The sequence below is a fragment of the Kitasatospora sp. NPDC101447 genome (genome assembly GCF_044767225.1).
Classification (GTDB): domain Bacteria; phylum Actinomycetota; class Actinomycetes; order Streptomycetales; family Streptomycetaceae; genus Kitasatospora.
This window is the reverse complement of the sequence record NZ_JBIWNL010000025.1, coordinates 1-41,621: the sequence shown is the minus strand read 5'-3', so window position 1 is coordinate 41,621 and position 41,621 is coordinate 1. Positions and strand designations below refer to the sequence as shown.

Genomic DNA, 41,621 nt, shown 5'->3' with positions numbered 1-41,621 from the left:
CGCCGCGGGGGGGCGCCCGGCCGGGGGGGGCGCCGCCCACCCGGGCGGGGGGGGGGGCCCGGTGTTTATTTGGGGCCGGGGGGGGCCCCCCCCCGCCCCCCGGGGGGGGGGGGCCCCGCGCAGCCGTGTCCGGCCGGCCGGGCCCCGTACGTGCGCCGACCGCGGCGCCCGCCGTCAGTCGGCCGCGCCCCGCCGCTGCCGCCGCCTCGACCGGTCCCGCCAGCCGCGCGCCAGCCGGTGCAGCTCGGCTCCCTGCGCCTCCGGCAGGTTCCAGGTCTGGGTCAGCAGCCGCAGGGTCGAGACCCGCGGGCAGGACACGCCCCGCTCCAGGTCCCGGATCGACCGCACGCTCAACCCCGTGGCGTCACCCAGTTGCTCCTGCGTCATCCCCCGGTCCAGCCGGATGGTCCGCAGCAGTGCCCCGAGCGATGCCCCCTCCCCCGTCACCGTTCCGTCCATGTGTTCCCCCCTCGACTCGGAACAGCTCAACTTGCCCTTGCAGAACGGGCTTTGTGTGAAGCGAGTTCCATCGCACGCTAACCGCATCCGGCCCGCCCGGCAGGCGAACCCGTGCGCCGGGCGCGTGACGTGGCTCACTCAAGCGCCGTCGCGCGGCCCGTCGCACCGACCGGCCACCCTCCGTGACCGCCGCCCGCCGTGACCCCTCCGCGAGCCCCGTCGCGAGCCCCGCGGCAGACCCCCGAACAGCGCCGCGGCGAAGATCGACGCGCCCCCGGGTGCCCCTGTGAGCGGAGCCCCGAATGAGGCAGGATGGGAGATGGAAAGGGCGGCCTCTCATTGCCGGCCACCACGTGCACTGAGGAAGAGGACCCCCATGAGCATCGACCCGTCGTCCATCCCGTCCTTCGGCGCGCCCCAGGGCGGACAGCCCGGCGGCCAGGGCGGGCAGCCGGCCGGCCCCCCGCCGATCATCGTGCCGGACCAGAGCCTGGTCGCCCAGCTCCTCGACCAGATGCAGCTCAAGCACGTCGTGGACGAGGAGGGCGACCTCACCGCCCCCTGGGAGGGCTTCCGCGTCTACTACATGTTCCGCGGCGACCAGAAGGAGCTCTTCGCGGTCCGTGCCTTCTACGACCGCGCGTACCCGCTGGAGAAGAAGGGCGAGGTCCTCGACCTGATCGACGAGTGGAACCGCGAGACCCTCTGGCCCAAGGTCTACACCCACACCCACGAGGACGGCGTCGTCCGCCTGATCGGCGAGGCCCAGATGATCGTCGGCCACGGCGTCAACCTGGACTACTTCGTGACCACCACCGCCAACTGGACCCAGGCCGCGGTCGGCTTCGAGCAGTGGATCGTCGAGCGCCTGGGCCTGCAGAACGAGATCGAGGGCGAGGACGGCGAGGCCCCCGAGGGCACCGACGAGGCCTGATCCCTCCCCGGCACCGTCCGGTACGGCCCGCCCGGCACTCGCGCCGGTGGCGGGCCGTGCCCGTTCCCGGCCCCCGACCCCGGCACCGTCCCGGCACCGTTCGGGCTGCCGGGGGCCCCGGGGCCCGGTCCGGGCCTTCCGGCGCAGGTACGCGGACGACGGCACGTGGACGACGGCACGTGGACGAGGAGGGTCACGGTCATGGGCGTGGAGATCGAGCGGAAGTACCTGGCGGACCGGCCGGAGCTGGAGCCCGCGGCGCCCGCCGGCGAGCGCATCCTCCAGGGGTACGTGGCGCTCGGCCCGAAGGAGGTCCGGTTGCGGCGCCACGGCGAGCGCTGCTTCCTCACCGTGAAGGAGGGCTCGGGCCTCGTCCGCACGGAGCTGGAGGTCGAGCTCTCCGCGGAGCAGTTCACCGAACTGTGGCCCGCCACGGACGGCGCCCGGCTGGAGAAGACCAGGACGCCCGTGCCGCTCGGTCCGACCACCGCCTACCTGGACGTGTACGCCGGCCCGCTGCAGGGCCTGCGCACCGTCGAGGTGGAGTTCGACTCGCCCGCCGAGGCGGAGGCGTTCGAGCCCCCGGCCTGGTTCGGGGAGGAGATCACCGGACAGGACCGCTACCGGAACCAGGCCCTGGCCGTCCGCGGTTCGTCGGCGCCGTGACGTAGCGCTCGACCGGGTCGAACGACACGGGCCGACGGTCTTGTTCGCGCGTCCGCCCGCCCCGGAGGATGGACCCCACCGACGAGCCACGAGGAGCCGGGCATGAGTGCGAGGCCGCTGTTGAACCGCCGACTGGCGGGCATGGGAACGACGATCTTCGCGGAGATGTCCGCCCTGGCCACGGCCACCGGCTCGATCAACCTCGGCCAGGGCTTCCCGGACACGGACGGGCCCGAGGAGGTCCGCGAGGCAGCCGTCCGGGCCCTGCGCGAGGGCCGCGGCAACCAGTACCCGCCCGGCCCCGGCATCCCCGAGCTGCGCACCGCGATCGCCGAGCACCAGCAGCGCTTCCACGGCCTCGGGTACGACCCCGACACCGAGGTGCTGGTCACCGCCGGCGCCACCGAGGCCATCGCCGCCACCCTGCTGGCCCTGCTGGAGCCCGGCGACGAGGTGATCGCCCTCGAACCCTTCTACGACTCCTACGCCGCCTGCATCGCGATGGCCGGCGCCACCCGCCGCCCGCTCACCCTGCGGGCCCCGGACTTCCGCCCCGACCTCGACGAGCTGCGCGCCCTGATCACCCCGCGCACCCGGCTGCTGCTGATCAACACCCCGCACAACCCCACCGGCACCGTCCTGACCGCCGACGAGCTGACGGCCATCGCCGAACTGGCCGTCGAGCACGACCTGCTGGTGGTCACCGACGAGGTCTACGAGCACCTGGTCTTCGGCGCCACCCACCACCCGATGGCCGCCCTGCCCGGCATGCGCGACCGCACCGTCACCATCTCCTCCGCCGGCAAGACCTTCTCCTTCACCGGCTGGAAGGTCGGCTGGGTGACCGCGAGCCCGGCCCTGATCTCCGCCGTGCGCACCGCCAAGCAGTACCTCACCTACGTGAGCGCCGGCCCGTTCCAGTACGCCGTCGCCGAGGCGCTGCGGCTGCCCGACACGTACTTCGACACCCTCCGCGCCGACCTGCGGCGCAAGCGCGACCTGCTGGTCGACGGCCTCACCGCGGCCGGCTTCCGGGCCTTCACCCCCGAGGGCACGTACTTCGTCACCACCGACATCACCCCGCTCGGCGAGAAGGACGGCGTCGAGTTCTGCCGCGCCCTGCCCGAGCGCTGCGGCGTCGTCGCCATCCCCAACGCCGTCTTCTACGACGACGCCGACGCCGGACGCAGCCTGATCCGCTTCACCTTCTGCAAGAAGGACGAGGTCCTGCGCGAGGCGGTGGCACGACTCCAGCGGCTCTGACCGGCGCGCCGGCCGGTCGGGGCGTCGACGCCGGCCGGTCGGGGTGTGGACGTCAGCCGGTCGGGTTGTTGAAACGGGCCCAGCCCTCCGCGTCCAGTGCGTCCAGAGCCCGGTCGTCCAGTTCGACGGCCGGGCTCGGGGCCAGGTGCTTCCGCCAGGTGCTGCGCGGCACCATGGTCATGCCGAAGTCGATGAAGCCGTTGGTGAAGCGGAAGCTGGAGCCGCCGCGTTCGTAGAGGCGGAGCAGGGGCTCGAACGGATCCGGCAGCGGGGGCAGTTGCACCCCGGGCGCACTGGTCAGGGCGGCCCACTGGACGGCGGCCGCGCCGCTGTCCATGGCGTACGACGAGCCGGAGGCGTCGTCGATGAAGTTCTCGATGTCCGCGATCACCGCCGGGTCGGCACGGACGGAAGGGTCCACGATCTCCGCGAGGTCGAAGAAGGGCCACATCTGGGGCTCTCCATAGGCGTCGAGCCAGAGCGCGGCCCGCCGGAAGTACTCCTCCATCAGCGCAGCGCGCGAATAGCCCTTCTCGATGGCCTCGCCCGGGGACTTCCAGTCGACGGCCTTGAGGCGATCAACCATCGACTGCACAGCGTCGGAACTCACTTGAGGTCGTAACCTTTCGCCCGGAGGTGGGATTTAATCGCGTCGACCAGAACGTCGAGATTCGAGAGATCGTCGGCAATCGGAACGGGCGGAACCTCGATACCGTACTTCTTCCAGATCCAGAGTGAACTGGTTATGTTGTCGCTCGAAAAGTCAATCTTATCAAAGCTGTTGGGCGCCAGCTGGTGGGCGCTGAAGTGGTCGGGATGGGCTTCCGGCCGGGCGCCCACCCAGCAGTCGGGGTGGCTGGGCAGATACGGGAGGCCGGCTTCGAAGAGCTTGGCCTCCACGTACTCGTGGGCGATGACGGAGCGGATGATCTCGATTTTGTCCTTCGGCGCCGGGATGCCCTTCACGATGGCGTTCCAGCGCCGCGCGATCTCCCATTCGGGTTCGAAGTAGACGTCCTTCATGACGTTCTTCTCACCCGGGCCGATCTGAACGTCATGGCGGTTCACCATGAGGTTGTTCTTCGCGACTTCGACGATTCGCGGATCGACCTTGGCGTCGGTGGCCACCTCCGCGATGTCGTCGGTCCTGGTGCGGTATTCCTCGTAGATCCTGACGGCCCGGGGGTCGATTCCCGTACTGCTCTCCGGGTCGTGCACGTACCGGGATCCGGATTCGGACACCCACGGCTCGGGAGCGCCGTCAGGTGTGCGCGCGAAGCCGTTGGCCTCGGCCCCCGTGAAGCTCGGGCGGCGCTTCGGGGTACCTCCGGGCGCGGCCGCGGCGCCGACTGCGCCGACGATGAGGTCCAGGGGCATGACGGGCCCGGTCTTGAACGCGGCGTCGTAGCCGTAGGTGAGGCCGGCACCGGTGACCATGCGGCCCGGGAGGGTGTCGGCGGCGTTGGCCACCCTGGCGAGACCGTTGAGGACGACCGAGGCGCTCTCGGCGCTCTCGGCGGCGGCAGCCACGGCACGTCCGCCGGCGCCGAGGCCGCCGCCGGCCGCGCCCATGATGCCGCCGGTCTTGGCGGAGTCGGCGGCCTCGGTGAGGCTGTAGCCGCCGTCACCGAAGAACTCCACCCGGATCGGCTGAGCGACGGCGACGTCCACGGCGATCGCCTCGACCGCACCGAACACGGCACCGACCAGGATCGTGGCCGCGATCGTGGCCACGACCTCGGAGACCGCGACACCGACCGACGCGGCGGTGGCGACGATGCCCGCGGCGGTGGCGGCGGCGATGTCCGCCGAGATGCTGAAGGTCACGAAGGCGAGGGCCGCGCCGACGACCAGGGTGCCGCCGACGATCGCGGCCTCCTCCTCCAGCTTCTTGATCGCCTTGTCGACCTCGTGGGCGAACTCGCGCAGCGCCTTGGCCAGGCTGCGGCACGCCTCCGCGGTGTCGGGCAGCCAGCCCTTGCCCTTGCCCGCGCTGTCCTTGCCGCCGTAGTACTGCCCCCAGAACGTGCCGAAAGCGTCGATCGCCGGGCCGTGGTTGTTGGCCACGATGGCGGCCGCGGCCTGATTGGTCGGCGCGGTGACGTTGTCGATGGCGGTGGCCATCGCCTCCCACGCGTCGGCGACCTTGCGCAACTTGTCCGGGTCCGCATCCGGCCACCACATGCCGGTGACCTTCTGAACGGCCTTCGCGACCGTGGACTCACCCACAGGCCGACCCGAGGTAAGGGACGGGGCGGATCACGACAGCAGGTTCTTGGCGTGGTCGTCGGCCCCGGCATGGTTGTCGGCGTGGGCGCGCAGCCCCGCGCCGATGCTGCCGAGCCCCTGGACCAGGACGTCCAGCGCCGAGAGCACCTTGTCGTGCGGACCGTTGTACGCCGTCGCGAACTCGTTGCCCTGCTTGTCACCACCCCACGGACTGCCCGCGTCGGCCAGACTGCGCTTGAGCGTGTCGAGCGCCGTCTTCAGCGCCTTGCTCTGGTTCTCGAAGGTCGGCGCGGCGTCCGTCAACTCCCCCGGCCGGACCTTGAACTCCGGCCCACCCGCCTTCGCCCCGTCATCCGCCACAACGACACCCCCATGCTGTCCGCACCTCGGATCAGTGCGAAGAGTGAGATGACAAGGGAAGCTGACGCAGTTTCGACGGACGCCCGTGAGGCGGGTCACACCTGCCACCCCGCGCCGGACGACGGATCCGACGGCGGCCGTAGCCTGATCCGCTTCACTTGCTGCAAAAGGGATGACGTCCGCCGGGAGCGTGTGTCCCGCCTGCGGCGCTTCAGAGAGCCCGCGCGCCCCCTTTCACACCTCCCGACGACGGTCGACGCCGACCGGACGCCTATCCTGAGGGGCCATCAACTCGCCTGATCGGACGGCCCGTTTGCCGCCCCCAGGGAAAAACTGGCGCACCTTCCGGCACATCTCCGCCGCCCTCCCCGCCCCGTGCATCGAGGACGGCGGCGCGTGATGCGCACTGGCAGCGCACAACCGGCGCGCACGGCGCACGACCCGGTGGCAGGGGCGCGCGCTGTGCAAAGTCGCACACCGGGTCGATCAGAGCCGGGAAGCAGGTGTGCTCGAAACGGTGAATGCTTGACAAAGTTGGGTAAATCACCGGCGGACCCGGCGTATTCGTGCTTCTCTGCTGCTGAATCTCCAGCCGGAATCCTTCCTTCCACGGTCGGCCGCGCCCAGGGCCGCACAGCCACGAACAGCCTCGCCATCGCCTAGGCCTACTCGCTGCTGCTCGGCGGGCGCGCACGGAGCTGAAACGCGGAGCCGAGCATGCTCACCACACTGCAGACCTCCTACACGGACACCCGCGCCGGTGACCTCGCCTGGTGCCTCGGCGGCGACCCGCTGCCCGCTCTCGCGGTCCGCGACCTGAGACTCGACGGAGGCGGCCGTCCGGGCGCGACCGGCACCCTCCAGCTGCGGCTGCTGGGCGCCTCGCACCAGGTGGTGATCGACGCCGGTCCCGGCCGGTGCCTGGAGACCGTCGCCTGCCTGCCCGGCCGCCGCACCCCGCTGCCGGCCCGGGTGGCCAAGCAGGTCGGCGGCTGGGAGTACGAGTTCGCCGCCCGGATCGAGGCGCTGCCGCCGCACGACTTCGCCGCCCGCGCCCAGGAACTGCTGGCCCTGGTCGAGGGCCACCCGCGCGGCCTCGCCGGGGTCTTCCCCGGCGACCCGAGCGCCTTCACCGCGCTGGTCACCCAGGGCGGCACCGACCGCCTGCTCTGGCGGACCTGGCACGCCTACCCGCAGGAGGGGCAGCTGGTGTGCACCCGCTCCGCGCTCGTGGTGTCGGGGCCGTGACTCCCGAAAGCCGGGACGCGAACACCGACCCGGCCATAGGCTGCCAAGGAAAGCCCTTCGAATCGTACGCAGGAACGGTTCGTCAATCCGGCGTGGCCCACTGTCCGTCGGATGGGCGCAGCTATCCGTCCCGCACGTCCCCTAGCGTTTGTTCGTGATCAACCATCCGGCCGGTCCGCCCGCACGCCCGCGAGTGGACCTCGACGACGGCGCCCCACCCCGGCCCGGGCACGGCCTCGCCCCACTGCCCGCCCGCCGTCGATCCCGGCTGCGCTCCCGCCCCCGGCTCGCCCGGCTGGCCGTCCTGACGGCCGCCTTCGTCTGTGCGGCCTGCGGGCTGGTCTACGAACTCGAACTCGTCGCGCTCGGCGACTACCTGCTCGGGGACACCGTCACCCAGACCTCCGTGGTGCTCTCCGTCATGGTGTTCGCGATGGGCCTCGGCTCGCTGCTCGCCAAACGGCTCACCCGCCGGCCCGCCACCGCCTTCGCCCTGGTCGAGTGCGCGCTCGCCCTCACGGGTGGCCTCTCCGTCCTCGCCCTCTACTCCTGCTGGGCCTGGCTCGGCCGCTACCAGGCCGTGATGGTCGGCCTCACCTGCCTCATCGGCATCCTGATCGGCGCCGAGATCCCCCTGCTGATGACCCTCGTCCAACGGATCAGACGCGAGGACGCCGGGCGCGCGGCAGCCGACCTCTTCGCCGCCGACTACGTGGGGGCACTGATCGGCGGACTCGCCTTCCCGTTCCTGATCATGCCGACGCTCGGCCCCGGCGACGGCGCGCTCCTCACCGGCGCCGTCAACGCCGTCGCGGGCGCCGCCCTGGTGCTCTGGCTCTTCCGGGAGGAACCCGCCCCGCGGATACGACGGCTGCTCTGGGGCGGCTGCCTGCTCGTCCTCGGCCTGCTCGCCGCGGCCGCGGCCGGCTCCGACGCGATCGAACGCGCCGCCCGGCACGCCCTCTACGGCGACCAGGTCCGCTTCGCCACCCGCAGCCGGAACCAGGAGATCGTGCTCACCGGCCCCGCCGAGGGCCCGCTCCGGCTCTACCTCGACGGACGGCTCGCGGTCTGCGGGCCCGACGAGTACCGGGCCAGCGAGGGCCTGGTCCACCCCGCGATGGCCGCCGGGCCGGACAGCCGGGTCCTGCTGCTCGGCGGCGGCGACGGGCTCGCCCTGCGGGAGGTGCTGCGCCACCGCGGCGTCCGCTCCGTCCGCCTGGTCGACGCCGACCCCGCCCTCCCCCGGCTCGCCCGCACCGACCCCGGGCTCGCCGGCCTCGGCGGCCACTCCTTGGACGACCCGCGGGTCCGCACCACCGCCGCCGACCCGATGGCCTGGCTGCGCGGCGCGAGCGCCACCGAGGACGACGGACCGTACGACGTGGTGCTCGCCGACCTGCCCGCACCGGCCGACGGCGGGCCGGTCAAGTTCCACTCCCAGGAGTTCTACGGCCTCGCCGCCCGGCTGCTCTCCCCCGGCGGCCGGATCGCCGTCCGGGCCGGGAGCGACCTGAACGGCCTCTGGCAGATCGACTCCGGCCTGCGCACGGCCGGACTGCAGACCGCCCCGTACGCCGTCCCGGGCAGCCCCAGCGCCAGCTGCCGTCCCGGGCAGCCGGACTCCTCCGGGCAGAACTACCTCCTCGCCGCCGCCACCCACCCCCCGCTCGCCCTCGCCCCCGACGCCCCACCGCCCCGGGCCCTCACCCCCGACACCCTCCGCACCTCCACCACCCGCCTCGCCGCCCTCCGCCCCGCCCGTCCCCCGGCCGCCCTCACCCTCCTCAGCCCGCACTGACCACGACAGCCCGCAGCCGACGGGGCGGCGAAGCAGACGCAGCCGACGGGTCGCCGCGCACCGCCGGTCCTGGACGCCCCGCGCGGAGCGGGGCCGCCTCCTCGACGGGCCGAGGAGGCGGGGCGGCGGGCCGGGGTGGGGCGGGTGGGGTGGGGAAAGTCGGGTGGTGGTGGGTAGGGACCGGGCGGGGTTGGGTCGGTAGGCTCCGTGGCATGGAGCATGAGGTTGTCGTCCCGATGCCCGCCGAGCTGGTGCGGCAGGCCCTGCAGGATCCGGCGCTGCTGGCGCGGAGTGTGCCGGGGCTGAGCACCGAGCCGGCTGCGGTCGGGGCCGGGCCCGCCGAGGAGATCAGCGGGCGGCTGAAGCTGCGGGTCGGCAGCTCCACGATCACGTACAAGGGCGTGCTGTCGCTGATCGAGGGCCGGGAGGGCGTTCTGACGGTGCTCGCCGAGGGCCAGGAGGCCCGGGGCAGCGGCGAGGCGACGGCCACCGTCCGGGTCAGCGTCGCGGACGGTGCCGAGGACGGCACCGCCGTCATCCGCTTCACCGGCGACCTCAGCGCCACCGGTCGGCTGACCGAGTTCGACGAGGAGACCCTCGACGCCACCGGCCGCCGTCTGCTGGACAGGTTCGCCGCCGCCCTGGTCGCCCCGGAGGGCGAGCAGGACCGGGACCAGGACGAGGACTCCGACGCCGAGGCGGCGACCGAAGCCGAGACCGAGGCCGAGACCGAGACCGAAGCCGAGGCCGGGACCGAGACCGCCGGGGTGATCTTCATCGAGGACCGTCAGGACCAGCCCGGTGACGACCTCGACGACGACCTCTCCGACCTGATCGCCTTCTCCGACGCCGACGCCGAGCGCTTCGGCCTCCCCACCGGCTCCGCCGACGAGGACGAGGACGAGGACACGAACCGGGCCACCGGCCAGGACCGGGACGACGTCGAGCCCGAGGACGACGTCGAGCCCGGCGCCGCGGAGCAGGACGCCGTCGCCGAGGAGATCCCCGTCGAGCCGCTCTTCGCGTACGAGGAGGAGCCGGCGCTGACCGGCCCGGTGCGCCGCAGCATCGTCGGCCGGTCCGCCGAGGAGGTGGACCACGCCCCGCCGCGCGGCCCGTACGCCCCGGCGCTGCCGGCCCGCAGTGCGCGGGCCCGGGCGGCGTCCCGGTGGGGCGGCGAGGCCGGCGGGATCGTGGTGCCGGGCACCGGCGGCCGCAACGCGATGCCGTGGGTGATCGGCGGTTCGGTGGCCCTGCTGGGCGGTGCCGTGGTGCTGGTCAGGGCGCTGCGTCGCCGCTAGTCGGGAGCGCCGGGGGCGTCGCCAGGCCCTAGACTGAACGCTCATGAGCAACGACCGCGACGCCCTGCTGGCACAGATCAAGGACAAGGCCGTCGTGCACGGCAAGGTCACCCTCTCCTCCGGCAAGGAGGCCGACTACTACGTCGACCTGCGCCGGATCACGCTGGACGGCGAGGCCGCCCCGCTGGTCGGCCGGGTGATGCTGGACGCGACCTCGCACCTGGAGTACGACGCCGTCGGCGGTCTGACCCTGGGCGCCGACCCGGTGGCCGCGTCGATGCTGCACGCCGCCGCCGCGCGCGGGCAGAAGCTGGACGCCTTCGTGGTCCGCAAGGCCGGCAAGGCGCACGGCCTGCAGCGCCGGATCGAGGGTCCGGAGGTGAAGGGCCGCCGGGTGCTGGCGGTCGAGGACACCTCCACCACGGGCGGCTCGGTGCTGACCGCCGTCGAGGCGCTGCGCGAGGCGGGCGCCGAGGTGGTCGGCGTCGCGGTGATCGTGGAGCGCGGCGGCGCGGGTGCCGTCCAGGAGCAGGGCCTGGAGTACGTGACCGCGTACACCCTGGACGACCTGGGTCTCTGACCTCCCGACCACCCCACGTCTCCGGACGACCCCACGCCCGCGGACGACCGCACGAACGACGGAGGGCCGGGTCTGTTTCACGTGAAACAGACCCGGCCCTCCGGCCGTCCTACGGGCCGGGCGCTCAGCTCCGCCGGTGCCGACCGCCACCGGCCTGCGCGTGGCCGTCGCCGGCGTCGGCGCCGCCGGCCTTCTTCTTCTTCCGCTCGCGCACGACCTCGATCAGGATCGGCGAGATCGACAGCAGCACGATCAGCAGCGCCGCCGGGATCAGGTACTTGTCGATCACCGGGGCGAGCGCCTCGCCGAAGAAGTAGCCGATCAGCAGCATGGACTCGGTCCAGAGCACACCGCCGATGACGTTCCACAGGAAGAACGTCCGGGCGGGCATCTCCAGGGTGCCGGCGACCGGGTTCAGGAAGGTGCGGACGACCGGGATGAAGCGCGCCAGCACCACGGCCTTGCCGGAGCCGAACTTGTTGAAGTACTCCTCCGCCTTCTGCACGTACTGGCGTCGGAAGATCTTCGAATCGGGCTTGTCGAACATCTTCGGCCCGACCTTGGCACCGATCAGGTGCCCCAGCTGGGCGCCGGCGATCGCCGCCACCGGGCAGCCGATGAGCAGGACCGCGATCGGCAGCCTGGCACCGTCGCCGAGCACCGACGAGGCGGCGTTCGAGGCGGCGACGCCCGCGATGATCAGCAGCGAGTCACCCGGGAAGAAGAAGCCGACCAGCAGGCCGGTCTCCGCGAAGATGATCGCGATCAGCCCGATGGCGCCGAGGGACGAGATCAGGGATTTGGCGTCGAGCAGGTTGACGGCCAGCTGGTTGTAGTCCACGGGCGCAGGATAGCGGGCGTACCTTGCGGGCGGGCGGGCGTACCGTGCGCCGGGCTCCCGACGCCGCCCGACGCACGCGGGCCCCACCCGCCCCACCGGCCGCACGGTGCCGCGTTCCGACAGGCGGGCTCCTGCTGACCTGCGGGCACGAGTCTGGGAAGATGGCCGAGGCGTCCGGTCCGCGGCGGCCCACCACCCTCATGGCCGTACCGCGGAGGTCGCTCGAACCTTGGTGCCGGAGAGCCACATCGCAACGCCGCGCGTCGGCGGGCCGGCACGGAGTCGTCACGAAGGCGTACACAGCGTCGGACAGCACCGTCCGTACGCCGCAACCCGACAGGAGCGGATCGCATGCCCATCGCAACTCCCGAGGTCTACAACGAGATGCTCGACCGGGCCAAGGCGGGCAAGTTCGCCTACCCGGCCATCAACGTCACGTCGTCGCAGACCCTGCACGCCGCGCTGCGTGGATTCGCCGAGGCCGAGAGCGACGGCATCATCCAGATCTCGACCGGTGGCGCGGAGTTCCTGGGCGGTCAGCACAACAAGGACATGGTGACCGGCGCGGTCGCGCTCGCCGAGTTCGCGCACATCGTCGCCGCCAAGTACGACATCACCGTCGCGCTGCACACCGACCACTGCCCGAAGGACAAGCTGGACGGCTACGTCCGCCCGCTGCTGGCGGTCTCGGCCGAGCGCGTGGCCAAGGGCGAGAACCCGCTGTTCCAGTCGCACATGTGGGACGGCTCCGCCGAGACCCTCTCCGACAACCTGGCCATCGCCCAGGAGCTGCTGGCCCAGGCCGCCGCCGCCAAGATCATCCTTGAGGTCGAGATCACCCCGACCGGTGGCGAGGAGGACGGCGTCACCCACGAGATCAACGACGAGCTGTACACCACCGTCAACGACGCCGTGCGCACCGCCGAGGCGCTGGGCCTGGGCGAGAAGGGCCGCTACCTGCTGGCCGCCTCGTTCGGCAACGTGCACGGCGTGTACAAGCCGGGCAACGTCGTGCTGAAGCCGGAGCTGCTGCGCGAGCTGCAGGACGCGATCGGCAAGCAGTACGGCAAGACCGACCCGTTCGACTTCGTCTTCCACGGCGGCTCGGGCTCCACCGCCGAGGAGATCGCCACCGCGCTGGAGAACGGCGTCGTGAAGATGAACCTGGACACCGACACCCAGTACGCCTTCACCCGCCCGGTCGCCGGCCACATGTTCGCCAACTACGACGGCGTGCTGAAGGTCGACGGCGAGGTCGGCAAGAAGAACACCTACGACCCCCGCACCTGGGGCAAGCTGGCCGAGGCCGGCATGGCCGCCCGCGTGGTCGAGGCCGCCGAGCAGCTGCGTTCGGCGGGCAAGCGTCTGAAGTGAGCCCGGCGGCCGCGTGCGAGCGCGGCAGCCGCGTGGAACACGGGTGCCCCCGGCGGTCCTCCGCCGGGGGCACCCGCACGTCCGGGTCCTACTGCTTGAGCTCCGCGTACGCCTCCGCGCTGCTGTCCTTCAGGAACTGCCAGCAGCGGGCCTCCTCCTCGGTCTCCTTGATCGCGCCGGCCGCCCGCGCGAGCGCCGCCAGGCAGCGCAGGAAGCCGCGGTTGCCGCGGTGCTCCCACGGCACCGGGCCGTGGCCCTTCCAGCCGTTGCGCCGCAGCGCGTCCAGGCCCCGGTGGTAGCCGGTACGGGCGTAGGCGTACGACTCGACGTACCGGCCGGCCGCGTAGGCGTCGTCGGCGAGCATGGCCCAGGCCAGGCAGAAGGACGGGAACTCGGCCGCCACCTGGGTCGGTGAGGCGGACTCCTCCGCCAGCATGCGGTAGGGCCGCTCCTCCTCGGGCAGGAGGGTCGGTTCGGGACCGTCGAGAAGATTCCTGTGAATCGCCATGCCCTGAAGTCTGCCACCCGAGACGCAGGGGTCAACCGCCGCACCGTGGGTGCATCGTCCGAGGTGCGGTCGATCGGTGATGTCACGGCGCCGGCGCACGGCCCGGTGTGGAGGAAGACCCGGCGATCTGCATACCGGGTACATGGACATTCACCCGTTCGCCATGCCAAGGTGACGGTCGTGCCCGCAGTCCGACCCGCCAGTAGGCGAGCCGCCCAGCAGAAGAAGGGCGGCCGCAGACGCCGCCGGCCCCGTCGGAGAGTGAGCCCTGGCATGCTCACGGCAGTGGTGGCAGCCGCCGTGCTGCTCGGCGCCACCGCGGTCCTGCTGGACCGGCACTCCGACACTCCGGCCGCCGCCCCGACCACCCAGGCGCGGGCCGTCCCGCCCGGCGAGGAGACCGCCGCGGCGACGCCGACCCCCACCCCGGTCGCCACGCCCACGCCCACACCGACGCCCACGCCCACCCCGACGCCCACCGCACCGGATCCCGGCCCCACCAAGGGCCCGGGCACCTTCACCACCGCCCCGGCCAACGCCAAGGCGGTCGGGCGCGGCAACGTGCGCCGCTACCGGGTCGAGGTCGAGGACGGCATCGGGATCGACGCGGCGGACGCCGCCGCCCAGATCCACGGCATCCTCGGCGACCCGCGCGGCTGGACCAACGACCGCCGGAACGGCTTCCAGCTGGTCGCGACCGGCTCGTACGACTTCACCGTGAAGATCGCCTCACCGGCCACCGTGGACCGGATCTGCGGCGCCTCCGGCCTGGACACCCACGGCGAGGTCAACTGCAACGTCGGCGACCAGGTGGTCGTCAACTCCAAGCGCTGGAACACCGGTTCACCGCAGTTCAGCGGGCCGATCGAGGAGTACCGGGCGCTGATCGTCAACCACGAGGTGGGCCACCGGATCGGCCACGGCCACGAGGGCTGCCCCGCCCCCGGCAAGCCGGCACCCGCGATGATGCAGCAGATCTACGGCCTCAAGGGCTGCACGCCCAACGCCTGGCCGTACTCGGCGGAGGGCACCTACCTCGGCGGCCCGGCCGTCCCGTAGCCCCCGGCGGTCCCGAACCCGACCGCACCCCAACGGAGTCGGGACATCGCCGGCGAGCCGCTGCGCAAGGTCGCCGAGGCGGCGGCAGGGCAACTGCGCTGAGCCGGCTACCCGAGCACCGGCAGGTGCGCCCGCAGGTCGCTGCGCTCCCCCGAGGCGGACACCGCGGCCGCCTCCACCGCCGCCGCCCAGTCGGTCCGCCCGGTGGCCAGCCGGATCCAGGTCAGCGGGTCGGTCTCGACCACGTTGGGCGGGGTGCCCCGGGTGTGCCGGGGGCCCTCCACGGCCTGGACGACGGCGTACGGCGGGATCCGCAGCTCCACCGCGCCGCCGGGGACGTGGTCCGCGAAGGCGTCGGCCAGCATCCGGGTGACGGCGGCGAGGGCCTGGCGGTCGTGCGGGAAGGCGTCCAGGCCGAGCGCGTCGGCCAGGTCGTCGGCGTGCACGACGGTCTCCACCAGCCGGGTCACCAGCATGTCGGCGAGCGTCATCGAGCCGAGCCGGATCTCGAACCGCCATGCCGGGTCTGCCGCTTCGGGCCGTTCCAGCAGTCCGGTCAGCGCGTCGGCGGACCGTCCGAAGGCCACCGCCACCGAGGCCGGATCCCCGCCGAAGTCCGCCGAGGCCCGCTCCCTGGCCTGCTCGTCCAGCACTGCCGCGACCGTGCCGACCGCCGCCACCCACCCCGACAGGTCCAGGGGCGGGCGGCCCTGGAGCGGATCGTCCAGGTGCGCGGGCACGTAGTCGAGTTGGACGGCGAGGTGCGCGACCAGCTCCCGGACCGTCCACTCGCCCAGCCTCGTCGGCAGGTCCAGCTGCTCCGCGGTGAGGCCGCTCACGACGGAGCACAGCGCCCCGGTCTGGGCGGCCAGTGCGGCGCGGACCTTCTGCGGTTGGTACGTACGGGACTTGGGAGGCATGGGCCCCAAGATACGCCGAGGGGCGGGGGGGGGCCCCCCGCCCCCCCCCCCCCCGGGCCGGGGGGGGCCCCCCCCCCCCGCCCCCCGGGGGGCCCCGGGGGGGGGGGGCCCGCCGCCCCCCCCCCCCCCCCCCCCCCTCGGGACGGGTGCCGTCAGCCCAGCAGGGCCTCGATGACGCCGGTGTGGGCGTCCTTCAGCTCGGCCAGCGAAACGCTGAACTGGCCCTGGACCTCCAGGTCCTGGCCGTCCACGACACCGATCCGGGTGGCCGGCAGGCCGCGCGCGGTGCACATGTCGTTGAACCGGAGCTCCTCGCTGCGCGGCACCGCCACGACGGCGCGGCCCGCGGACTCCGAGAACAGCAGGACGAACGGGTCCGCGCCCTCGGGCACGATGATCCGCGCGCCGTGGCCGCCCTTGAGGCAGCTCTCCACGAGCGCCTGGCCGAGGCCGCCGTCGGAGAGGTCGTGCGCGGCGTCGATCATGCCGTCGCGCGAGGCGGCGATCAGGATCTCGCCGAGCAGCCGCTCGCGCTCCAGGTCGACCTTGGGCGGCAGGCCGCCGAGGTGGTCGTGGACCGCCTGGGACCAGGCCGAGCCGCCGAGCTCGTCCGCCGTGTCGCCGAGCAGGTAGAGCAGCTGCCCCTCCTCGGCGAAGGCGACCGGGGTGCGCCGGGTGACGTCGTCGATGACGCCGAGCACCGCGACCACCGGGGTCGGGTGGATGGCGACCTCGCCGGTCTGGTTGTACAGCGAGACGTTGCCGCCGGTGACCGGGGTGCCGAGCACCAGGCAGGCGTCGGCCAGGCCGCGGGTGGCCTCGGCGAACTGCCACATCACGTCCGGGTCCTCGGGGGAGCCGAAGTTGAGGCAGTCGGAGACGGCGAGCGGCTTGGCACCGCCGGCCGCGACGTTGCGGTACGCCTCGGCCAGGGCCAGCTGGGCGCCGGTGTACGGGTCCAGCTTGGCGAAGCGGCCGTTGCCGTCGGTGGCGACCGAGACGCCGAGGTTGGTCTCGTCGTCGATCCGGATCATGCCCGAGTCCTCGCCGTGCGAGAGCACGGTGTTGCCGAGCACGTAGCGGTCGTACTGGTCGGTGATCCAGGACTTGGAGGCCTGGTTCGGGTGGCTCGCGACCTTCAGCAGGTCGGCCTTGAGGCCCTCGCCGGTGGTCGGGCGGGCCAGCCGCTCGGCGGTCGGGGCGTCGGCCTGCAGCGCGTCCTGCCAGCTCGGGCGGGCGAACGGGCGCTCGTAGGTCGGGCCCTCGTGGGCGACGGTGCGCGGCGGGACGTCCACCACGAGCTCGCCGTGCCAGTAGATCTCCAGGCGCTCGCCGTCGGTCACCTCACCGATGACGTTGGCGATGACGTCCCACTTCTCGCAGATCTCCAGGAAGCGGTCGATCTTGTCGGGCTCCACGATCGCGCACATGCGCTCCTGCGACTCGCTCATGAGGATCTCCTCCGGCGAGAGCGTGTGGTCGCGCAGGTGCACGGTGTCGAGCTCGATCCGCATGCCGCCGGAGCCGGCCGAGGCCAACTCGCTGGTGGCGCAGGACAGTCCGGCGCCGCCGAGGTCCTGGATGCCCTTGACGAGCTTCTCGCGGAAGATCTCCAGGGTGCACTCGATGAGGAGCTTCTCCTGGAACGGGTCGCCGACCTGGACCGCCGGGCGCTTGGCCGGCTTGGTGTCGTCGAAGGTCTCGGAGGCCAGCACCGAGACGCCGCCGATGCCGTCGCCGCCCGTGCGGGCGCCGTACAGGACGACCTTGTTGCCGGCGCCGGACGCCTGCGCGAGGTGGATGTCCTCGTGCTTCATGACGCCCACGCACAGCGCGTTGACCAGCGGGTTGCCCTGGTAGCAGGAGTCGAAGACGACCTCGCCGCCGATGTTCGGCAGGCCCAGGCAGTTGCCGTAGCCGCCGATGCCCGCGACGATCCCGGGCAGCACACGCCGGGTGTCCGGGTGGTCGGCCGCGCCGAAGCGCAGCGGGTCCATCACCGCGACCGGGCGGGCGCCCATCGCCAGGATGTCGCGCACGATGCCGCCGATGCCGGTGGCCGCGCCCTGGTAGGGCTCGATGTACGACGGGTGGTTGTGCGACTCGACCTTGAAGGTGACGGCGTAGCCCTGGCCGACGTCGACCACACCGGCGTTCTCGCCGATGCCGACGAGCATCGCGTCCGAATCGGGCTTCTTCTCGCCGAACTGCTTCAGGTGGACCTTGCTGCTCTTGTACGAACAGTGCTCCGACCACATGACCGAGTACATCGCGAGTTCGGCGCCGGTCGGGCGGCGGCCGAGAATCTCCCGGATGCGCGCGTACTCGTCCTCCTTGAGGCCGAGCTCGGCCCAGGGCTGGGCGGCGTCCGGGGTCTGCTCGGCGTTCTTGACGGTGTCGAGGCTCATCAGGCGTTCACCAGCTGCTTCAGGACGGAAGTGAAGAAGCCCAGGCCCTCGGTGGTCGGACCGGTGAGCGGCTCCACGGCGTGCTCCGGGTGCGGCATCAGGCCGACGACATTGCCGGCGGCGTTGGTGATGCCGGCGATGTCGCGGTACGAACCGTTCGGGTTGACGTCCAGGTAACGGGCGACCACCCGGCCCTCCGCCTCCAGCTCGTCCAGGACGTGCTGGTCCGCGACGAACCGGCCCTCGCCGTTCTTCAGCGGGACGACGATTTCCTGGCCCGCCGCGTAATCCCGGGTCCAGGCGGTGCCGGCGTTCTCGATCCGCAGCTTCTGGTCGCGGCAGATGAAGTGCAGCGAGTCGTTGCGGGTGAGCGCACCGGGCAGCAGGTGGGATTCGCAGAGCACCTGGAAGCCGTTGCAGATACCGAGGACCGGCATTCCGAGCCTCGCCTGCTCGATGACGGTCTCCATCACCGGGGAGAAGCGCGAGATCGCACCGCAGCGCAGATAGTCGCCGTAACTGAATCCGCCCGGCAGGACGACGGCGTCGACCTGGTGGAGATCCTTGTCACGGTGCCACAGGGCGACCGGCTCGGCACCCGCGAGACGGACCGCCCGCTGGGCGTCGCGGTCGTCGAGGGAGCCGGGGAAAGTGACGACGCCGACGCGGGTGGTCACTTGCCCTCCTCCTCGACCCGGACGGTGAAGTCCTCGATCACGGTGTTGGCGAGAAAGGTCTCGGCGGCTTCGCGGATACGGGCGAGCGCCGCGTCGTCGACCGGGCCCTCCACATCCAGCTCGAAACGCTTGCCCTGGCGGACGTCGGCGATCCCGGTGAATCCGAGACGGGGCAGTGCACGCTGCACCGCCTGGCCCTGGGGGTCGAGGATCTCCGGCTTGAGCATGACGTCGACTACGACGCGTGCCACTGGCACTCCCGGTGGTGTCTTCGGTGAGGCGGGGGAACTCCAGACTACCGGTGGTTTCGGGCAGGATTGCTGGCCGGGGATAGCGACGCGCGTAGACCCGGGCCCCTTACGCCGCAAGGGATCCGGGGCCCCGGCCCCCCGTCCGGAGCGGCCCGTTTCCGGGGTTTCGGCGCCCGGAACCGCCCCCTCCGGAGAACACCCGAATACGGCACTTGGGGACAGATCCGCCCGTCCCGCACATCGGTATCCGACAGTCCCGCGAAGACACGTGAATATCCGGAAAAGAATGCCGGACTCTTCGATTTCGACCCCCTTCGGGTGCAGAATAGGGCCACCTGTCGCGGCAAGTGCTGCGTATCAGGCGGGCCACCGGCCTGCCCGTATGCGCTTGCGCGAGTAGGTGCACATCAGGCCCCGGGAGCACCCCCGTGGACCGGTGGCCGAATTGCCCGAGAGGATTGACACCCATGGCTCAGCGTGTAGTTGTCACGCTCTCCGACGACCTGGACGGCGGCGCCGCCGCAGAAACCGTCCACTTCGGCGTCGACGGGAAGTCGTACGAGATCGACCTGTCCGTGGACAACGCGGAAAAGCTGCGGGAGGCCCTCGCCCCGTTCGTCGCCGCCGGGCGGCGCCAGAGCCGCACCGGAAAGTCCTTCCGCCGCACCGCGCTCACCCCGGACCCCGCCGCCGTCCGCGCCTGGGCCCTGTCCCGCGGCATGGAACTGCCGGCCCGCGGCCGCATCCCCAAGCACGTGTACGAGGCGTTCGCCGAGGCGAACTGACCCCCGGGGCACCAGGCCCCCGGTCGCCCTGCCCGCCCGGATCGAAAGGGTGGGGCGACCACCCCGAACGATGCTGTAGAGTATTCCTCGTCGCCGCAACGGAGAGATCCGAAGAGGCGGCGGGTGCCCCACCAGGCACCATGCGGACGTGGCTCAGTTGGTAGAGCATCACCTTGCCAAGGTGAGGGTCGCGAGTTCGAATCTCGTCGTCCGCTCGCAGTGCGCGAGCACAGCACAACTCAATAGTTTGACCATGCGGACGTGGCTCAGTTGGTAGAGCATCACCTTGCCAAGGTGAGGGTCGCGAGTTCGAATCTCGTCGTCCGCTCCGGAACGAAGGGCCCCCTCGATCGAGGGGGCCCTTCGGCATTCCCGCCCGCGAATGCCCCATGACATTTGTCATCGCCGACCCGTGGATCCCCACCGCGATGTCATGACGGCGCGCACTGCCCGCACGGCCGGGCCGGCGGAAGGCTTGGGGCATGGAAACGAGCCGCCCCTCCCGCCCCAGCGACCATGTGATCGAGGTCACCGACCTGCACCGCCACTACGGCAGCGGTGCCACCGGCCACCACGCCGTCCGGGGCATGGACCTGACCGTCGGCCGCGGCGAGCTGTTCGCCCTGCTCGGCACCAACGGGGCGGGCAAGACCTCCGCCATGGAGCTCATCGAGGGCCTGGCCGCCCCCAGCGACGGCACCGTCCGGGTGCTCGGCCACGACCCCCACCGGGAGCGCGCCGCCGTCCGCCCCCGGATCGGCATCATGCTCCAGGAGGGCGGCTTCCCCGGCGACCTCACCGCCGCCGAGACCGGCCGCGTCTGGGCCGGGATGACCAGCGGCGCCCGGCCGGTCGAGGAGGCCCTGGAGCTGGTCGGCCTCACCCACCGCCGCGACGTCCGGGTCAAGCAGCTGTCCGGCGGCGAACGGCGCCGGCTCGACCTCGCGATGGCCCTGCTCGGCCGCCCCGAGGTGCTGTTCCTGGACGAGCCCAGCACCGGCCTCGACCCCGAGGCGCGCGCCGCCGTCTGGCGGCTGGTCCGCGAACTGCGCGCCCAGGGCACCACCGTGCTGCTCACCACGCACTACCTGGAGGAGGCCGAGGAGCTGGCCGACCGGCTGGCCATCATGCACGGCGGCCGGATCATCACCTCCGGCACCGTCGCGGAGGTGATCGCCGGACGGCCGTCCCGGATCTCCTTCGAGCTGCCCGAGTTCGCCGGGACCTCGCTCCCGCCGCTCGCCCCGGCCGAGGTCACCGTCGACGGCCGCAAGGTCACCGTGCAGACCGGCGACCTCCAGCACACCCTCCACGCCCTGCTCGACTGGGCGCACCGGCACGGCGTCGCGCTCGGCGCCCTGGACGCCCGCAGCGCCTCGCTGGAGGAGGCCTTCCTCGCCATCGCCTCCGAGGCCGCCCACCAGGCCCCGCCGCAGGCCCCCGCCGCCCCCGCCCGTCCCGCCCGCCGCCGCCTGATCGGATCCGCCCGATGACCACCGCCGCCACCGCCACCGCCGTGCCCACCGCCACCGGCCCGCAGGGCACCGCCACCCGCCGGCTGCTCGCCCTCGGCCGCGCCGAGGCCGTCCTGCTGCTGCGCAACCGCACGGCGATGTTCACCGCCCTGCTGCTGCCGCTGCTCCTGGTCTTCTCCCTGAAGGGCACCCTCGGCAAGCAGGCCGAGGACAACCCCGGGCTGGACGTCGACTCGCTGCTGGTCTACGGCTCGGTCGGGATGATGCTGTCCTTCGTCGTCTACTACAACCTGACCGCCGCCTACGTCGCCCGGCGCGGAGAGCTGGTCCTCAAGCGGCTGCGCACCGGCGAGGCCCGGGACATCGAGATCCTGCTCGGCACGGCCGTCCCCTCGCTCGCGCTCGGCCTGCTGATGGCCGCACTGATCGGGATCGGCGGCAGCGTCGGACTGCACCTGGCGGTGCCGGTCAACCCGCTGCTGATGGTCGTCGGCCTGGTGCTGGTGCTGGCCACGATGATCGCCCTGGCAGCGCTGTCCAGCGCCTTCACCAGGACCGTCGAGAGCGCCGGCATCACCACCCTGCCGATCATGCTGATCATCCAGCTCGGCTCCGGCCTGTTCATCCCGCTGGAGGTCATGCCCGCGCAGGTGGCCGACGCCTGCCGACTGCTGCCGACCACCCCGGCCTTCCAGCTGATCCGCGTCGGCTGGTTCGGCACCGACGGCTCGGCCGCCGCGACCGGCTTCGCCGGCAGCTGGGGCGCCGCCGGCCCGCACCTCGTCACCGGTGCGATCTGGCTGGGCCTGGCGGTCTGGGGCGCGGTGCGCTACTTCCGCTGGGAGCCGCGCCGCTGACCGCTCGACAGCAAACCAAGGATTTCCCCCGGTTCGACCTCTGATATGAAGGCAGCAGCACGATCATGGTGGAACTGGGGGGACGACACGTGGACATGCGCTCACCACTGCGCAGATGGAAGGGCTACGGCAAACCCCACCGCGCGGAGCTCTACTTCCGCTGGTCGATCTACCTGATGCCACTGGCCGCGGTGCCGGTGGCGCTGCTCAGCCTCGGCGCCCACCTCGACGAGTACTCGCCCGGCGCCGCCCGGGTCTCCCTGGCCGTCTCGCTGGTCACCACCCTGGTCGGCATCCGGGCCTGCCGGACCTCGCTCGACCACTACCTCGGCCGGCCGGCCGACCACCGCCGCTGGCTCGTCGTCAACGGCGCGGTCACCGTCGGCGGCATCTGGGCCCTGCTGCTGGCCGGCCCGCGGGCGGACGGGACCGGCGCTCCGCCGTCCACCGTCCTGGTCGCCACCGTCCTGCTGATCGTCGCCTACGGCCCGATCTCCGTCGGCCTCCGGCTGCGGTGGTCCGCCCCGGTCGCCGTCGCCCTCGCCTCGGCGGTCGCCCCGGCGATGATGCTGGCCGGGGTGAGCGCCGGCACCACCGTCGGGCAGCTGATCGGCACGCTGCTCGGAATGCCCCTGATCGCGCTGAGCTGCCGCAGCTTCGCCTGGCTGACCGCGGTGGTCTGGGAACTGGACGGCGCCCGCGAGACGCAGTCCCGGCTGGCCGTCGCCGAGGAACGGCTGCGCTTCTCCCGCGACCTGCACGACGTCATGGGCCGCAACCTCACCACGATCGCGCTGAAGAGCGAACTCGCCGTCCAGCTCGCCCGCCGGGGCCGCCCCGAGGCCGCCGAGCAGATGGCCGAGGTGCAGCGGATCGCCCAGGAGTCGCAGCGCGAGGTCCGCGACGTCATCCGCGGCTACCGCACCGCCGACCTGCACGCCGAGGCGATCGGCGCCCGCGCGGTGCTCCGCTCCGCCGACGTCGCCTGCGAGATCGACCTCGGCGAGGACGCCGACGAACTGCCGCCGCACGTCCAGGCGGTGTTCGGCTGGGTGATCCGCGAAGCCACCACCAACGTGCTGCGGCACAGTGAGGCCGAGCGCTGCCTGATCCGGCTGCGCCGGGAGGGCGGACGGGCGGTGCTGGAGCTGGAGAATGACGGGGTGCCCGCCGTGCCGCTCCCCTCCCAGGGCGGCGGCACCGGGCTGCGCGGACTGCGCGAGCGGCTCGCCGCCCACGACGGCGAGCTGACCGTGCCGACCGCCGGGCCCGGCGTCTTCCGGATGCTCGCCACCGTCCCGCTGCCGAACTGAGCGGACGGACGAACCGAACGGACCCGGGCGAACCGCCCGACCCGGGCGAACCGAACGGACCCTGGCGATCCGAACGACCCGGGCGAACCCGCCCGACCCGAGTGACCCGAGGAAGTGCCGACCGATGACCGACACCGCGCCCGTCCGCGTCCTGCTCGCCGACGACGAGCACCTGATCCGGGGCGCGCTGGCCGCGCTGCTCTCGCTGGAGGACGACATCGAGGTGGTCGCGCAGGCCGGCTCCGGCCCGGAGGCCCTGGCGATGGCGCAGGCGCACCGGCCGGACGTCGCGGTGCTGGACCTCCAGATGCCCGGCAAGGACGGCATCGAGGTGAGCGCCGAGCTGCGCCGGCTGCTGCCGGACTGCCGCTGCATGATCGTCACCGGGCACGGCCGCCCCGGCTACCTGAAGCGGGCGCTGGAGGTCGGCGTGCGCGGCTTCCTGCCGAAGACCGTCTCGGCGGCGGACCTGGCGGGCATCATCCGCACCGTGCGCTCCGGCGGCCGGTACGTGGACCCGGAGCTGGCGGCGGACGCGATCAGCGCGGGCGAGACCCCGCTGACCCCGCGCGAGACGGACGTCCTGGAGCTCGCCGCCGACGGCACCCCGATCGCCGAGATCGCCGAGCGGGCCGCGCTGTCCCAGGGCACCGTCCGCAACTACCTGTCCTCGGCGGCCACCAAGCTGGGCGCGGAGAACCGGCACGCGGCGGTGCGGATCGCCCGCGAGCACGGCTGGATCTGAGCCGCAGCCGTGCCCGCGGGCGTCCTCGGGGCGCCCCCGTGGGGGCGTCCCGGCGGGCGTCAGGCCCAGGTGGTGCCGGTCAGCCGCTCGTAGACCTCGATGTACTTGGCCCGGGTCTGCTCGACGACCTCGTCCGGCAGCGCCGGCGGCGGCAGCTCGCCGTGGCGGTCCCAGCCGGAGGCCGGGGAGACCAGCCAGTCGCGGATCAGCTGCTTGTCGAAGGAGGACTGCGAGCGGCCCGGCCGGTACTCGTCGGCCGGCCAGTAGCGCGAGGAGTCGGGGGTGAGCACCTCGTCGCCGATCACCAGCTCGCCGTCCAGCAGGCCGAACTCGAACTTGGTGTCGGCCAGGATGATGCCGCGCTCGCGGGCGATGTCCCGGGCGCGGGCGTAGACGTCCAGGGTGGTGCGGCGCAGCTGGTTCGCCAGCTCGGCGCCGATCCGGCGGGCGGTCTCCTCGTAGGGCACGTTCTCGTCGTGCTCGCCGACCTCGGCCTTGAGCGCCGGGGTGTAGATCGGGGCGGGCAGCTCGGAGCTGTTCTCCAGGCCCTCCGGCAGGGCGATGCCGCAGACCGTGCGGCTCTGCTCGTACTCGGTCAGGCCGGAGCCGGCCAGGTACCCGCGGGCGACGGCCTCGACCGGGATCATGTCCAGGCTGCGGCAGACCAGCGTGCGGCCCTTCCAGTCGGCGGGGGCGCCGGCCGGGACCTCGGTGGAGATCACGTGGTTGGGGACGATGTCCGCGATCCGCTCGAACCACCACAGCGACAGCTGGGTGAGGACGCGGCCCTTGTCGGGGATCTCGTTCGGCAGCACCCAGTCGTGGGCGGACGTCCGGTCGCTGGCGACCATGACCAGCTCACCCGACTCGGTGCGGTAGAGGTCGCGCACCTTGCCGGTGTGCAGGTGGACCAGGCCGGGTACCTGGACCGGCTCGGGCTTGGTGACAAATCCGCTCAAGGTGTCTCAGTCCTCAGGGGTCGTTCGCGGGCGTGGGGCACTGCGAAAGGGGAGGTCACTGCCCCCGCAGTCTTTCACGACCGCCGGTCCCGCTCCCCCGGGGCCGCCGGGGCTCAGTTCTTGCAGAGCCGGTCCAGCAGGTTGGCGGTGGCCCGCTGGATCCGCTCGTCGGTCAGTCCCGGGCGGCCCAGCGCGGGCGACCAGGCGAAGGTGCCGGCCGCGAAGACGTACGCGCCGCTGGGCGCCCGGTACAGCGAGGTCTCCTGGTAGCGGGTGCGGCCCGACAGGTCCTGGTAGGGCGAGTGGGCCAGCAGCACGCGTTCGGTGTGCTCGGGCAGCGCCACCTTGGGGTAGTACCGGTCGGCCTCGCCGGCGACCAGGCCGGGCAGCTCGTCGCCCTCCTGCAGGCCGGTGCCGTCCCAGAGCCAGTGCGCGGTGTGCCGGGCGACCAGCGGGACGGGCGCGGCGACCCGGCCCGAGTACTGCACGCCGAGCAGGTGCTGCTCGGGCTCCCCCGCGTCCCGCCACAGCGCGCTGGCGGAGCCGGACACGCCCGCGGCCGGGCTGCCGGGCCCGACCTTCTGCCGCTTGCGGCAGTTGAGCAGCCGGTGGGGCTCGCCGGAGGCGGCGGCGGTCAGCTCGACCCGCCAGTACATGGTGTTGGCGGAGAGGAACACCAGCGAGGTGCCGCCGTCCCGGGCCCGTTCGGCGGCCCGGCGCATCGGGGCGGACCAGTACTCGTCGTGGCCGGGGAAGACCAGCGCCCGGTGCCGGGCGGGGTCGACCAGGCCGGCGTGCAGGTCGGTGGCGGTGGCGTAGGAGAGGTCGTAGCCGTAGCGCTCGGCCCAGCGGATGAAGTCGTACGCGTGGCCGACGTGCAGCGGCAGCCCGGCGGTGGCGTGCGGGCGGTCGAAGGAGACGGTGACGGCCGCCTCCGGCTCACCGAGCAGGCCGCCCCGGCCGTCCCAGGCGTGGTACAGGCTGGCGCCGGTGCGGCCGTCCTCGGGGAACAGGTTGTACGCCTGCCAGGTCACGTCCGGGAGCACCAGGAGCAGCTCGGCGGTGTTGTGCCCGCGGTCCTCGAAGTCCCGCACGGTGAACGGGATGTGACTGCGGTGCGCGGTGTCCGAGGTGGTCAGCACGGCGACGTACGCGCCGGGCTTCCAGTGCGCCGGGATCTGCAGCCGCCAGGAGTGCCACCAGTGGTGGCAGGAGACCGTCCGGTCGACCACCAGCGGGGCCGGCTGGGCGAGGCCGGAGACCGGCGGGCTGGTGGTCATGTGGCGGGCGCCGTCGCCGCCGTAGTGGCCGATCCGGAAGACGCTCACGGTGAACTCGCGGGGCGGGTTGACGGTGACCCGGAAGTCCACCGAGCCGCCGGGGCGGATCACCCCGGCCGAGGCGAAGCCCTTGATCTGCTGGTCCACGTCGTTGGAGCTCTGCGGAGTGCCGACCGACGGCTTGGGCCGGGCCCCGGCGGTCAGCGGCTGCTGGCCGGGCGCGTCCACCGAGACGTACCAGGGGACGGCGCCCTCCGCTCCGGCCAGGTACTGGTCCGGGCTGCGCAGCCAGGGCAGCGGGCCCTGTCCGAAGGGGTCGGAGACGCTGTAGGCGTGCGTTCCGGACTCCCAGCGGCGGTTGAGTTCGGTGCCCACGCGCCCCTCCCAGGTGCACTTCCGCCCGGTTGGCACGTGCCCCCCGGATGTGCGTGCGGTCTAATACACCACAGAGTGCTGGCGCTCCGTCACCCTCCGGTGGCAATTGGTGCCGGGAATCTCGCGGCCCGACCGGAGGGGGCCTCCGGCCTGCGGAGACGACCGGAGGCCGAGCCGTCCGGGGGCGCGTGCGGGGGTGTCGAGCGCCGTCCCACCCGTCACAGCCGGACGGGTTTCTCCAGGCGGACGTCGGCGGCGTCCAGCCAGGCGCGCAGCGGGCCGTCCTGGCCCTGCTCGACGGCCTGGGCGACCGGGCCGGCCAGGTCGGTGCGGCGGACCCCGCCGAGCAGCAGCACCGGGCCGTCCAGCCAGTCCAGCCCGGGGGCGCCGCCCGCGGTGTCCACGGCCGCGCAGCAGACCATCGCGGTGACGTGGTCGACCAGCAGGTCGCGACCGGTGCGGTCGGGTTCCAGCAGCGGGGCCGGGGCGGTCGTGCGGGCCACCTGGGCGGCGAGCGCGGCGGCCAGCCGTTCGCCGTCGCCCTCGGCGAGCCGCACCAGCAGCCGGGTGAGGGTCGGGGCGCCGGGGCGGGAGTGCGGGGCGAGCCGGTCCAGGGGGGCCTGCAGGGCGGCGGCGCCCGCCCGCCAGCCGGCGTCCACCACGTCGGCCGGGTAGTCGGCCCACTCCAGCTCGTGCCAGGCGCCGGCCGCCGGGCGGCCGAAGAACAGCTCGGCCGCGAGCCGGGAGACCGCCCGGTCGACGGCTCCGGGCTCCTCCAGCAGGTCGCAGGCGGGCCGGTCGCCGAGCCGGGTGCCGTAGCCGTCGGCCAGCCGGTCGCGGCGGGACAGCTCGGTGAGGGCGGCGACCACGCCGGCGTTGAGGTGGGCGGGGTGGCGGCCGAGCCGCCAGGCGGGCAGCGCGACCCGGGTGAGCAGCCGGTCCCAGCCGGCGTAGGCGAGGCCGACCTGCTCCTGGGCGGCGATCCGCAGGCCGTAGTCGACCACCCTGGCCTGCTCGGAGGCCCAGCTCGCGACGGAGCGCTCCAGTTCGGCGGAGTGGCCGCGGCAGGCACCGAGCAGGCGGCGGGCGATCCGGCGGGCGATCCGGTCGGCGAGCGCGGCCGGACCGCGCCGCGGCGGCCGGGGCGGGGCGGCCAGGGTTCCGCCGCCGAGGCCGGGGGACGTGCCCCGGCCGGAGTCCAGGCAGGCGTCCAGGCTGCGCAGGAACCGGCGGGCGGCGGCGATCTCCGGATCGGCGGAGGCGGCGGCGCCGGCCACCACCGGGGCCAGCAGGGCGCGCAGCTCGCCGGCCCGCATCCACCAGAGGAAGGGCGAACCGATCACCAGGACCGGGGCGGGCGGCTCGGGGTGCGGGCGCAGCGGGTGCGGCCGCGGCGGGCCCGGCCGCCGCACCGGTGGGACGTCCTCCAGCCAGCTGTCGCAGTCCGGGGTGAGGGCGACCGCGGAGGGCGCGGGGACGTCCAGCCGGTCGGCGAGTTCGGCGATCAGCCGGTACAGCTCGGGGGCCTCGGCGCGTTCCAGCGGCACGGCGGGGGTCCGGGGCGGCTCGGCCCGGTGCAGGGCGCGGGCGGTCAGCCCGGCGACCAGCAGGGTCAGCGCGGCGACCGCGCAGACCGCCCAGCGGACGGCGTCCCAGCCGGCGGCGTCGGCGGCGCCGGGCGCGCCGATCCGGCCGGTGAACCGGCCCGCGAGCAGGACCACCGCCACGGCGGCGGGCAGGACGGCGGCGGCCAGGGCGAGGCCTCGGACCCGCAGGACCGCTTGGGCGTGAGCGCGCGCGGTGTCGACAGCGGCCATACGGTGCGGCACCCCCTTCGGAGCCCTCGGGCGCCCGACGACGGGCCCTGAGCCGACTCGAAACGATCAGTTCCGACCGGGAAGCGGAGGCGTCCGATCCCGGTAGTGCATGCTGCGTGGCGCTACTGACATTTTCGACGCCCCGGCCCGGGTGGTCGTTCCGGATCGCCCCGGTTTCCACTCGTCCCGGTGACGTCGCCCGGATTCCGGACGCCCGCGACCGGTCCGGTGCGAAGCACCCGGCGATCGCCCGGCCGGACGCCGTCCAGCATCCCCCCGCAGGGGCGCCGCTACCCGGCGGCGACCCCGGCGCGCGGGCCCCGCGCACTGCGATCCAGCGCACCATAAGGCCGGGCGCCCCGTTACGTCAGCCGGATGCGGGCGCTGTCACCCGATGGGCTGGAATCCGTCGGCCGATCGGTGCGTCGGCCCCCGGAAGCGGTCCGGCCCCGAAACGCCGGGGGCGCTGCGTCCATGGGGTTGATTCCCACGGTCCGCAGCGCCCCCGGTACGGGCTCGGCTCGGCCTAACTGCCCTACGCGGTGGCCGCCTTCAGCGCGATGTCGGTGCGGTGCTGGCCGCCCTTGAGCGAGATCCGGTCCACCGCGGCGTACGCGCGCTCGCGCGCCTCGGCCAGGTCGGCGCCGGTCGCGGTGACCGACAGCACGCGGCCGCCGGCGCTCAGCACCTGCCCGTCCTCGCCCGCCTTGGTCCCGGCGTGCAGCACGAACGCGGTGCCGTCCGCCTCGGCCTCGGCCAGGCCCTCGATCGGGTCGCCGGTGCGCGGCGCGGCCGGGTAGCCCTCGGAGGCGACGACCACGGTGACGGCCGCGCCGTCGTCCCAGCGCAGCGGCTCCAGCTGGTCCAGGGTGCCGTTGGCCGAGGCCAGCAGCACGCCGGCCAGCGGGGTGCGCAGCCGGGCCAGCACGACCTGGGTCTCCGGGTCGCCGAAGCGGGCGTTGAACTCGATCACCCGGGTGCCGCGGGAGGTGAGCGCCAGGCCCGCGTACAGCAGGCCGGAGAACTCGGTGCCGCGGTGGCGCAGCTCGTCCACGGTCGGCTGCAGGACGGTCTCCAGCACCTCCTCGACCAGCCCGGCGGGCGCCCACGGCAGCGGCGAGTAGGCACCCATGCCGCCGGTGTTGGGGCCCTCGTCGCCGTCCAGCGCGCGCTTGAAGTCCTGCGCGGGCTGCAGCGGGAGGACGGTGGTGCCGTCGGTGATCGCGAACAGCGAGACCTCGGGGCCGTCCAGGTACTCCTCGATGACCACGCGCTCGCAGGAGGCGGCGTGCGCCAGCGCGGCCTCGCGGTCGGAGGTGACCACGACGCCCTTGCCGGCGGCCAGGCCGTCGTCCTTGACCACGTACGGGGCGCCGAAGGCGTCCAGCGCCTCGGCGGCCTCGGCGGCGGTGGTGCAGACGTAGGAGCGGGCCGTGGGGACGCCGGCGGCGGCCATCACGTCCTTGGCGAACGCCTTGGAGCCCTCCAGCTGCGCGGCCGCGCCGGAGGGGCCGAAGACCGGGATGCCGGCCGCGCGCACGGCGTCGGCGACACCGGCGACCAGCGGGGCCTCCGGGCCGACCACCACCAGGGCGGCGCCGAGCCGCCGGGCCAGGTCGGTGACCTGGGCACCGTCGAGCTGGTCGACCGGGTGGACCGTCGCCACCCGTGCGATCCCGGCGTTGCCCGGGGCACAGTGCAGCTCGGTGACAGCGGGATCTTGGGACAGAGAGCGGCACAGGGCGTGTTCGCGGGCGCCGCCGCCGATGACGAGGACCTTCACGCCACGCAAGCGTAGTCGGTGGCCTGTTCCGGCCGCTCCCCGGTCCCGTCGGATCCTCCAGGAGAAGAGGTCCGTACGCCGACGATACCGGAGGATCCTCCAAGCCCGGGGGCCCCAGGTGGGCGCTGGGTGTCCGGGTCACGACCACGGGTCACCGGGCCCTCGCTCGGACGGGTGAAATCTCGCCGCCCCCCGCAACCCGCTCACCTCGGGTTCCGATGGCTTGAACCGGTAACGATCAACCGGGAAGCTCCCCCACGGTCAGCCATTTGGCGGTAAGAAGTGCTGTTGGACAACCACCGGCAGACGCCACGTCAGCCGATGCGCCGCCAGACCCAGCCGCCCGCCCGCCACAGGGAGCCCCACAGGTGAGCCAGCCGGAAATGCAGCCCGAGGAGAGTGCCTGGGGCAAGGAGATCGGCGAGGAGGACCCGCCCGCCACCGCCGTGGTCCGCCGGGAGCCCACCCGCCGCCGGACCGATCTGAGCACCCGACAGTTCCCCCTCGGGGACTGGGGCGAGCCGGCCGAGCGGCTGGAGGAGCTCTACCGCTGGTCCGAGGAGCGGGCGGTCGAGGCGATCGAGTGGTACCGCCGGGACCGGGTCTGGAAGCGCCGGTGGGCGCGTCTGCTGCGGTTCGGCTCGGCCGGGTTCGCGGTGGGCGCCGTGACGGCCCCGCTGGTCGACCTCGCCGGCAGCTTCGCGCACGGCGCCAGCTGGGGCTACGTCGGCCTGGCGCTCTCCGCCGCCTGCTACGGCGCCGACCGGGCCTTCGGCCTCAGCTCGGGCTGGATGCGGGACGTCTCCACCGGGCAGGCCCTGCAGCGCCGGCTGGAGGCCTTCCAGTTCGACTGGGCGTCGGAGTGCGTGCGCGAGGTGCTCGGCCCCACCGAGGGCACCGCGGGCGAGGCCGCGGAACGCTGCCTGGGCGTGCTGCGCCGGTTCTGCGAGGACGTCTCGGACATGGTCCGCACCGAGACCTCGGAGTGGATGCTGGAGTTCCGCGCCTCGATGACCCAGCTGCCCACCCAGGCCCCCGGGAGCTGGGGCGGCCGCTCCGAGCCCGGGATGGGCGCCCAGGTGCGGGTGCTGCCGCCGCCGGGCACCCGGCCCACCATGCCGCGCCAGCGGCCGCCGGAGGGGCCGCTGCGCTAGGGCCCGGAGGGCCCACGCCGGGCCACGCCGGGCCACGGTGGGCCTCCGTGGCGCTAGGCGAAGACGATCATCGAGCCCTGGGTGACGCTCCTGGTCGCCGCCGCGTACAGGCCCGACCAGGCGTGCCGCTCCCGGGCGAAGGGGTGCACGTCGTCGATCGGCGGCCCGAACGGCTGCTCCAGGCCGGTCGGGCCGAGCGGCCGGGTCGGGTCCGGCGGGTTGAGCGGGTCGATGCCCAGCGCCGGTGCCACCGCCTGCAGTTCGCGCAGCAGTCCGTGACTGGAGCCGAGCGGGCCGCCGGAGGCGAGCAGCGCGTCGTCCACCAGCGGCACCGCGAACTCGACCGGAACGTACGCGCCCGCGTGGTCGAAGTGCCAGACCAGGTGCGACTGTTCGGCGCTGCTCTCGAACATCTCCAGCAGCTGCTCGTAGTCACCGCCGAGCGCGTCGACCGGGGTGATGTCCAGGCCGGTGAGGCCCAGCAGGTAGGCCCGGCGCAGGAAGTGCAGCGAGTCGTAGTCGAAGGCGGCTATCGGCTCGACCGCGCCACTGATGCCCGGGACGTACTCGTAGACCGGCACCCCGGGCAGCCCGCGCGAGGCCAACACCTCGTTGTAGAGGGCTAGATCGTCCCGGAAGGGGTTGTCGGGGCTGTGGCTCAGCACGTCCACCAGCGGGACGAGCCAGAGGTCGCAGGCCATGGCCGGCAGTTCCTCTCCGGGCGGTGGGGGATCGCCCGCGGGGCGGGGCGACGACGGGGGCGGGGTCGGTACCCGGACGGCCCTTCGCGGACGCCCGGTTCGACGCCCGTCACCCTACCGGCCCGGGGCGGCGTGCGGGTCGGGCCGTCCCAGCGGGGCCTCGGGGGGCGCCGGAGACGGCCGCCGGCCGAACCGGCCGTAGGGCACCGCGCGGGGCTGCGGCACCAGGCCGAGGCCCAGCCCCAGCTCCCGGCCCAGCTCACGGCCGACCTCGTCACCGCGCAGCGGCCGCTCGCCGCGCACCGCACCGGGCTCGCCGGGCTCGGCGCGGTCGGCGGGCTCGGCGGGCGTGGCGCGGTCGGCGGGCTCGGCGGGCGTGGCGGGCTCGACGACGGAGCCGGGCCCCGGCTCGGCGGCCGACGGCTCGACCGGGACGGGCGGTGGCTGCGTCCCGGTGGTCTCGGTGAGCAGCCCCAGGACCGTCACCGACTCCAGCGGCTGCCCGGCCAGCTCGGCCAGCAGCCGCGCGGTGGCCAGGTTGTACTCGCAGATGATCCGGTACGCGCCGGCCAGGTCGTGCGCCTCGATCGCCCCGACCAGGTCCTGGTGGCGGTCCCAGCAGACCCCGGCCAGGCCGGGCATCGCCCGCAGGTAGGGCGCGGCGAACATCCAGGACTGCACCCGCAGCCAGTCCAGGTAGTCGGCGACCCGCCGGTTGCCCAGCAGTCCGGCGACCTCCTGCCAGAACCGGCGGTCGCAGCCCACCATCACGTCCAGGTTCCCGGCCCGGGCGGCCCGGACGGCCGCGTCGGCCCGGCGGCGCAGCGAGGGCAGCCGGCTGAGGTCGGGCAGGGCCCGGCGGGTGGAGAACTGCCGGTGGAAGCTGTCGGTGAGCAGGACCCGGGACTCGAAGATCTCCAGGAAGTCGTCCCAGCACAGTTCGGGCACGGTGAAGCCCCGGTGGTGCTCGGCCCGCAGCAGCCCCTGGGCGCCGAGGTCGACCAACGCCTCGCGGGCCGGGGTCGCGGAGACGCCGTACAGCTCGGCGATCTCCTTGACGGTGAAGTTGCGGCCGGCCGCCAGTCGGCCGGCCATCATCTCCTCCCGCAGCGCGCCGGCGATCTGCTCGCGCAGGCTGTTGCGGTGGATGACGGGACGGGGGGTGCCTGCGCCGTCGACAGGCATGGGCGCGACCTCCTCGGGCGGGCCGACCGGGCCGACCCTGGACGGACCGGCGGGAACACGACGAGTGCTCATCTTCTCAAACCCGCCCGGGCCAGGTCCGAACCAACCCTCCGACAAGACGGTCCCCCGGCCCCGGCCGGTCCGACCGGGGCCGGACCGACTAGCGCTGGACCGGTGCCGGGATCCCCAGCAGGCGGTCCCGCAGCACCGGGAAGTCCTTGCGCGCCGCGGCCACCTCGGACGGGTCGAAGTCGACCGTCAGCACCTCCTCCTCCGTCCCCGCCTCGGCCAGCACCCGGCCCCACGGGTCCACCACGATGCTGTGCCCGGCCTGCTCCACCCCGGCGTGCGTCCCGGCCGTGTTGCAGGCCAGCACGAAGGCCTGCTCCTCCACCGCCCGCGCGCGGGCCAGCAGCGTCCAGTGCTCGCGCCGCCGGGCCGGCCAGGCCGCCGGGACCACCAGCAGCTGCGCACCGGCGTCCAGCAGCGCCCGGAACAGCTCCGGGAAGCGCAGGTCGTAACAGGTGGCCAGGCCCAGCGTGGCGAAGTCGGTGGGCGCGGTGACGATCTCCTGGCCCGCGCCCATCACCACGGCCTCGCCGCTGTCGAAGCCGAAGCGGTGGATCTTGCGGTAGGTGTGCACCAGCTCGCCGTCCGGGGCGAACAGCATCGAGGTGTTGTAGATCGGCCCGTCCGGGTCCCGCTCGACGATCGAACCGGCGTGCAACCAGACCCCGGCGACCCGGGCGGCGGCCGCCATCGCGTCCGAGGTGGGCCCGTCCAGGCCCTCCGCGCCGTCCGACCAGAGGTCGTACGCGAAACCGCCGAGCGGCCACAGCTCCGGCAGCACCACCAGGTCGGCGCCCTGCTGGGCCCGCACCAGCGCCGCCGCCCTGGCCCGCCGCTCGGCGGGCGGCTCGGCGTCGGAGACCGCGAGTTGGATCAATGAAGCGCGCACAGTACCACCGTCCACGGCAAGAGTCCTACGATCGTCACCCGAAAGCGCTGCCCTGCTGTTCCCCGGCAGCGTAACGTGCGGTTAGCGTGTGCGCCCGGAAAGCCGGACCATCCCGGCCGGCGGTGACGGCGGGGCACAGGCGGCAAGGAAGCTGACGGAGGGCCGGAGATTCCCGTGACGGACAACCAGACCGTGCAGGCTTACACCGAGGCATGGACCCAGAGCATCGAGTCCATATCGGAGCTGGTCGCCCCCCTCCCCGAGGGCTCCTGGAACCGGGCCACCGAGTGCCCCGGCTGGTCCGTCCGGGACGTCGTCTCGCACGTCATCGCGGTCGAGTCCGAGCTCCTCGGCGACCCCCGCCCGATCCACTCCCTGCCGCGTGACCTCCGTCACGTGACCACCGAGTTCGCCCGCTACGTCGAGCTGCCGGTGGACAAGCGCCGCTGCCACACCGCGCTGGAGATGACCAGCGAGCTGGAGTACACGATCATCCGCCGCTCCCGGGCGCTGCGGAACGCCAAGCAGACGCCCGGCGAGCCGGTCCGCTGGCCGGCCGGGCCGCTCGCCCGGGACGTCCCGTACCACGAGCTCCTGCGGATGCGGGCCTTCGACGTCTGGGTGCACGAGCAGGACCTGCGCCGCGCCCTGGACGCCCCCGGCAACCTGGACGCCCCGGCCGCCCTGATCTCCCGGGACCTCCTGCTGGAGCTGCTGCCCAAGGCCGTCGCCAACAAGGCCGGCGTCCCCGCCGGGACGGCCATGGTGCTGGACGTCACCGGCCCGGTGGAGTTCCTGCGCACCGTCCGGGTCGACGCCTCCGGCCACTGCACCGTGGACGAGTCGATCAGCCTGGCCCCCGACGTCCAGCTCAGCATGGGCTGGGAGACGTACGTCCGGCTCGCCTGCGGCCGCGGCCGCCCGGGGCCGGTGTCAGTGGAGGGCGACAAGGAACTGGCCGACCGGGTGCTGGCGAACTTCTCCGTCACCATCTGAGGCCCACCGGCGCACGCCACCCGGCGTACACGCACCAACGCACGCCGGGTCGGCACCTCTCGTGCATCCGCACGTCAATGCAGCACCAGCCACCTCACCCGTTCGGCCTCGTTGTTCCGGGCAGTCATGCCATCACCCGGAAGAAGGAGGAACGTCCCGATGGACGACGAACGGGAACAGCAGGAACGGATGGTGCTGGTGCGGTCGAGCTTCCCGGTCACGGGGCAGCCCATCAGGGTCGTGATGATCGACGGCGAGCCGTGGTTCGCGACGGCGGACGTGTGCCGGGTCATGGGTCGGCGAAACCCGGCCACCGCCGTGTACGGGCTGGAGCCCCACCAGCACCGCACCGTGGACCTGCGGTCGCTGACCGTCCAGCAGATGGAGGGTTACGACGATTCCGCAGGTCAGAAACCCTACCGGCGGGGAAATCCATTGCTCGGCCTGGTGAGCGAGGCGGGGCTGTACAGCCTCCTCATGAGGTCGGACAAGAAGTCCGCCCGACCGTTCCGGGCATGGGTCACCGAGGAACTGCTCCCCTCCGTCCGCCGCGGGGACACCGACGTCCCCACGCAGCAGCGGCGGATGGCGGAAACGCTGGCCGAGGCGATCGGGCAGCAGGTGCAGATCGTCGCGGAGATCGACCACGAGGACTGGCCCGGGCTGACCGTCCGCTCCGACGGGACGGTCCACTGCCGGCACGGGGAGATGGTCCTCCACCTGCCGGGCCGGGAGGAGGACAGCGGACCGCCGTTCGGCGCGTACTTCGCCTGCCCGGGCGGGGAGCGGGTCGGCATCCGGGGCAGCCGGGTCGTCCCCGGCTGCCCGAAGCTGAAGCTGGTCGACCTGATCCGCCTGCGGCGCGAAGCACGGCCCGCCCCCGGCACCGGGCCCGTGCCGGACCACGGGCCGATGCGTGCGGAACTGCACGGCGCCCGGCTCTTCGGGACACCGCCGCAGATGGCCGCTTTCATGCGGGCGTACGGCCGCTGATGCCCCCGCCGACCCTCGGGTGAAGCGGGGGCCGGCACGTCTTCGCAGGTCGGAAACCCTACGTCTCCGAGGCGAGGACCCTCCGCCGCAACCGGAGGATCATCAGCGTCCCCACTGCCAGCGGGACGTACTGCCAGCAGAACGCCCAGCGGAAGGCATCGGCCGGGTAGCCGTCGGTGCCTTCCGGGGTGAGGGCGTCCAGCAGGACGCCGACGCCGAAGAGGGTGATCATTGTGCCGATGAAGCCGCCCATGTTGACGATTCCGGAGGCGGTGCCGAGCCGTTCCGCCGGGTTCCGGGAGCGCGCGTAGTCCAGGCCGACCAGCGAGGCCGGGCCGTTGCTGCCCATCACCAGGATGATCCCGACCAGCAGCCACACCGGCGGGTGCCCGCCGGGCCAGGCCAGCACCAGCGCCCAGCCGAGCGCGGTGGTCGCGATGACGGTCAGCACGATCGGCATGCGGGCGCGCGCGGTGCGGGAGAGCAGGCGGCCGAAGAGGAACCCGAAGCTCATGTTGCTGAGCACCAGCAGGGTCAGCATCCCGCCCGCCCCGGCCCGGGACATGCCCTGCGCCTGCACCAGGTAGGGCAGGCCCCAGAGCAGGCCGAAGGCGTTGCCGGGGAACTGGGTGGTGAAGTGGATCCACAGCCCGAGCCGGGTGCCGGGCTCCCGCCAGCAGTCCAGGACCAGCCGGCCGACCCCGGGCCGCTCCCGGTGCTCCACCGGCCGGATCGGTTCCGCCTGCGCCGGGGCCTCCCGGAGGAACAGCGCGACCAGCGCGAACACCGCCACGCCGAGCAGCGCGATCGCGGCGAAGGTGGGCGTCCAGCCCTCGCTGTGCAGCGCCTGCGCCAGCACCACGGTGGTGACCAGGTTGCCGCCCATCCCGGCCAGACCGGTCAGCTGGGCCACGAACGGGTTCCGGGCGGCCGGGAACCAGCGGGCGGCGATCCGCAGCACGCTGATGAAGGTCATCGCGTCGCCGCAGCCGAGCACCGCCCGGGAGGCCAGCGCGGGGGCGAAGGAGGAGCTGAACGCGAAGGCCAGCTGACCGGTGCTGAGCAGCACGACACCGAGCAGCAGCACCCGGCGCGGCCCGAAGCGGTCCACCAGCAGGCCGACCGGGATCTGCATGGCCGCGTAGACCAGCACCTGGAGGATGGAGAAGGTGGAGAGCGCCGAGGCGCCGATGCCGAAGCGGTCGGCGGCGTCCAGCCCGGCCACGCCGAGACTGGTGCGGTGGATAACCGCCAGGACGTAGACGCTGACGCCGACGGACCAGGCCGTCCACGCGGCACGGCCACCCGGCGGCGCGGGAACGGGGCCGGAAACGGGGGCGGGGCCGGAAACGGGTGCGGGTGCGGGCGCGGGTGCATGGGCGGTCGGGGGCCCGGCAGTGGCTCGGGGAGCGGAGGCGGACGGGGGCGCGGCTGAAGGGGCGGGCTCCACGGACATAGTGCGACCAGACTAGTCATCCCATGATTGGACGCCCAGGGCGGGGTTCGGTCGCCCGGGCGCGAACCCGCGACCCCCCGGGCCGGTGGATCCGCCGGTGCGCTCCCCGGCAACAGCCGGCCCCGGCCAGCCCCGACAGCCCCCGACACAGCCCCCGCCGGACTCAGCGAGCCTCCGACAGCTCCGACAACTCCCGCCGGCCTCAGCCGGTCAGCGTCCAGGACACCGACCGGGTCATGAAGCGGTCCCGGAAGGCCTCGTCGCGCACCCAGTCCGTGGTGTCCCGGACGGTCGCCGTCACGGTGGCCGTCCGGCCCGGGGCCAGGTCCAGCCGGGCGGTGTCCAGCCAGGAGGCGTCCGCGGACTGCGGTGCCACCGGGACGCCGTCCACCTTCCACTCCACCTTCAGCTGCCGGGCCCCGTTCAGCGGCAGCGGCCGGACGTCGAGCCGGGGCCGCCCGGTCACCTCGCCGGGCGCCGGCAGCGGGGCGTCGGTCGGCCGGACCTTGCGGTAGAGCTCCTCGATGATCGCCTCGCGCGAGGGCAGGTTGTACGCGCTGCCCAGGGTGCGCATGACCGAGTCCGGGGTCGGCCGGTAGAGGCCGTTGCCGCTGCGGTACGCGCCGACGACCCCGGCACCGTCCGGGGACGCGGCGCCCAGCCAGCGCCACCACTTGGTCTGCTTCTTGCGCATGTCGTCGGCGTTGAGGGTGGAGAGGTTCGGGTAGTCGGCGTCGTCGGGGGCGCTGTCGTACTCGTCGCCGAGGTCCCCCACGGTGTGCCCGATCTCGTGCTGGATGATCCGCCCGGCGTCCTGGCTGCCGCCGGCCAGGGTGGTCACCCCGGTGCCGCCGGCGCCGCCGTACTCGGTGGAGTTGGCCAGCGCGATCAGGTACTGCGGCCCGCTGCCGTCCCCCGCGTACCGGGCGGTGGCGGCCTCGTCGGCGCAGAGCAGCCGGGCGGTGCCCTCGCACCAGAAGTGCATGCCGAGCGGGGTGGCCGGGTTGCGGCCGCGGCTCTCGGTCTCGGCTATCCCGGACACCGGGGAGACCACGTCGACCCGCCGTACGTTGAAGAAGCCCTGGTAGGTGCGGAAGGGCTCGATGTCCATCAGGGCGTGCCAGGCCTTGTCGGCCTGCTGCCGGAACAGGTCCTGTTCGCCCGCCGTGTAGCCGTCCCCGAGCAGGACCAGCGTGATCCGGTTGGCCGGGTCGCCGGTCCGACGTATGTCGACCGTCGGGGCGGCCCCGGCTATTCGCTGGTCGGCGCGGAGCGCGGTGTGCGGCGGCACCGCACGGTCGGCCGGGGCGCCGGGCCCGATCACGCCGAACGGCGAGGGACCGACCAGTTCCAGGGCGGCGGGCAGCAGGGCGGTGGACACCAGCACGAGGGCGGCCAGACTCCGGACGAGACGGCCAGGGTTGCCAGGCGGCATACGGGTGCGTCCTCGGGGCTCCGGTCACCCGGTGTCGCCCGGGTGGTGGAGCGGAGACGTACCCGGACCGGCGTGTCGCCCCCACCGGCGGGCGCAAATGTCACCGACCTGGCCGAACGATCCGCATCCTCCCTGCCATGAGGACCATGCAGGTCATGCGGGTCATACCAACCACACCCCCGCCCGGACCGTCCCCGCCCAGGCCCTCCCGCCCCCTGCCCAGGCGCCCTCCCGCAGCCCGGTCAGGCCTTCCGAAGGCCCAGCACCAGATGGGTGCCCAGCCCGAAGAGCAGCCCCCAGAACGCCGAGCCGATCCCGAACAGGCTCATCCCCGAGGCACTCGCCAGGAAGGTCACCACCGCCGCGTCCCGCCCGCGCTCCTCCGCGACCGCCGCCGCCAGGCTGCCCTGCAGCGAGGCCAGCAGCGCGACCCCGGCGATCACCGCGATCAGTTCCTTCGGCAGCCCGGTGAACAGGCTGACCAGCACCCCGCCGAAGCTGCCCACCAGCACGTACAGCGCGCCCGAGGACATGCCCGCGACGTACCGGCGGCGCGGGTCCGGATGGGCCTCCGGGCCCGAGCAGATCGCCGCCGTGATCGCCGCCAGGTTCACCCCGGGCGAGCCGAACGGGGCCATCAGCATCGACACCGCCCCGGTCGAGCCGATCAGCAGCCGGTCGTCCGCCCGGTAGCCGAAGGCCCGCATCACGCCGAGGCCCGGGGCGTTCTGCGAGGCCAGCGTGACGATCGTGAGCGGCAATGCGAGCCCCACCAGCGCCGACCAGGAGAACGCCGGCACCGTCAGCACCGGCACGGTCGGCCCGCCCGAGCCCGGGTGCAGCGGCAGTCCGACGGTCAGCGCCGCCAGCACCCCGCCGACCAGCAGCGCGACCGGTACGGCGTACCGCGGCACGAACCGCTTGGCCAGCAGGAAGGCCGCGAAGCTGCCCACCACCAGGACCGGCGCGCTGTGCACCGCGCCGAAGATCCCGGCACCGAAGGAGAACAGGATGCCCGCGAGCATCGCGTTCACGATCCCGACCGGCACCGCCGCGATCAGCCGACCGAACCAGCCGGTCACCCCGAACAGGGCCACCACCACCGCGCTCACCAGGAACGCCCCGACCGCCTCCCGGTAGGGGTAGTCGCCCAGGCTGGTCACCAGCAGCGCGGCCCCCGGGGTGGACCAGGCGGTGATCACCGGCGTCCGGGTCCACCAGCTCAGCGCGAAGCCGCTCACCCCGCTGCCGATCGCCACCGCCCAGATCCAGGAGGCGGTGTGCGCCGTGTCCAGCCGTCCGGCCGCGGCCGCCGCGAGCACCACCACCAGCGGTCCCGAGAAGGACACCGCGACGCACACCAGCCCGGCCAGCAGTGCCGGCCCCGACGCGTCCCGCCGCAGCGACCGACGTTCCCCGCTCCCGACCGGCGTCGTTTCCGGTCGGATCGTCAGCTCATCCGTCATCCCGGCAGTATCCCGGAGACCTGACGAAGGCTCCCGAAAAAGTTTTTGGATCCACCTGCAACCCCTGCCGGGGATGCGCGTCTATACCAATGAAGGCACGGAGAGCGAGACCGGCAGAGCCGGGGGGCGCTTCCGCTCAGGAGGAGCGGGGCCGGTCGTCTTCACCCACACACACCGTCAGTCACATGACCCTGGGGAGTCACGTCATGCGCACGTCCGTTATCACCCGTTTTGCGAAGAACGACCGCGCCCTCTCCGGCCGCCGCCGCATCGCCGTCCTCGCCGCCACCACCGTCCTCGCCGGCGGCATCCAGTTCCTCGCCACCGACAGCGCCTGGGCCTGCGGGGACGAGACCGGCGACACCACCGCCGTCACTGCTCCGGCCGCCGACCCGGCCAAGCACGACGGCACCTACCAGTCCGGCTTCCACATGACCCCGGACGGCCAGACCATCACCGCGGGCGGCCCCAAGGTCGAGATCGGCGTCGGCGTCACCAACTTCACCGGCGCCCCGTACCGGAACGTCTCCGCGAACCTCTGGCTGTTCAACCCGAAGGGCAGCACCAACCTCCAGGACTTCACGGTCGAGGTCGCCACCGCCGGCGGCTGGAAGCCCGTCGCCCTGCGCCACGGCTGCGACCCCTCGCTCTTCACCGTCGCCTCCCCCGCCACCACCACCCCGCGCCTGGAGAACGGCCGGGCCGCCAACTTCATGTTCCGCGTGGGCCTCTCCGCGAAGGCGCCGAAGGACGTGACCGAGATCCAGGTCGGCACTTGGGCCCAGGCTCCCGGCTTCCCGGATGTGACGGGCGACACGCACACCTACCACGTGGCCCGGACCGCCGCCCCCGCGCAGCCGACCACCCCGGCCAAGCCCGCGCCCACCAAGCCCGCCGCGCCGGCCAAGGAGACCAAGAAGGCCGAGCCCGCCGCCGACAAGACCCCCGCCAAGGTCACCGAGCCCGCCGCCGAGACCACCAAGTCCCCGGCGCCGCAGGCCACTTCCAC

At 73.4% G+C, this 41,621-nt stretch carries 37 protein-coding genes, 2 tRNA genes and 1 pseudogene; 20 read left to right on the top strand and 20 right to left on the bottom strand.

Translation table 11 applies throughout. The features are described from left to right. Positions 1–174: 174 nt before the first annotated feature. Positions 175–459, bottom strand: coding sequence for a helix-turn-helix transcriptional regulator (locus ACIRST_RS28925; RefSeq protein ID WP_350519647.1), 285 nt, complete (start codon positions 457–459; stop codon positions 175–177). A 376-nt stretch (positions 460–835) separates the two neighbouring features. On the opposite strand from ACIRST_RS28925, the gene ACIRST_RS28920 reads away from it, so the two are divergent. From ACIRST_RS28920 to ACIRST_RS28910, 3 genes are all read left to right on the top strand, one after another. Further along, positions 836–1,393, top strand: coding sequence for a YbjN domain-containing protein (locus ACIRST_RS28920; RefSeq protein WP_350519646.1), 558 nt, complete (start codon positions 836–838; stop codon positions 1,391–1,393). Between the two features lie 201 nt (positions 1,394–1,594). Then, positions 1,595–2,059 carry an adenylate cyclase gene (locus ACIRST_RS28915; protein WP_402805491.1) on the top strand — a complete coding sequence of 155 codons (465 nt, stop codon included), beginning with the start codon at positions 1,595–1,597 and terminating at the stop codon, positions 2,057–2,059. A gap of 102 nt (positions 2,060–2,161) precedes the next feature. Beyond that, on the top strand, positions 2,162–3,322 hold the full coding sequence (locus ACIRST_RS28910) for a pyridoxal phosphate-dependent aminotransferase (protein ID WP_402805488.1): 1,161 nt from the start codon (positions 2,162–2,164) through the stop codon (positions 3,320–3,322). 52 nt (positions 3,323–3,374) lie between these two features. Here ACIRST_RS28910 and ACIRST_RS28905 read toward each other — a convergent pair whose 3' ends face one another. The 3 genes from ACIRST_RS28905 to ACIRST_RS28895 are packed head-to-tail and all read right to left on the bottom strand — an operon-like array spanning position 3,375 to position 5,911. Continuing rightward, positions 3,375–3,932, bottom strand: coding sequence for a hypothetical protein (locus tag ACIRST_RS28905; RefSeq protein WP_350519643.1), 558 nt, complete (start codon positions 3,930–3,932; stop codon positions 3,375–3,377). Further along, positions 3,929–5,551 (bottom strand): hypothetical protein, encoded by a 1,623-nt coding sequence (locus tag ACIRST_RS28900; RefSeq protein ID WP_402805485.1) that lies wholly within the window; start codon positions 5,549–5,551, stop codon positions 3,929–3,931. The genes ACIRST_RS28905 and ACIRST_RS28900 overlap by 4 nt, the downstream gene beginning before the upstream one ends. Before the next feature lie 30 nt (positions 5,552–5,581). Next, positions 5,582–5,911 (bottom strand): WXG100 family type VII secretion target, encoded by a 330-nt coding sequence (locus ACIRST_RS28895; protein ID WP_350519521.1) that lies wholly within the window; start codon positions 5,909–5,911, stop codon positions 5,582–5,584. A gap of 717 nt (positions 5,912–6,628) precedes the next feature. Here ACIRST_RS28895 and ACIRST_RS28890 point away from each other — a divergent pair. From ACIRST_RS28890 to pyrE, 4 genes are all read left to right on the top strand, one after another. Beyond that, positions 6,629–7,159 carry a DUF2617 family protein gene (locus ACIRST_RS28890; RefSeq protein WP_402805482.1) on the top strand — a complete coding sequence of 177 codons (531 nt, stop codon included), beginning with the start codon at positions 6,629–6,631 and terminating at the stop codon, positions 7,157–7,159. Positions 7,160–7,313: 154 nt separating this feature from the next. Further along, complete coding sequence (locus tag ACIRST_RS28885; protein WP_402805479.1) at positions 7,314–8,960, top strand: polyamine aminopropyltransferase; 1,647 nt, start codon at positions 7,314–7,316, stop codon at positions 8,958–8,960. Between the two features lie 212 nt (positions 8,961–9,172). Continuing rightward, positions 9,173–10,261 (top strand): hypothetical protein, encoded by a 1,089-nt coding sequence (locus tag ACIRST_RS28880; RefSeq protein ID WP_402805476.1) that lies wholly within the window; start codon positions 9,173–9,175, stop codon positions 10,259–10,261. Positions 10,262–10,304: 43 nt separating this feature from the next. Then, complete coding sequence (pyrE, locus tag ACIRST_RS28875; RefSeq protein ID WP_350519638.1) at positions 10,305–10,841, top strand: orotate phosphoribosyltransferase; 537 nt, start codon at positions 10,305–10,307, stop codon at positions 10,839–10,841. Between the two features lie 124 nt (positions 10,842–10,965). Here pyrE and ACIRST_RS28870 read toward each other — a convergent pair whose 3' ends face one another. Further along, positions 10,966–11,682: a VTT domain-containing protein gene (locus tag ACIRST_RS28870; RefSeq protein WP_350519637.1), complete on the bottom strand. Its 717-nt coding sequence runs from the start codon at positions 11,680–11,682 to the stop codon at positions 10,966–10,968. 351 nt (positions 11,683–12,033) lie between these two features. Between ACIRST_RS28870 and fbaA the strand changes: the two genes are divergently transcribed. Next, positions 12,034–13,056, top strand: coding sequence for a class II fructose-bisphosphate aldolase (fbaA, locus tag ACIRST_RS28865; RefSeq protein ID WP_350519636.1), 1,023 nt, complete (start codon positions 12,034–12,036; stop codon positions 13,054–13,056). A gap of 88 nt (positions 13,057–13,144) precedes the next feature. Here fbaA and ACIRST_RS28860 read toward each other — a convergent pair whose 3' ends face one another. Further along, positions 13,145–13,564, bottom strand: coding sequence for a DUF3151 domain-containing protein (locus ACIRST_RS28860; RefSeq protein WP_350519635.1), 420 nt, complete (start codon positions 13,562–13,564; stop codon positions 13,145–13,147). 273 nt (positions 13,565–13,837) lie between these two features. Here ACIRST_RS28860 and ACIRST_RS28855 point away from each other — a divergent pair, with 273 nt between their 5' ends. Then, entirely contained in the window at positions 13,838–14,623 is a 786-nt protein-coding gene (locus tag ACIRST_RS28855) for a DUF3152 domain-containing protein (RefSeq protein ID WP_402805473.1), read from the top strand. A gap of 107 nt (positions 14,624–14,730) precedes the next feature. Here ACIRST_RS28855 and ACIRST_RS28850 read toward each other — a convergent pair whose 3' ends face one another. The 4 genes from ACIRST_RS28850 to purS all read right to left on the bottom strand — a co-directional run bounded on the left by ACIRST_RS28850 (position 14,731) and on the right by purS (position 18,879). After that, entirely contained in the window at positions 14,731–15,543 is an 813-nt protein-coding gene (locus ACIRST_RS28850) for a sterol carrier family protein (protein ID WP_402805472.1), read from the bottom strand. A 152-nt stretch (positions 15,544–15,695) separates the two neighbouring features. Beyond that, complete coding sequence (gene purL, locus ACIRST_RS28845) at positions 15,696–17,951, bottom strand: phosphoribosylformylglycinamidine synthase subunit PurL (RefSeq protein WP_350519632.1); 2,256 nt, start codon at positions 17,949–17,951, stop codon at positions 15,696–15,698. After that, positions 17,951–18,628 carry a phosphoribosylformylglycinamidine synthase subunit PurQ gene (gene purQ, locus ACIRST_RS28840; protein ID WP_350519631.1) on the bottom strand — a complete coding sequence of 226 codons (678 nt, stop codon included), beginning with the start codon at positions 18,626–18,628 and terminating at the stop codon, positions 17,951–17,953. Before purQ ends, purL begins: the two co-directional genes overlap by 1 nt. Beyond that, complete coding sequence (purS, locus tag ACIRST_RS28835; protein WP_049654013.1) at positions 18,625–18,879, bottom strand: phosphoribosylformylglycinamidine synthase subunit PurS; 255 nt, start codon at positions 18,877–18,879, stop codon at positions 18,625–18,627. The genes purQ and purS overlap by 4 nt, the downstream gene beginning before the upstream one ends. 467 nt (positions 18,880–19,346) lie before the next feature. Between purS and ACIRST_RS28830 the strand changes: the two genes are divergently transcribed. The 7 genes from ACIRST_RS28830 (at position 19,347) to ACIRST_RS28800 (ending at position 24,054) form a co-directional block, all read left to right on the top strand. Beyond that, positions 19,347–19,664, top strand: coding sequence for an Lsr2 family protein (locus ACIRST_RS28830; protein ID WP_030056585.1), 318 nt, complete (start codon positions 19,347–19,349; stop codon positions 19,662–19,664). A gap of 142 nt (positions 19,665–19,806) precedes the next feature. Continuing rightward, positions 19,807–19,879 (top strand) — tRNA-Gly (locus ACIRST_RS28825). 40 nt (positions 19,880–19,919) lie between these two features. Beyond that, positions 19,920–19,992 (top strand) — tRNA-Gly (locus ACIRST_RS28820). Between the two features lie 154 nt (positions 19,993–20,146). After that, on the top strand, positions 20,147–21,157 hold the full coding sequence (locus tag ACIRST_RS28815; RefSeq protein WP_402805467.1) for an ABC transporter ATP-binding protein: 1,011 nt from the start codon (positions 20,147–20,149) through the stop codon (positions 21,155–21,157). After that, positions 21,154–21,996: an ABC transporter permease gene (locus ACIRST_RS28810; protein ID WP_402805464.1), complete on the top strand. Its 843-nt coding sequence runs from the start codon at positions 21,154–21,156 to the stop codon at positions 21,994–21,996. Before ACIRST_RS28815 ends, ACIRST_RS28810 begins: the two co-directional genes overlap by 4 nt. Before the next feature lie 95 nt (positions 21,997–22,091). Then, positions 22,092–23,309, top strand: coding sequence for a sensor histidine kinase (locus ACIRST_RS28805; protein WP_402805461.1), 1,218 nt, complete (start codon positions 22,092–22,094; stop codon positions 23,307–23,309). Between the two features lie 124 nt (positions 23,310–23,433). Beyond that, positions 23,434–24,054: a response regulator transcription factor gene (locus ACIRST_RS28800; protein ID WP_350519627.1), complete on the top strand. Its 621-nt coding sequence runs from the start codon at positions 23,434–23,436 to the stop codon at positions 24,052–24,054. 59 nt (positions 24,055–24,113) lie between these two features. On the opposite strand, the gene ACIRST_RS28795 is transcribed toward ACIRST_RS28800, so the two are convergent. From ACIRST_RS28795 to purD, 4 genes are all read right to left on the bottom strand, one after another. Continuing rightward, a complete protein-coding gene (locus ACIRST_RS28795; RefSeq protein WP_350519626.1) occupies positions 24,114–25,013 on the bottom strand; it encodes a phosphoribosylaminoimidazolesuccinocarboxamide synthase in 900 nt (299 codons plus the stop codon). A gap of 113 nt (positions 25,014–25,126) precedes the next feature. Continuing rightward, a complete protein-coding gene (locus tag ACIRST_RS28790) occupies positions 25,127–26,668 on the bottom strand; it encodes a N,N-dimethylformamidase beta subunit family domain-containing protein (protein WP_350519625.1) in 1,542 nt (513 codons plus the stop codon). Positions 26,669–26,886: 218 nt separating this feature from the next. Continuing rightward, positions 26,887–28,485 (bottom strand): hypothetical protein, encoded by a 1,599-nt coding sequence (locus tag ACIRST_RS28785; protein WP_350519624.1) that lies wholly within the window; start codon positions 28,483–28,485, stop codon positions 26,887–26,889. Between the two features lie 535 nt (positions 28,486–29,020). Beyond that, complete coding sequence (gene purD, locus ACIRST_RS28780; protein WP_350519623.1) at positions 29,021–30,268, bottom strand: phosphoribosylamine--glycine ligase; 1,248 nt, start codon at positions 30,266–30,268, stop codon at positions 29,021–29,023. Between the two features lie 368 nt (positions 30,269–30,636). Here purD and ACIRST_RS28775 point away from each other — a divergent pair, with 368 nt between their 5' ends. Then, a complete protein-coding gene (locus ACIRST_RS28775) occupies positions 30,637–31,422 on the top strand; it encodes an SLATT domain-containing protein (RefSeq protein WP_350519622.1) in 786 nt (261 codons plus the stop codon). A 53-nt stretch (positions 31,423–31,475) separates the two neighbouring features. Here the strand turns inward: ACIRST_RS28775 and ACIRST_RS28770 are convergent, their stop codons facing one another. From ACIRST_RS28770 to ACIRST_RS28760, 3 genes are all read right to left on the bottom strand, one after another. Beyond that, entirely contained in the window at positions 31,476–32,123 is a 648-nt protein-coding gene (locus tag ACIRST_RS28770; RefSeq protein ID WP_402805455.1) for a hypothetical protein, read from the bottom strand. A gap of 114 nt (positions 32,124–32,237) precedes the next feature. Continuing rightward, positions 32,238–33,308, bottom strand: a complete 1,071-nt coding sequence (locus ACIRST_RS28765) for a GntR family transcriptional regulator (RefSeq protein ID WP_402805453.1) — start codon at positions 33,306–33,308, stop codon at positions 32,238–32,240. Positions 33,309–33,468: 160 nt separating this feature from the next. Beyond that, positions 33,469–34,266, bottom strand: coding sequence for a carbon-nitrogen family hydrolase (locus ACIRST_RS28760; RefSeq protein WP_402805449.1), 798 nt, complete (start codon positions 34,264–34,266; stop codon positions 33,469–33,471). A 174-nt stretch (positions 34,267–34,440) separates the two neighbouring features. On the opposite strand from ACIRST_RS28760, the gene ACIRST_RS28755 reads away from it, so the two are divergent. Further along, on the top strand, positions 34,441–35,262 hold the full coding sequence (locus ACIRST_RS28755; protein WP_350519618.1) for a maleylpyruvate isomerase family mycothiol-dependent enzyme: 822 nt from the start codon (positions 34,441–34,443) through the stop codon (positions 35,260–35,262). 159 nt (positions 35,263–35,421) lie between these two features. Then, entirely contained in the window at positions 35,422–36,255 is an 834-nt protein-coding gene (locus ACIRST_RS28750; protein WP_402805447.1) for a Bro-N domain-containing protein, read from the top strand. Between the two features lie 58 nt (positions 36,256–36,313). Here ACIRST_RS28750 and ACIRST_RS28745 read toward each other — a convergent pair whose 3' ends face one another. From ACIRST_RS28745 to ACIRST_RS28735, 3 genes are all read right to left on the bottom strand, one after another. Continuing rightward, positions 36,314–37,711: a nitrate/nitrite transporter gene (locus ACIRST_RS28745; RefSeq protein WP_402805444.1), complete on the bottom strand. Its 1,398-nt coding sequence runs from the start codon at positions 37,709–37,711 to the stop codon at positions 36,314–36,316. A 202-nt stretch (positions 37,712–37,913) separates the two neighbouring features. Next, positions 37,914–39,146 carry a M64 family metallopeptidase gene (locus ACIRST_RS28740; protein ID WP_350519615.1) on the bottom strand — a complete coding sequence of 411 codons (1,233 nt, stop codon included), beginning with the start codon at positions 39,144–39,146 and terminating at the stop codon, positions 37,914–37,916. A 242-nt stretch (positions 39,147–39,388) separates the two neighbouring features. Continuing rightward, on the bottom strand, positions 39,389–40,612 hold the full coding sequence (locus ACIRST_RS28735; RefSeq protein WP_402805441.1) for a benzoate/H(+) symporter BenE family transporter: 1,224 nt from the start codon (positions 40,610–40,612) through the stop codon (positions 39,389–39,391). Positions 40,613–40,818: 206 nt separating this feature from the next. Here ACIRST_RS28735 and ACIRST_RS28730 point away from each other — a divergent pair. After that, a pseudogene (locus ACIRST_RS28730) lies at positions 40,819–41,621 on the top strand (hypothetical protein); the annotation flags it as partial.

What these genes read in the sequence shown, in the direction of transcription:
- ACIRST_RS28800 (WP_350519627.1), top strand. Translation starts at nt 23,434, where the DNA reads ATGACCGACACCGCGCCCGTCCGCGTCCTGCTCGCCGACGACGAGCAC.
- ACIRST_RS28850 (WP_402805472.1), bottom strand. Translation starts at nt 15,543, where the DNA reads ATGCCTCCCAAGTCCCGTACGTACCAACCGCAGAAGGTCCGCGCCGCA.
- ACIRST_RS28750 (WP_402805447.1), top strand. Translation starts at nt 35,422, where the DNA reads ATGGACGACGAACGGGAACAGCAGGAACGGATGGTGCTGGTGCGGTCG.
- ACIRST_RS28810 (WP_402805464.1), top strand. Translation starts at nt 21,154, where the DNA reads ATGACCACCGCCGCCACCGCCACCGCCGTGCCCACCGCCACCGGCCCG.
- ACIRST_RS28745 (WP_402805444.1), bottom strand. Translation starts at nt 37,711, where the DNA reads ATGTCCGTGGAGCCCGCCCCTTCAGCCGCGCCCCCGTCCGCCTCCGCT.
- ACIRST_RS28915 (WP_402805491.1), top strand. Translation starts at nt 1,595, where the DNA reads ATGGGCGTGGAGATCGAGCGGAAGTACCTGGCGGACCGGCCGGAGCTG.
- ACIRST_RS28910 (WP_402805488.1), top strand. Translation starts at nt 2,162, where the DNA reads ATGAGTGCGAGGCCGCTGTTGAACCGCCGACTGGCGGGCATGGGAACG.
- ACIRST_RS28805 (WP_402805461.1), top strand. Translation starts at nt 22,092, where the DNA reads ATGCGCTCACCACTGCGCAGATGGAAGGGCTACGGCAAACCCCACCGC.
- purL (WP_350519632.1), bottom strand. Translation starts at nt 17,951, where the DNA reads ATGAGCCTCGACACCGTCAAGAACGCCGAGCAGACCCCGGACGCCGCC.
- ACIRST_RS28860 (WP_350519635.1), bottom strand. Translation starts at nt 13,564, where the DNA reads ATGGCGATTCACAGGAATCTTCTCGACGGTCCCGAACCGACCCTCCTG.
- ACIRST_RS28920 (WP_350519646.1), top strand. Translation starts at nt 836, where the DNA reads ATGAGCATCGACCCGTCGTCCATCCCGTCCTTCGGCGCGCCCCAGGGC.
- ACIRST_RS28770 (WP_402805455.1), bottom strand. Translation starts at nt 32,123, where the DNA reads ATGGCCTGCGACCTCTGGCTCGTCCCGCTGGTGGACGTGCTGAGCCAC.
- ACIRST_RS28830 (WP_030056585.1), top strand. Translation starts at nt 19,347, where the DNA reads ATGGCTCAGCGTGTAGTTGTCACGCTCTCCGACGACCTGGACGGCGGC.
- ACIRST_RS28855 (WP_402805473.1), top strand. Translation starts at nt 13,838, where the DNA reads ATGCTCACGGCAGTGGTGGCAGCCGCCGTGCTGCTCGGCGCCACCGCG.
- ACIRST_RS28735 (WP_402805441.1), bottom strand. Translation starts at nt 40,612, where the DNA reads ATGACGGATGAGCTGACGATCCGACCGGAAACGACGCCGGTCGGGAGC.
- ACIRST_RS28815 (WP_402805467.1), top strand. Translation starts at nt 20,147, where the DNA reads ATGGAAACGAGCCGCCCCTCCCGCCCCAGCGACCATGTGATCGAGGTC.
- ACIRST_RS28765 (WP_402805453.1), bottom strand. Translation starts at nt 33,308, where the DNA reads ATGCCTGTCGACGGCGCAGGCACCCCCCGTCCCGTCATCCACCGCAAC.
- pyrE (WP_350519638.1), top strand. Translation starts at nt 10,305, where the DNA reads ATGAGCAACGACCGCGACGCCCTGCTGGCACAGATCAAGGACAAGGCC.
- ACIRST_RS28785 (WP_350519624.1), bottom strand. Translation starts at nt 28,485, where the DNA reads ATGGCCGCTGTCGACACCGCGCGCGCTCACGCCCAAGCGGTCCTGCGG.
- ACIRST_RS28740 (WP_350519615.1), bottom strand. Translation starts at nt 39,146, where the DNA reads ATGCCGCCTGGCAACCCTGGCCGTCTCGTCCGGAGTCTGGCCGCCCTC.
- fbaA (WP_350519636.1), top strand. Translation starts at nt 12,034, where the DNA reads ATGCCCATCGCAACTCCCGAGGTCTACAACGAGATGCTCGACCGGGCC.
- ACIRST_RS28880 (WP_402805476.1), top strand. Translation starts at nt 9,173, where the DNA reads ATGGAGCATGAGGTTGTCGTCCCGATGCCCGCCGAGCTGGTGCGGCAG.
- ACIRST_RS28890 (WP_402805482.1), top strand. Translation starts at nt 6,629, where the DNA reads ATGCTCACCACACTGCAGACCTCCTACACGGACACCCGCGCCGGTGAC.
- ACIRST_RS28925 (WP_350519647.1), bottom strand. Translation starts at nt 459, where the DNA reads ATGGACGGAACGGTGACGGGGGAGGGGGCATCGCTCGGGGCACTGCTG.